Source organism: Streptomyces sp. NPDC028331 (genome assembly GCF_055565775.1).
This window is the reverse complement of sequence record NZ_JBVHTR010000005.1, coordinates 51435-109105: the sequence shown is the minus strand read 5'-3', so window position 1 is coordinate 109105 and position 57671 is coordinate 51435. Positions and strand designations below refer to the sequence as shown.

At 72.3% G+C, this 57671-nt stretch carries 50 protein-coding genes, 1 pseudogene and 1 riboswitch (1 of these 52 only partly in view); of the genes and pseudogenes, 37 read left to right on the top strand and 14 right to left on the bottom strand.

Annotated elements, in window-relative coordinates; translation table 11 throughout:
* The 13 genes from ACZ4SW_RS08465 to ACZ4SW_RS08405 form a co-directional block, all read left to right on the top strand.
* Positions 1 to 168, top strand: partial view of an aspartate carbamoyltransferase catalytic subunit gene (locus ACZ4SW_RS08465; RefSeq protein WP_468239639.1) — the final stretch only. 837 nt of this gene lie to the left of the window's left edge; 168 of the gene's 1005 nt are visible here — the last part of the coding sequence; the start codon falls outside the window, past its left edge; the stop codon is at positions 166 to 168.
* The gene (locus ACZ4SW_RS08460; RefSeq protein ID WP_468239637.1) at positions 165 to 1451 is read left to right on the top strand and encodes a dihydroorotase; all 1287 of its coding nucleotides are present in this window, start codon (positions 165 to 167) and stop codon (positions 1449 to 1451) included. Before ACZ4SW_RS08465 ends, ACZ4SW_RS08460 begins: the two co-directional genes overlap by 4 nt.
* Positions 1448 to 2008, top strand: coding sequence for a PH-like domain-containing protein (locus ACZ4SW_RS08455; protein ID WP_468239635.1), 561 nt, complete (start codon positions 1448 to 1450; stop codon positions 2006 to 2008). Before ACZ4SW_RS08460 ends, ACZ4SW_RS08455 begins: the two co-directional genes overlap by 4 nt.
* The gene (carA, locus tag ACZ4SW_RS08450) at positions 2005 to 3147 is read left to right on the top strand and encodes a glutamine-hydrolyzing carbamoyl-phosphate synthase small subunit (RefSeq protein WP_468239633.1); all 1143 of its coding nucleotides are present in this window, start codon (positions 2005 to 2007) and stop codon (positions 3145 to 3147) included. Before ACZ4SW_RS08455 ends, carA begins: the two co-directional genes overlap by 4 nt.
* The gene (carB, locus tag ACZ4SW_RS08445) at positions 3140 to 6448 is read left to right on the top strand and encodes a carbamoyl-phosphate synthase large subunit (protein WP_468239631.1); all 3309 of its coding nucleotides are present in this window, start codon (positions 3140 to 3142) and stop codon (positions 6446 to 6448) included. Before carA ends, carB begins: the two co-directional genes overlap by 8 nt.
* A gap of 76 nt (positions 6449 to 6524) precedes the next feature.
* On the top strand, positions 6525 to 7631 hold the full coding sequence (locus ACZ4SW_RS08440; RefSeq protein ID WP_468239629.1) for a quinone-dependent dihydroorotate dehydrogenase: 1107 nt from the start codon (positions 6525 to 6527) through the stop codon (positions 7629 to 7631).
* Positions 7628 to 8473, top strand: coding sequence for an orotidine-5'-phosphate decarboxylase (pyrF, locus tag ACZ4SW_RS08435; protein WP_468239626.1), 846 nt, complete (start codon positions 7628 to 7630; stop codon positions 8471 to 8473). Before ACZ4SW_RS08440 ends, pyrF begins: the two co-directional genes overlap by 4 nt.
* 310 nt (positions 8474 to 8783) lie before the next feature.
* Positions 8784 to 9107 carry an integration host factor gene (locus ACZ4SW_RS08430; protein WP_468239624.1) on the top strand — a complete coding sequence of 108 codons (324 nt, stop codon included), beginning with the start codon at positions 8784 to 8786 and terminating at the stop codon, positions 9105 to 9107.
* Positions 9108 to 9144: 37 nt separating this feature from the next.
* Positions 9145 to 9702 carry a guanylate kinase gene (gene gmk, locus ACZ4SW_RS08425; RefSeq protein ID WP_468239622.1) on the top strand — a complete coding sequence of 186 codons (558 nt, stop codon included), beginning with the start codon at positions 9145 to 9147 and terminating at the stop codon, positions 9700 to 9702.
* Between the two features lie 51 nt (positions 9703 to 9753).
* Complete coding sequence (gene rpoZ / locus ACZ4SW_RS08420) at positions 9754 to 10026, top strand: DNA-directed RNA polymerase subunit omega (RefSeq protein ID WP_200421180.1); 273 nt, start codon at positions 9754 to 9756, stop codon at positions 10024 to 10026.
* Positions 10027 to 10169: 143 nt separating this feature from the next.
* On the top strand, positions 10170 to 11372 hold the full coding sequence (gene coaBC, locus ACZ4SW_RS08415; protein WP_468239619.1) for a bifunctional phosphopantothenoylcysteine decarboxylase/phosphopantothenate--cysteine ligase CoaBC: 1203 nt from the start codon (positions 10170 to 10172) through the stop codon (positions 11370 to 11372).
* Positions 11373 to 11611: 239 nt separating this feature from the next.
* Positions 11612 to 12820, top strand: a complete 1209-nt coding sequence (gene metK / locus ACZ4SW_RS08410; RefSeq protein ID WP_468239616.1) for a methionine adenosyltransferase — start codon at positions 11612 to 11614, stop codon at positions 12818 to 12820.
* 154 nt (positions 12821 to 12974) lie between these two features.
* Positions 12975 to 15125 carry a primosomal protein N' gene (locus ACZ4SW_RS08405; RefSeq protein ID WP_468239614.1) on the top strand — a complete coding sequence of 717 codons (2151 nt, stop codon included), beginning with the start codon at positions 12975 to 12977 and terminating at the stop codon, positions 15123 to 15125.
* A gap of 106 nt (positions 15126 to 15231) precedes the next feature.
* Here the strand turns inward: ACZ4SW_RS08405 and ACZ4SW_RS08400 are convergent, their stop codons facing one another.
* The gene (locus ACZ4SW_RS08400) at positions 15232 to 15765 is read right to left on the bottom strand and encodes a hypothetical protein (protein ID WP_468239611.1); all 534 of its coding nucleotides are present in this window, start codon (positions 15763 to 15765) and stop codon (positions 15232 to 15234) included.
* Positions 15766 to 16044: 279 nt separating this feature from the next.
* Between ACZ4SW_RS08400 and fmt the strand changes: the two genes are divergently transcribed.
* Both fmt and ACZ4SW_RS08390 read left to right on the top strand, forming a co-directional pair.
* On the top strand, positions 16045 to 16977 hold the full coding sequence (fmt, locus tag ACZ4SW_RS08395; protein ID WP_468239608.1) for a methionyl-tRNA formyltransferase: 933 nt from the start codon (positions 16045 to 16047) through the stop codon (positions 16975 to 16977).
* A gap of 83 nt (positions 16978 to 17060) precedes the next feature.
* Positions 17061 to 18479 (top strand): RsmB/NOP family class I SAM-dependent RNA methyltransferase, encoded by a 1419-nt coding sequence (locus tag ACZ4SW_RS08390; protein WP_468239605.1) that lies wholly within the window; start codon positions 17061 to 17063, stop codon positions 18477 to 18479.
* A gap of 37 nt (positions 18480 to 18516) precedes the next feature.
* Here ACZ4SW_RS08390 and ACZ4SW_RS08385 read toward each other — a convergent pair whose 3' ends face one another.
* The 3 genes from ACZ4SW_RS08385 to ACZ4SW_RS08375 are packed head-to-tail and all read right to left on the bottom strand — an operon-like array spanning position 18517 to position 25605.
* Complete coding sequence (locus ACZ4SW_RS08385) at positions 18517 to 19485, bottom strand: ATP-binding cassette domain-containing protein (protein ID WP_468239602.1); 969 nt, start codon at positions 19483 to 19485, stop codon at positions 18517 to 18519.
* On the bottom strand, positions 19482 to 22286 hold the full coding sequence (locus ACZ4SW_RS08380) for an ABC transporter permease (RefSeq protein WP_468239599.1): 2805 nt from the start codon (positions 22284 to 22286) through the stop codon (positions 19482 to 19484). The genes ACZ4SW_RS08385 and ACZ4SW_RS08380 overlap by 4 nt, the downstream gene beginning before the upstream one ends.
* A gap of 1 nt (position 22287) precedes the next feature.
* Entirely contained in the window at positions 22288 to 25605 is a 3318-nt protein-coding gene (locus ACZ4SW_RS08375; protein WP_468239596.1) for an FtsX-like permease family protein, read from the bottom strand.
* Positions 25606 to 25843: 238 nt separating this feature from the next.
* On the opposite strand from ACZ4SW_RS08375, the gene ACZ4SW_RS08370 reads away from it, so the two are divergent.
* The 10 genes from ACZ4SW_RS08370 (at position 25844) to ACZ4SW_RS08325 (ending at position 36503) form a co-directional block, all read left to right on the top strand.
* On the top strand, positions 25844 to 26515 hold the full coding sequence (locus ACZ4SW_RS08370) for an ABC transporter ATP-binding protein (protein ID WP_468240322.1): 672 nt from the start codon (positions 25844 to 25846) through the stop codon (positions 26513 to 26515).
* A gap of 307 nt (positions 26516 to 26822) precedes the next feature.
* The gene (gene rpe / locus ACZ4SW_RS08365) at positions 26823 to 27509 is read left to right on the top strand and encodes a ribulose-phosphate 3-epimerase (protein ID WP_468239594.1); all 687 of its coding nucleotides are present in this window, start codon (positions 26823 to 26825) and stop codon (positions 27507 to 27509) included.
* Positions 27510 to 27587: 78 nt separating this feature from the next.
* The gene (locus ACZ4SW_RS08360; RefSeq protein WP_468240319.1) at positions 27588 to 28631 is read left to right on the top strand and encodes a sugar-binding transcriptional regulator; all 1044 of its coding nucleotides are present in this window, start codon (positions 27588 to 27590) and stop codon (positions 28629 to 28631) included.
* Between the two features lie 40 nt (positions 28632 to 28671).
* A complete protein-coding gene (locus ACZ4SW_RS08355; RefSeq protein ID WP_468239591.1) occupies positions 28672 to 29073 on the top strand; it encodes a guanyl-specific ribonuclease in 402 nt (133 codons plus the stop codon).
* Positions 29070 to 29390 (top strand): barstar family protein, encoded by a 321-nt coding sequence (locus ACZ4SW_RS08350; protein ID WP_468239588.1) that lies wholly within the window; start codon positions 29070 to 29072, stop codon positions 29388 to 29390. The genes ACZ4SW_RS08355 and ACZ4SW_RS08350 overlap by 4 nt, the downstream gene beginning before the upstream one ends.
* Before the next feature lie 140 nt (positions 29391 to 29530).
* A complete protein-coding gene (locus ACZ4SW_RS08345) occupies positions 29531 to 30973 on the top strand; it encodes a GuaB1 family IMP dehydrogenase-related protein (protein ID WP_468239586.1) in 1443 nt (480 codons plus the stop codon).
* A gap of 348 nt (positions 30974 to 31321) precedes the next feature.
* Entirely contained in the window at positions 31322 to 32824 is a 1503-nt protein-coding gene (locus ACZ4SW_RS08340; RefSeq protein ID WP_468239583.1) for an amino acid permease, read from the top strand.
* 10 nt (positions 32825 to 32834) lie between these two features.
* A complete protein-coding gene (locus ACZ4SW_RS08335) occupies positions 32835 to 33287 on the top strand; it encodes an Lrp/AsnC family transcriptional regulator (RefSeq protein WP_468239580.1) in 453 nt (150 codons plus the stop codon).
* A gap of 672 nt (positions 33288 to 33959) precedes the next feature.
* Positions 33960 to 34748, top strand: a complete 789-nt coding sequence (locus ACZ4SW_RS08330; protein ID WP_468239578.1) for a carbon-nitrogen hydrolase family protein — start codon at positions 33960 to 33962, stop codon at positions 34746 to 34748.
* 57 nt (positions 34749 to 34805) lie between these two features.
* Positions 34806 to 36503 (top strand): flavin monoamine oxidase family protein, encoded by a 1698-nt coding sequence (locus ACZ4SW_RS08325; protein ID WP_468239576.1) that lies wholly within the window; start codon positions 34806 to 34808, stop codon positions 36501 to 36503.
* Between the two features lie 16 nt (positions 36504 to 36519).
* Here the strand turns inward: ACZ4SW_RS08325 and ACZ4SW_RS08320 are convergent, their stop codons facing one another.
* The 3 genes from ACZ4SW_RS08320 to ACZ4SW_RS08310 form a co-directional block, all read right to left on the bottom strand.
* Positions 36520 to 37449 carry an LLM class F420-dependent oxidoreductase gene (locus tag ACZ4SW_RS08320; protein ID WP_468239573.1) on the bottom strand — a complete coding sequence of 310 codons (930 nt, stop codon included), beginning with the start codon at positions 37447 to 37449 and terminating at the stop codon, positions 36520 to 36522.
* A gap of 48 nt (positions 37450 to 37497) precedes the next feature.
* Entirely contained in the window at positions 37498 to 38211 is a 714-nt protein-coding gene (locus ACZ4SW_RS08315; protein ID WP_468240317.1) for a DUF5995 family protein, read from the bottom strand.
* Positions 38212 to 38424: 213 nt separating this feature from the next.
* Complete coding sequence (locus ACZ4SW_RS08310; RefSeq protein WP_468239570.1) at positions 38425 to 39828, bottom strand: uracil-xanthine permease family protein; 1404 nt, start codon at positions 39826 to 39828, stop codon at positions 38425 to 38427.
* A gap of 122 nt (positions 39829 to 39950) precedes the next feature.
* Here ACZ4SW_RS08310 and ACZ4SW_RS08305 point away from each other — a divergent pair, with 122 nt between their 5' ends.
* Together ACZ4SW_RS08305 and ACZ4SW_RS08300 are read left to right on the top strand one after the other, a co-directional pair.
* Entirely contained in the window at positions 39951 to 41216 is a 1266-nt protein-coding gene (locus ACZ4SW_RS08305) for an alginate lyase family protein (protein ID WP_468239568.1), read from the top strand.
* 151 nt (positions 41217 to 41367) lie between these two features.
* Positions 41368 to 41826: an acyl-CoA thioesterase gene (locus ACZ4SW_RS08300; RefSeq protein WP_468240315.1), complete on the top strand. Its 459-nt coding sequence runs from the start codon at positions 41368 to 41370 to the stop codon at positions 41824 to 41826.
* On the opposite strand, the gene ACZ4SW_RS08295 is transcribed toward ACZ4SW_RS08300, so the two are convergent.
* Positions 41786 to 42994 (bottom strand): MFS transporter, encoded by a 1209-nt coding sequence (locus ACZ4SW_RS08295; protein ID WP_468239565.1) that lies wholly within the window; start codon positions 42992 to 42994, stop codon positions 41786 to 41788. The two genes, ACZ4SW_RS08300 and ACZ4SW_RS08295, sit on opposite strands and share 41 nt — an antisense overlap.
* Positions 42995 to 43129: 135 nt before the next feature.
* Between ACZ4SW_RS08295 and ACZ4SW_RS08290 the strand changes: the two genes are divergently transcribed.
* Positions 43130 to 44353 (top strand): ROK family transcriptional regulator, encoded by a 1224-nt coding sequence (locus ACZ4SW_RS08290; RefSeq protein WP_468239563.1) that lies wholly within the window; start codon positions 43130 to 43132, stop codon positions 44351 to 44353.
* 155 nt (positions 44354 to 44508) lie between these two features.
* On the opposite strand, the gene ACZ4SW_RS08285 is transcribed toward ACZ4SW_RS08290, so the two are convergent.
* The 6 genes and pseudogenes from ACZ4SW_RS08285 to ACZ4SW_RS08260 form a co-directional block, all read right to left on the bottom strand.
* A complete protein-coding gene (locus ACZ4SW_RS08285) occupies positions 44509 to 45288 on the bottom strand; it encodes a polysaccharide deacetylase family protein (RefSeq protein ID WP_468239560.1) in 780 nt (259 codons plus the stop codon).
* Between the two features lie 31 nt (positions 45289 to 45319).
* On the bottom strand, positions 45320 to 46414 hold the full coding sequence (locus ACZ4SW_RS08280; protein WP_468239558.1) for an acyltransferase family protein: 1095 nt from the start codon (positions 46412 to 46414) through the stop codon (positions 45320 to 45322).
* Between the two features lie 152 nt (positions 46415 to 46566).
* Positions 46567 to 46857 (bottom strand): annotated as a pseudogene (locus ACZ4SW_RS08275) (methyltransferase); the annotation flags it as partial.
* Positions 46858 to 46948: 91 nt separating this feature from the next.
* Positions 46949 to 47905, bottom strand: coding sequence for a transporter (locus ACZ4SW_RS08270; protein ID WP_468239555.1), 957 nt, complete (start codon positions 47903 to 47905; stop codon positions 46949 to 46951).
* Positions 47902 to 48810, bottom strand: coding sequence for an ATP-binding cassette domain-containing protein (locus ACZ4SW_RS08265; RefSeq protein WP_468239553.1), 909 nt, complete (start codon positions 48808 to 48810; stop codon positions 47902 to 47904). The genes ACZ4SW_RS08270 and ACZ4SW_RS08265 overlap by 4 nt, the downstream gene beginning before the upstream one ends.
* Entirely contained in the window at positions 48807 to 49238 is a 432-nt protein-coding gene (locus tag ACZ4SW_RS08260) for a GntR family transcriptional regulator (protein ID WP_468239550.1), read from the bottom strand. Before ACZ4SW_RS08260 ends, ACZ4SW_RS08265 begins: the two co-directional genes overlap by 4 nt.
* A gap of 657 nt (positions 49239 to 49895) precedes the next feature.
* Positions 49896 to 50026: riboswitch (FMN riboswitch) on the top strand.
* 149 nt (positions 50027 to 50175) lie between these two features.
* On the opposite strand from ACZ4SW_RS08260, the gene ACZ4SW_RS08255 reads away from it, so the two are divergent.
* The 9 genes from ACZ4SW_RS08255 to ACZ4SW_RS08215 all read left to right on the top strand — a co-directional run bounded on the left by ACZ4SW_RS08255 (position 50176) and on the right by ACZ4SW_RS08215 (position 57562).
* Positions 50176 to 50778 (top strand): riboflavin synthase, encoded by a 603-nt coding sequence (locus ACZ4SW_RS08255; protein ID WP_468239547.1) that lies wholly within the window; start codon positions 50176 to 50178, stop codon positions 50776 to 50778.
* Complete coding sequence (locus ACZ4SW_RS08250) at positions 50775 to 51419, top strand: nicotinamide mononucleotide transporter family protein (protein ID WP_468239545.1); 645 nt, start codon at positions 50775 to 50777, stop codon at positions 51417 to 51419. The genes ACZ4SW_RS08255 and ACZ4SW_RS08250 overlap by 4 nt, the downstream gene beginning before the upstream one ends.
* Entirely contained in the window at positions 51416 to 52708 is a 1293-nt protein-coding gene (locus ACZ4SW_RS08245) for a bifunctional 3,4-dihydroxy-2-butanone-4-phosphate synthase/GTP cyclohydrolase II (RefSeq protein ID WP_468239542.1), read from the top strand. Before ACZ4SW_RS08250 ends, ACZ4SW_RS08245 begins: the two co-directional genes overlap by 4 nt.
* Positions 52709 to 52727: 19 nt before the next feature.
* A complete protein-coding gene (gene ribH, locus ACZ4SW_RS08240; RefSeq protein WP_103842313.1) occupies positions 52728 to 53213 on the top strand; it encodes a 6,7-dimethyl-8-ribityllumazine synthase in 486 nt (161 codons plus the stop codon).
* Positions 53214 to 53247: 34 nt separating this feature from the next.
* Complete coding sequence (locus ACZ4SW_RS08235) at positions 53248 to 53520, top strand: phosphoribosyl-ATP diphosphatase (RefSeq protein ID WP_007491392.1); 273 nt, start codon at positions 53248 to 53250, stop codon at positions 53518 to 53520.
* Positions 53521 to 53582: 62 nt separating this feature from the next.
* The gene (gene hisG / locus ACZ4SW_RS08230) at positions 53583 to 54431 is read left to right on the top strand and encodes an ATP phosphoribosyltransferase (protein WP_468239540.1); all 849 of its coding nucleotides are present in this window, start codon (positions 53583 to 53585) and stop codon (positions 54429 to 54431) included.
* A 15-nt stretch (positions 54432 to 54446) separates the two neighbouring features.
* Entirely contained in the window at positions 54447 to 54902 is a 456-nt protein-coding gene (locus ACZ4SW_RS08225) for a PH domain-containing protein (RefSeq protein WP_468239537.1), read from the top strand.
* A gap of 234 nt (positions 54903 to 55136) precedes the next feature.
* Entirely contained in the window at positions 55137 to 56474 is a 1338-nt protein-coding gene (locus ACZ4SW_RS08220) for a hemolysin family protein (protein WP_468239535.1), read from the top strand.
* Positions 56471 to 57562: a hemolysin family protein gene (locus tag ACZ4SW_RS08215; RefSeq protein ID WP_468239532.1), complete on the top strand. Its 1092-nt coding sequence runs from the start codon at positions 56471 to 56473 to the stop codon at positions 57560 to 57562. Before ACZ4SW_RS08220 ends, ACZ4SW_RS08215 begins: the two co-directional genes overlap by 4 nt.
* The last annotated feature ends 109 nt before the right edge of the window (positions 57563 to 57671 follow it).

Below are 57671 nucleotides of genomic sequence, written 5' to 3'. Positions count from 1 at the left end.
ACCGCCGAGGTCGCCGACTCCGAGCGCTGCACCGCCGTCGAGCAGGTGGCGAACGGCGTCTCCATCCGCATGGCGGTCCTGTACCTGCTGCTCGGCGGGGCCGTGTTCGACCCGAAGAACGTTCCCGCCGAGACCGACGCCCGTACCGAGGAGAACCAGAACCGATGAGCAAGACCCTGATCCGTGGTGCGAAGGTGCTCGGCGGCGAGCCGCAGGACGTGCTGATCGACGGAGAGGTCGTCGAGGCGGTCGGCACCGGCCTGTCCGCCGAGGGCGCGGACGTCGTCGAGGCCGACGGCAAGGTGCTGCTCCCCGGCCTCGTCGACCTGCACACCCACCTCCGCGAGCCCGGCCGCGAGGACTCCGAGACCGTCCTGACCGGTACGCGGGCCGCCGCCAAGGGCGGCTACACGGCCGTGTTCGCCATGGCCAACACCTTCCCGGTCGCCGACACCGCCGGTGTCGTCGAGCAGGTCTGGCGGCTGGGCCGCGAGCACGGCTACTGCGACGTGCAGCCCATCGGCGCCGTCACGGTCGGCCTGGAGGGCAAGAAGCTCGCCGAGCTGGGCGCCATGCACGAGTCGGCGGCGGGCGTCACGGTCTTCTCCGACGACGGCAAGTGCGTCGACGACGCGGTGATCATGCGCAGGGCGCTGGAGTACGTGAAGGCCTTCGGCGGCGTCGTCGCCCAGCACGCGCAGGAGCCGCGGCTGACCGAGGGCGCCCAGATGAACGAGGGCGTCGTCTCCGCCGAACTGGGCCTGGGCGGCTGGCCGGCGGTCGCCGAGGAGTCGATCATCGCGCGCGACGTCCTGCTCGCCGACCACGTCGGCTCCCGCGTCCACATCTGCCACCTGTCCACCGCCGGGTCCGTCGAGATAGTCCGCTGGGCCAAGTCCCGCGGCATCGACGTCACCGCCGAGGTCACCCCGCACCACCTCCTCCTCACCGACGAGCTGGTGCGCAGCTACAACCCGGTCTACAAGGTCAACCCGCCGCTGCGCACCGAGCGCGACGTGCTGGCCCTGCGCGAGGCCCTGGCGGACGGCACGATCGACATCGTCGCCACCGACCACGCCCCGCACCCGCACGAGGACAAGGACTGCGAGTGGGCCGCGGCCGCCATGGGCATGGTCGGCCTGGAGACCGCGCTGTCGGTGGTGCAGGAGACGATGGTCGACACCGGACTGCTCGACTGGGCGGGCGTCGCGGAGCGCATGTCCTTCAAGCCCGCGAGGATCGGCCGGGCCACCGGCCACGGCCGCCCCGTCTCGGCAGGTGAGCCCGCCAACCTCACGCTGGTCGACACGGCATACCGTGGACCGGTGGACCCCGCGGGCTTCGCCTCGCGCAGCCGCAACACCCCCTACGAGGGCCGTGAGCTGCCGGGCCGTGTCACGCACACCTGGCTGCGGGGCAAGGCCACGCTCGTCGACGGGAAGCTCACGTGACACCTCTCCTGCTGTTGGCGGCCGAGAAGAAATCGGCCCAGGTCACCGACTGGACCGACCGCATCGGCTGGATCGTCGGCCTCGCCCTGTTCGTCGCGCTCGTCTACTGGCTGATGCGTGAGGGCTGGAAGTGGCGCGGCACCCTGCAGAGCGACCTGCCGGAGCTGCCGACCGCTCCCGACGAGCCCGGCGAGGCGAAGCTGACGATGAGCGGCCGCTACCACGGCTCCACCACCGCCGGGCAGTGGCTGGACCGCATCGTGGCCCACGGCCTGGGCACCCGCAGCCGTGCCGAGCTGACGCTGACGGACGCGGGCCTGGACGTCGTACGCCCCGGAGCGACGGGCTTCTTCGTGCCGGCCGAGCGGCTGCGCGGGGTCCGGCTCGACAAGGGCATCGCCGGCAAGGTCCTCACCGAGGGCGGGCTGCTGGTGGTGACCTGGGCGCACGGCGACAAGCTGATCGACTCCGGATTCCGCTCGGACCGCGCGGCCGAGCACCACGACTGGGTCGACACCCTGAACCAGATGATCCACAAGACGGAAGGCGCACGATGACGACCTCCACCAGGGGAGCCGAAAAGGTTCCCGCCGTACTCGTCCTGGAGGACGGCCGGATCTTCCGCGGCCGCGCCTACGGGGCCGTGGGGGTGACCTTCGGCGAAGCCGTGTTCTCCACCGGGATGACCGGCTACCAGGAAACCCTCACCGACCCGTCGTACCACCGCCAGGTCGTCGTGATGACCGCCCCCCACGTCGGCAACACCGGCGTCAACGACGAGGACCCCGAGTCCCGGCGGATCTGGGTCGCCGGCTACGTCGTACGCGACCCCGCGCGCAAGCCCTCCAACTGGCGCGCCAAGCGCTCGCTCGACGAGGAACTGCGCGCGCAGGGCGTCGTCGGCATCAGCGGCGTCGACACCCGTGCGCTGACCCGCCACCTGCGCGAGCGCGGCGCCATGCGCGTCGGCATCTTCTCCGGCGAGGCGCTGCCCGACGAGGGCACCATGCTCGCCGAGGTGCGTCAGGCACCGGAGATGAAGGGCGCGGACCTCTCCGCCGAGGTCGCCACCACCGAGCCGTACGTCGTCCCCGCGATCGGCGAGAAGAAGTTCACCGTCGCCGCCGTCGACCTCGGCATCAAGGGCATGACCCCGCACCGCATGGCCGAGCGCGGCATCGAGGTGCACGTGCTGCCCGCGACGGCGACCGCCGACGACGTCTACGCGGTCGGCCCGGACGGCGTGTTCTTCTCCAACGGCCCCGGCGACCCGGCCACCGCCGACCACGCCGTCTCGGTCATGCAGGCGGTGCTCGAGCGCGGCACCCCGCTGTTCGGCATCTGCTTCGGCAACCAGATCCTCGGCCGCGCCCTCGGCTTCGGCACCTACAAGCTGAAGTACGGCCACCGTGGCATCAACCAGCCGGTGCAGGACCGTACGACCGGAAAGGTCGAGGTCACCGCGCACAACCACGGCTTCGCCGTCGACGCCCCGCTCGACAGGGTCTCCGACACCCCCTACGGCCGCGCCGAGGTCTCCCACGTGTGCCTCAACGACAACGTCGTGGAAGGCCTCCAGCTCCTCGACAAGCCGGCCTTCAGCGTCCAGTACCACCCCGAAGCGGCCGCCGGTCCCCACGACGCCGCCTACCTGTTCGACCGCTTCGTATCCCTGATGGAGGGCCAGCGTGCCTAAGCGCACCGATATCCAGTCCGTCCTGGTCATCGGCTCCGGCCCGATCGTCATCGGCCAGGCCGCCGAGTTCGACTACTCCGGCACCCAGGCGTGCCGTGTCCTGAAGGCCGAGGGCCTGAGGGTCGTCCTGGTCAACTCCAACCCCGCGACGATCATGACCGACCCGGAGATCGCCGACGCCACCTACGTGGAGCCGATCACGCCGGAGTTCGTCGAGAAGATCATCGCCAAGGAGCGTCCCGACGCGCTGCTGCCCACCCTCGGCGGTCAGACGGCCCTCAACACGGCCATCAAGCTGCACGAGAACGGCGTCCTGGAGAAGTACGGCGTCGAGCTGATCGGCGCCAAGGTGGAAGCCATCCACAAGGGCGAGGACCGCGACCAGTTCAAGGAGGTCGTGGAGGAGGTCCGCAGGAAGATCGGGCACGGCGAGTCGGCCCGCTCGGTGATCTGCCACTCCATGGACGACGTCCTCGCCGGCGTCGAGGAGCTGGGCGGCTACCCGGTCGTCGTCCGCCCCTCCTTCACCATGGGCGGCGCCGGTTCCGGCTTCGCGCACGACGAGGAGGAGCTGCGCCGTATCGCCGGCACCGGCCTCACGCTCTCGCCGACCACCGAGGTGCTCCTGGAGGAGTCCATCCTCGGCTGGAAGGAGTACGAGCTGGAGCTGATGCGCGACAAGCACGACAACGTGGTGGTCGTCTGCTCCATCGAGAACTTCGACCCGATGGGCGTGCACACCGGCGACTCCATCACCGTCGCCCCGGCGATGACGCTGACCGACCGCGAGTACCAGATCCTGCGCGACATCGGCATCGCCGTGATCCGCGAGGTCGGCGTCGACACCGGCGGCTGCAACATCCAGTTCGCGGTGAACCCCGAGGACGGTCGCGTGATCGTCATCGAGATGAACCCGCGTGTGTCGCGGTCCTCGGCCCTGGCGTCCAAGGCGACGGGATTCCCGATCGCGAAGATCGCGGCCAAGCTCGCCGTCGGCTACACCCTGGACGAGATCCCGAACGACATCACCCAGGAGACCCCGGCCTCCTTCGAGCCGACGCTCGACTACGTGGTGGTCAAGGCGCCGCGGTTCGCCTTCGAGAAGTTCCCCCAGGCGGACTCCACGCTGACCACGACCATGAAGTCGGTCGGCGAGGCCATGGCCATCGGCCGCAACTTCACCGAGGCCTTCCAGAAGGCGCTGCGCTCGCTGGAGAAGAAGGGCAGCCAGTTCACGTTCGTGGGGCAGCCGGGGGACAAGGACGAGCTGCTGCGTGAGGCCGTCCGTCCCACCGACGGCCGGATCAACACGGTCATGCAGGCCATCCGCGCGGGCGCCACGCCCGAGGAGGTCTTCGAGTTCACGAAGATCGACCCGTGGTTCGTCGACCAGCTCTTCCTCATCAAGGAGATCGCGGACGAGCTGGCCGCCGCCGACCGCCTGGACGCCGACCTGCTCGCCGAGGCCAAGCGGCACGGCTTCTCCGACCAGCAGATCGCCGAGATCCGCGGCCTGCGCGAGGACGTCGTCCGCGAGGTGCGGCACGCCCTCGGCGTCCGCCCGGTGTACAAGACGGTCGACACCTGCGCCGCCGAGTTCGCCGCGAAGACGCCGTACTTCTACTCCTCCTACGACGAGGAGTCGGAGATCGCCCCGCGCGAGAAGCCGGCCGTCATCATCCTGGGCTCCGGCCCGAACCGCATCGGCCAGGGCATCGAGTTCGACTACTCCTGCGTCCACGCCTCCTTCGCGCTGTCCGACGCTGGGTACGAGACGGTGATGGTCAACTGCAACCCGGAGACCGTCTCCACCGACTACGACACCTCCGACCGGCTGTACTTCGAGCCGCTGACGCTGGAGGACGTGCTGGAGATCGTCCACGCCGAGCAGCAGGCCGGCCCGGTCGCCGGTGTCGTGGTCCAGCTCGGCGGCCAGACCCCGCTGGGCCTGGCGCAGGCCCTGAAGGACAACGGCGTGCCGATCGTCGGCACCTCCCCGGAGGCGATCCACGCGGCCGAGGACCGCGGCGCCTTCGGGCGCGTCCTCGCCGAGGCGGGCCTGCCGGCGCCGAAGCACGGCACGGCCACCACGTTCCAGGAAGCCAAGGCCATCGCGGACGAGATCGGCTATCCGGTCCTGGTCCGGCCCTCCTACGTGCTGGGCGGGCGCGGCATGGAGATCGTGTACGACGAGTCCCGTCTGGAGGCGTACATCGCCGAGTCGACCGAGATCAGCCCCTCCCGGCCGGTCCTGGTCGACCGCTTCCTCGACGACGCCATCGAGATCGACGTCGACGCCCTGTACGACGGCGAGGAGCTGTACCTCGGCGGCGTGATGGAGCACATCGAGGAGGCCGGCATCCACTCCGGCGACTCGGCGTGCGCCCTGCCCCCGATCACGCTCGGCGGCTTCGACATCAAGCGCCTGCGCGCCTCCACCGAGGCCATCGCGCGCGGTGTCGGCGTGCGCGGACTGATCAACATCCAGTTCGCGATGGCGGGCGACATCCTGTACGTCCTGGAGGCCAACCCGCGCGCCTCGCGTACGGTCCCCTTCACCTCGAAGGCGACCGCGGTGCCGCTCGCGAAGGCCGCCGCCCGGATCTCGCTGGGCGCGACCATCGCCGAGCTGCGCGAGGAGGGGCTGCTGCCGAGGAACGGCGACGGCGGCGAGCTGCCGCTGGACGCGCCGATCTCCGTGAAGGAGGCCGTCATGCCGTGGTCCCGCTTCCGCGACATCCACGGCCGTGGCGTCGACACCGTCCTCGGCCCGGAGATGCGCTCCACCGGCGAGGTCATGGGCATCGACTCCGTCTTCGGCACCGCCTACGCCAAGTCGCAGGCGGGCGCCTACGGGCCGCTGCCGACCAAGGGCCGCGCGTTCATCTCGGTCGCCAACCGCGACAAGCGTTCGATGATCTTCCCCGCGCGGGAGCTGGTGGCGCACGGTTTCGAGCTCCTCGCCACCTCCGGCACCGCCGAGGTCCTCAAGCGCAACGGGATCAACGCCACGATCGTGCGCAAGCAGTCCGAGGGCACCGGCCCGAACGGTGAGCGGACCATCGTCCAGCTCATCCACGACGGCGAGGTCGACCTCATCGTCAACACCCCGTACGGCACCGGCGGCCGCCTCGACGGCTACGACATCCGTACGGCCGCGGTGGCCCGCTCCGTGCCGTGCCTGACCACGGTCCAGGCACTGGCCGCGGCGGTCCAGGGCATCGACGCGCTGAACCACGGCGACGTGGGCGTCCGCTCACTCCAGGAACACGCCGAATTCCTGACCGCGGCCCGCGACTAGCAGCCCTGAGGGGGACATCGGAAACGGTGTCCCCCTCTTCATGAGGACCACGAGGACTCCCGAGGACTCCCGAGACATGTACAAGCTCTTCTTCCGCCTGGTCTTCCGGCGGATGGACCCCGAGCAGGCCCACCACCTGGCCTTCCGCTGGATCCGCCTGGCCGTCCGCATCCCCGTGCTGCGCACCTTCCTCGCGGCCGCACTCGCGCCCCGCTACCGGGAGCTGCGCACCGAGGCCTTCGGGCTGCGCATGCACGGCCCCTTCGGGCTGGCCGCTGGCTTCGACAAGAACGCGGTCGCCATCGACGGGATGTCGATGCTCGGTTTCGACCACGTCGAGATCGGCACGGTGACCGGGGAGGCACAGCCGGGCAACCCCCGCAAGCGCCTCTTCCGGCTCGTGCCGGACCGTGCCCTGATCAACCGCATGGGCTTCAACAACGACGGCTCGCTGGCCGTCGCCGCGCGCCTGGCGTCCCGCACGCCCGTCTTCAGGACGGTGGTGGGCGTCAACATCGGCAAGACCAAGGTCGTCCCGGAGGCCGAGGCCGCCCAGGACTACGTGAAGTCGGCCGAGCGGCTCGCGCCCTACGCCGACTACCTGGTCGTCAACGTCTCCTCCCCGAACACGCCCGGCCTGCGCAACCTGCAGGCCACCGAGGCGCTGCGCCCGCTGCTGACCGCCGTCCGCGAGGCCGCCGACCGTACGGTCCGCGCGCGACGCGTACCGCTCCTGGTCAAGATCGCCCCGGACCTCGCCGACGAGGACATCGACGCCGTCGCCGACCTGGCGGTGGAGCTGGGCCTGGACGGGATCATCGCCACGAACACCACCATCGCCCGCGAGGGGCTCGGCCTGCGGTCGGAACCCGCCCTGGTGAAGGAGACCGGCGGACTGTCCGGCGCGCCGCTGAAGACGCGCTCCCTGGAGGTGCTGCGCCGCCTCTACGCGCGCGTGGGCGACCGCATCACCCTGGTGGGCGTCGGCGGGATCGAGACCGCCGAGGACGCCTGGCAGCGCATCCTGGCCGGTGCCACGCTGGTGCAGGGCTACAGCGCCTTCATCTACGAGGGGCCGTTGTGGAGCCGCGCCATCCACAAGGGGCTCCTCGCCCGCCTCCGTACCAGCCCCTACGCCACCCTCGCCGACGCGGTCGGCGCCGATGTGAGGAAGGCCGCATGAGTCCTCTGGAGCCCTTCGGGGCCCGCCTGCGCCGCGCCATGGACGAGCGCGGCCCGCTGTGCGTCGGGATCGACCCGCACGCCTCGTTGCTCACCGAGTGGGGCCTGAACGACGACGTCGCGGGCCTGGAGCGGTTCAGCCGCACGGTGGTGGAGGCCATGGCCGACCGGGTCGCCGTGCTCAAGCCGCAGAGCGCGTTCTTCGAGCGGTTCGGCTCGCGCGGTGTGGCCGTTCTGGAGAAGGCGGTCGCCGAGGCGCGGGCGGCCGGGGCGCTGGTCGTCATGGACGCCAAGCGCGGCGACATCGGCTCGACCATGGCCGCATACGCCGAGTCGTTCCTGCGCAAGGACGCCCCGCTGTTCTCCGACGCCCTCACGGTCTCGCCGTACCTCGGCTACGGCTCGCTGAAGCCGGCCGTCGAGCTGGCGCGGGAGAGCGGCGCGGGGCTGTTCGTGCTCGCCCTGACGTCCAACCCGGAGGGCGGCGAGGTGCAGCACGCCCGGCGGGCCGACGGGCGGAACGTCGGGGCGACGATGCTGGCCCACCTCGCGGCCGAGAACGCGGGGGAGAAGCCCCTCGGCTCCTTCGGCGCGGTCGTCGGCGCCACGCTGGGCGACCTCTCGTCGTACGACCTGGCCATCAACGGGCCGCTCCTCGCGCCCGGTATCGGCGCCCAGGGGGCCACTCCGGCCGACCTGCCGCGGGTCTTCGGCGCGGCGGCGCGCAACGTCGTCCCGAACGTCAGCCGGGGTGTTCTTCGTCACGGCCCCGACGTGGTCACGCTGCGTGACGCCGCGCAACGCTTCGCAGACGAGATCCGGGACGCCCTGGACGCTGCCTAGTACCGCGCGGGGGCGCACACGCGCGCGGAAGAGTCCTTTCTGGGTGGCTCGAGGTCTGGATACATCCTCAAATCCGGGGCAATATGTCCGAAAGGTCCGTCTCGGCGGAGGCTGACCAGGACTTTTCCGCTGTTCTCGCTGACTCTGGCGGACTTGCCCGCTAGTCTCCGACGAGTGGGGGCACCTCCCACGCCCTCAAAGGCAGTGGGGGAGAACGGGCAAGCGTGTTGCTCGTGGCTCCCCAGGTGTGGGGCGACTAGGTTCCTCACCGGTCCGTATCCGACAGTTCGACATCCGAGGTGACGTAGGCGTGGCTCTTCCGCCCCTTACCCCCGAACAGCGCGCAGCCGCGCTCGAAAAGGCCGCCGCGGCTCGCCGGGAGCGGGCCGAGGTCAAGAATCGACTCAAGCACTCCGGCGCCTCCCTTCACGAGGTCATCAAGCAGGGCCAGGAGAACGACGTCATCGGCAAGATGAAGGTCTCCGCCCTCCTCGAGTCCCTGCCGGGCGTGGGCAAGGTCCGCGCCAAGCAGATCATGGAGCGACTCGGGATCTCCGAGAGCCGCCGCGTGCGGGGCCTCGGTTCCAACCAGATCGCCTCTCTCGAGCGCGAGTTCGGCGGCACCCCCAGCTGAGTCCGGGGCACTCCGGGATTGCTGGAATAATCGCTGCATGAGTGAACGTCCGCGGCTGACCGTGCTCTCCGGCCCCTCGGGGGTCGGCAAGAGCACGGTCGTCGCCCATATGCGCAAGGAACACCCCGAGGTCTGGCTCTCGGTGTCGGCGACGACCCGCGCGCCCCGACCCGGTGAGCGGCACGGAGTCCACTACTTCTTCGTCACCGACGACGAGATGGACAAGCTGATCGCCAACGGCGAGCTGCTGGAGTGGGCCGAGTTCGCCGGCAACCGCTACGGCACGCCGCGGGCCGCGGTCATCGAGCACCTGGAGGCCGGGGTGCCGGTCCTGCTGGAGATCGACCTCCAGGGCGCCCGGCAGGTCCGCGAGTCCATGCCGGAGGCACAGCTCGTGTTCCTGGCTCCTCCCTCCTGGGAGGAGCTCGTGCGCAGACTCACCGGGCGGGGCACCGAGCCGCCCGCGGTCATCGAGCGCCGTCTGGAGGCGGCCAAGACCGAGCTGGCGGCCGAGCCCGAGTTCGACGAGACCCTGGTCAACACCTCGGTCGAGGACGTGGCGCGCGAGCTGCTAGCCTTGATGAACGTTGTGTGATCAGGGTTGTGTGATCAGGTCTGATCTTTCCCATCTTTCGGAAGGTAGAGCGTGTCCTCTTCCATCACCGCGCCCGAGGGCATCATCAACCCGCCGATCGACGAGCTCCTCGAGGCCACCGACTCGAAGTACAGCCTCGTGATCTACGCGGCCAAGCGGGCCCGCCAGATCAACGCGTACTACTCGCAGCTCGGTGAGGGCCTCCTCGAGTACGTCGGTCCGCTCGTCGACACCCACGTCCACGAGAAGCCGCTCTCGATCGCGCTGCGCGAGATCAACGCGGGTCTGCTGACCTCCGAGTCCGTGGAGGGCCCGGCCCAGTGACCATGCGGTCACGATAAGTAGTATCTACTGATCGCAGTAGGCTTTTCCACAGGCCCGGCAGCGCGACTGTCGGGCCTGTGGTGTCTCATGGACGCGTACGCCGATGAGCCGCGGCGTCGAGGTGTCGAGTGCGGGGAGGCCCGGTGGGCAAGCCGAAGGTCGTTCTGGGGGTCAGTGGCGGCATCGCCGCGTACAAGGCGTGCGAGCTGCTGCGCAGACTGACCGAGTCCGGGCACGACGTACGCGTGGTGCCGACCGCCTCCGCGCTGCACTTCGTCGGCGCCGCCACCTGGTCCGCCCTCTCCGGCAACCCGGTCTCCACGGAGGTCTGGGACGACGTCCACGAGGTCCCGCACGTCCGCATCGGCCAGAGCGCCGACCTGGTGGTCGTCGCCCCGGCCACCGCCGACACGCTCGCCAAGGCGGCCCACGGGCTCGCCGACGACCTCCTCACCAACACCCTCCTCACGGCCCGCTGTCCGGTCGTCTTCGCCCCGGCCATGCACACGGAGATGTGGGAGCACCCGGCCACGCAGGAGAACGTGGCGACGCTGCGCCGCCGCGGCGCCCTCGTCATCGAACCGGCGGTCGGCCGCCTCACCGGCGTCGACACCGGTAAGGGGCGGCTGCCCGAGCCCGCCGAGATCTTCGAGGTCTGCCGCCGGGTGCTCGCCCGCGGCACCACCGAACCCGACCTCGCCGGGCGGCACGTCGTCGTCAGCGCCGGCGGCACCCGCGAGCCCCTCGACCCCGTGCGCTTCCTCGGCAACCGCTCTTCCGGCAAGCAGGGCTACGCCCTCGCGCGCACGGCCGCGGCGCGGGGCGCCCGCGTCACCCTGATCGCCGCGAACACGGGGCTGCCCGACCCGGCGGGAGTGGACGTCATACCGGTGGAGACCGCGGTCCAACTGCGCGAGGCCGTCCTCAAGGCGGCCGCGGACGCGGACGCCGTGGTGATGGCGGCCGCGGTGGCCGACTTCCGCCCGGCCACCTACGCACCCGGGAAGATCAAGAAGAGGGACGGACAGGACCCGGAGCCCATCGCCCTGGTCAGAAACCCGGACATCCTGGCGGAGATCTCGGCCGACCGCGCCCGCCCGGACCAGATCGTCGTCGGCTTCGCCGCGGAGACCGACGACGTGCTGGTGAACGGCCGGACGAAGCTCGCGCGCAAGGGCTGCGACCTGCTCGTGGTGAACGAGGTGGGCGAGCGCAAGACCTTCGGCTCCGAGGAGAACGAGGCGGTCGTGCTGGGCGCCGACGGCAGCGAGACTCCGGTGCCGCACGGTCCGAAGGAGGCGCTGGCCGAGACGGTGTGGGACCTCGTTGCACATCGCCTCACCTGAACGTCTCCTGCTCTTGACGGCTCGTTCATTCCTCGGACATTGCCGCGTGGCGCCCCTGGAAACAGGCCCGGCCATTCGGCAGAATGCCGCGTGACGCAGGTCACAGGGCTCCCAAGAGGCGAGACACCTGGGCCGGTGGTCGAGCGCGACCGATAAACTGTTCCCGGACGACGCCGGGCGCAGCCCCCGTCCCGTCCGCCCATGATCAGCCAGCAGCCGCTGCAACCACAGGGAGCGTTGTGTCCCGTCGCCTGTTCACCTCGGAGTCCGTGACCGAGGGTCACCCCGACAAGATCGCTGACCAGATCAGCGACACCATTCTCGACGCGCTTCTGCGTGAGGACCCGACGTCCCGGGTCGCCGTGGAGACGCTGATCACGACCGGCCTGGTGCACGTGGCCGGTGAGGTCACGACCAAGGCGTACGCGGACATCGCGACGCTGGTCCGCAACAAGATCCTCGAGATCGGCTACGACTCGTCGAAGAAGGGCTTCGACGGCGCGTCCTGTGGTGTGTCGGTGTCGATCGGCGCGCAGTCCCCGGACATCGCGCAGGGTGTGGATGCGGCGTACGAGTCCCGGGTCGAGGGCGATGACGACGAGCTGGACCGGCAGGGTGCCGGTGACCAGGGCCTGATGTTCGGCTACGCGTCGGACGAGACGCCGACGCTGATGCCGCTGCCCGTCTTCCTAGCGCACCGTCTGTCCAAGCGTCTGTCCGACGTCCGTAAGAACGGCACGATCCCCTATCTGCGTCCGGACGGAAAGACCCAGGTCACCATCGAGTACGACGGTGACAAGGCGGTGCGTCTGGACACGGTGGTGGTCTCCTCGCAGCATGCCAGTGACATCGATCTGGACTCGCTGCTGACGCCGGACATCCGTGAGTTCGTGGTCGAGCCGGAGCTGAAGGCGCTGCTGGACGACGGGATCAAGCTGGAGACCGACGGTTACCGGCTGCTGGTCAACCCCACCGGCCGGTTCGAGATCGGTGGTCCGATGGGTGATGCGGGCCTGACCGGCCGGAAGATCATCATCGACACCTACGGCGGTATGGCCCGGCACGGTGGTGGTGCGTTCTCCGGCAAGGACCCTTCCAAGGTGGACCGTTCGGCGGCGTACGCGATGCGGTGGGTCGCCAAGAACGTGGTCGCCGCGGGTCTGGCCTCCCGCTGCGAGGTGCAGGTGGCGTACGCGATCGGCAAGGCGGAGCCGGTGGGTCTGTTCGTGGAGACCTTCGGCACGGCCAAGGTCGACGCCGAGAAGATCGAGAACGCGATCACCGAGGTCTTCGACCTCCGCCCGGCCGCGATCATCCGCGACCTGGACCTGCTGCGCCCCATCTACGCCCAGACGGCGGCCTACGGCCACTTCGGCCGCGAACTGCCCGACTTCACCTGGGAGCGCACCGACCGGGTCGAGGCCCTGCGCAAGGCAGTGGGCCTGTAGATCCCTCCAGCCCATCCGTCGCGAGGCCCGTCACCCTTCGGGGTGCCGGGCCTCGGCGCGTGCAGAAGGGCCGGCGCAGCGGCGTGCCGGGTCCGGGTGGACGGTGTGCTCTCGGCGCGCGCCGGTGTCAGTGGCGTTTGGTAGGAATGCAAGCGTGAGCAGCGAGAACGGGCAGCAGCGGGCGGGCGGGCCGGACGCCGCGCCGCCCGAGCAGCTTGCCCTGCTGCGGGACGCGGTGCGCAAGGCCAAGGGGCCCCGGGCCAAGCCGCGGACCTGGCGCGGGGCCTCGCCGGCCAAGGACCTGCCCGTCGCGCGGGTGGTGGTCGACAAGGGCGTGCTGCATCTGGACCGGTACTTCGACTACGCCGTACCGGAGGAGCTCGACGCCGTCGCCCGGCCCGGGGTCAGGGTCCGGGTGCGGTTCGGGGCCGGCGGGCGCACGGTGCGGGAGGGACGGCGCGAGGGCGGCGGGCTCATCGACGGGTTCCTGGTCGAGCGGGTGGCCGAGTCCGACTACCCGGGCCCCCTCGCGGCCCTCGCGCACGTCGTGTCGCCCGAGCCCGTCCTGTCGCCCGAGCTGCTGGGACTCGCCCGCGCCGTCGCCGACCGCTACGCCGGCAGCCTGGCGGACGTGCTGCAGCTCGCGGTCCCGCCGCGGCACGCGCGCGCCGAGGCCGCGGACTCGGGCACGCCCCCCGCGCCTCCCCCGCCGCCGGAGCCCGGATCGTGGCGGCGGTACGGGCGGGGCGCGGAGTTCCTGCGGTCGCTGGCCTCCGGCGGTGTGCCCCGGGCCGTGTGGACCGCCCTGCCCGGGCCCCAGTGGGCGCAGGAGATCGCCCGCGCCGTCCAGGCCACCCTCGCCTCCGGGCGAGGCGCCCTGGTCGTGGTGCCCGCCGGGCGGGCCGCCGCCCGGATCGACACCGCGCTGCGGGAGCTGATGGGGGAGGGGCAGCATGCGGTGCTGACCGCCGACGCCGGGCAGGAGCGGCGGTACCGGGAGTGGCTCGCCGTGCGGCGCGGGGCCGTGCGGGCCGTCGTGGGGACACGGGCCGCCATGTTCGCGCCCGTACGGAACCTGGGGCTCGTCGTCGTGTGGGACGACGGGGACGCCGCCCACAGTGACGACCACGCGCCGTTTCCGCACGTCCGCGAGGTGCTGGAGCTGCGCGCCACCCGCGAGAAGTGCGGCTTCCTGTTGGGGAGCTGGGGCTGCACCGTCGAGGCCGCCCAGCTCGTGGAGAGCGGATGGGCCGCCCCGCTGGTCGCCGACCGCGAGCAGGTGCGCGCCACCGCGCCGCTCGTACGGACGGTGGGTGACGGAGACCTCGCACGCGACGAGGCGGCGCGGGCGGCACGGCTGCCCTCGCTCGCCTGGGAGATCGCCCGGGAGGGACTGCAGCACGGGCCGGTTCTGGTGCAGGTGCCCCGGCGCGGCTACGTGCCCCGGATGGCCTGCGCGCAGTGCCGGGCACCCGCGCGCTGCCGGCACTGTGCCGGGCCGCTGGCGGGGCAGGAGGCCGGGAGGCTGACCTGCGGATGGTGCGGGCGGGAGGAGACCGCCTGGCACTGTCCGGAGTGCGGCGGGTTCCGGCTGCGGGCCCAGATCGTGGGGGCCAGGCGGACCGCCGAGGAACTGGGGCGGGCGTTCCCGGCCGTTCCGGTGCGGACCTCGGGGCGCGAGCAGGTGCTGGACACGGTGCCGGGAACACCGGCCCTGGTGGTCAGCACACCGGGGGCCGAGCCCGTCGCCGAGGGCGGATACGCGGCGGCGCTGCTCCTCGACGGATGGGCCATGCTGGGGCGGCCCGACCTGCGGGCGGGTGAGGACGCGCTGCGGCGGTGGATCGGCGCGAGCGCGCTGGTCAGGCCGCAGTCCGTGGGCGGCACGGTCGTGATCGTCGCCGAGCCGACGCTGCGGCCCGTGCAGGCGCTCGTCCGATGGGATCCGGTCGGGCACGCGGTGCGGGAGCTGGCCGAGCGGGCGGAGCTGGGGTTCCCGCCGGTGTCGCGGATGGCGGCGGTGTCGGGACCGGCCGCGGCCGTCGCGGACTTCCTCTCCGGTGCCCGACTCCCGTCCGACGCCACGGTGTTGGGGCCGGTCCCGCTGCCGGTCACCGAGGCCGGGCGGCCCCGCAGGGTCGGGGGGCCGCCGCCGGGGGAGCGGTGGGAGCGGGCGCTGGTCCGCGTACCGCCCGGGAGCGGGGCCGCGCTGGCCACCGCCCTGAAGACCGCGCTGGCCGCCCGGACGGCACGGGCCGGCGGCGACACGGTACGGATCCGGATCGATCCGCCGGACATCGGATGACGGCCGCGATCGAGGCGGGACACCGGGGCGGAGGCCGAAGGGTCGTGCGGGCCGGGACGGGACTGCCTCCCGGTGCGGCCGGGAGGCAGGGGGGGGAGGGGCGGCCTCAGCCGTTGCGCGGCCCGGGGAAGGCGGTCGGCCGCGCCTCGTCGCGGAGGGTGGGGCTGCCGGCCGTCGGCTGGGTGGGCATCGAGCGGGCCGCGGGCACCGTGGGAATACCCGCGCCCACGTTGATCGTGCGACTGCCCGACGGCTCCGGCGCGCGCTCCGTCTCGGCGGCCGCTTGCGCGGCGGCACGGCGGGCGCCGTAACGGCGGTGGACCGCCTGCTTGGTGACGCCGAGCGCCGAGCCCACGGCGTCCCACGAGAAGCCGAGCGAGCGGTCGAAGTCCACGGCCGCGGTGACCAGGGTCTCGACACTGTCCCGCAGCTCCTGTGCGAGACGGACGGTCGGTGCGGGGGCGCGTCCGTAGACGACGAAGCCCGTGGACGGGCCGGAGCGCCGCGGGCGGTAGACATTGCCCAACTGGGCGGTGAGGGTGCGCAGTGCGTCCACCTGCCGGCGGACCCGCTCGATGTCCCGCACCAGCAAGTGCAGGCTGGCCCGGGCCTGGGCGTCGTGGGTTGCGTGGTCGGCCATGAACAAGCCTCTCGAACCGGCGTTGAAAAGGGTCGGACCGCGACAACGGCCCGCTTGTGGTCAACTCTTTCTTGACCAACGCGCTTTCGGGCCTGTGGTCACGCTGCGGGGGCGTAAGAGCATATGCGTACGCCCCCGGCGGACAGCGTGCGCTGCGAGCCCCCACCTACGACCGGGCGCGCCCCGCCACCCCCTAGACTGGTGCGCCGCCCGCAGGCCCGGCCCAGCCGGGAGGCGCGGGCCCGTCAGAACTCCCGCCCGAGAGGCCGTCACCCACCCATGAGGCTTGTCTTCGCTGGTACCCCCGAGGTCGCCGTTCCCGCGCTGGACGCTCTGATCGCGTCGGACCGGCACGAGGTGGCCGCCGTCGTCACCCGGCCCGACGCACCGGCCGGGCGGGGGCGCAGGCTCGTCGCCAGTCCCGTCGCCGAGCGGGCGGAGGAGGCCGGCATCGAGGTCCTCAAGCCGAACCGGCCCCGGGACGAGGACTTCCTGGCCCGCCTGCGGGAGATCGCGCCGGACTGCTGCCCGGTCGTCGCCTACGGCGCGCTCCTGCCGCGCGTGGCCCTCGACATCCCGGCCCACGGCTGGGTCAACCTGCACTTCTCCCTGCTCCCCGCATGGCGCGGCGCCGCCCCCGTGCAGCACTCCCTCATGGCGGGCGACGAGATCACCGGCGCCTCCACCTTCCTCATCGAGGAGGGCCTGGACTCCGGTCCCGTCTACGGCACCGTCACCGAGCGGATCCGGCCCACCGACACCAGCGGCGACCTGCTCACCCGTCTCGCCTTCGCCGGCGCAGGACTGCTCGAGGCCACCATGGACGGCATCGAGGACGGCACCCTCAAGGCCGTGCCGCAGCCCGCCGAGGGCGTCACGCTCGCCCCGAAGATCACCGTCGAGGACGCGCAGATCGACTGGTCCGCGCCCGCGTTGCGCGTCGACCGCGTGGTGCGCGCCTGCACACCCGCGCCCGGCGCCTGGACCACCTTCCGCGGCGAACGGCTCAAGCTCATCCAGGTCGCGCCCCGGCCCGAGATGACGGACCTCGCCCCCGGGCGGCTGTCCACCGGCAAGAACAACGTGTACGTCGGCACCGGTTCACACGCGGTCGAACTGGTGTGGGTGCAGGCCCAGGGCAAGAAGCCGATGAAGGCCGCGGACTGGGCGCGCGGAGTGCGGATCGGCGCCGCGGAAACCCTCGGCGGCTGACCCCGCCGACCTCTTCGCAGGCCCGATATCCCACGGACGTACGCTGTAAGCGCACGCCGTCCCACAACCGGAGCACCTTTTTCGTGACCGAGCAGTCCCGCCGTCCCCGCAAGCCCGGCAAGCCCTACCGCCGGCCCAAGAAGGACCCCGTCCGCATCCTCGCCTTCGACGCCTTGCGGGCCGTGGACGAGCGGGACGCGTACGCCAACCTCGTCCTGCCGCCGCTGCTGCGCAAGGCGCGTGAGAAGGGCGAGATCGACGGGCGCGACGCGGCGCTCGCCACCGAGCTGGTGTACGGGACACTGCGCCGGCAGGGCACGTACGACGCCATACTCTCCGCCTGCGTCGACCGGCCGCTGCGGGACGTCGACCCGCCGGTGCTCGACGTGCTGAGCCTCGGCGTCCACCAGCTGCTCGGCACGCGGATCCCCACGCACGCCGCCGTGTCCGCGACCGTCGAGCTCGCGCGTGTGGTGCTCGGCGACGGTCGCGCCAAGTTCGTCAACGCGGTTCTGCGCAAGGTCGCCCAGGACGATCTCGACGCCTGGCTGGAGCGGGTGGCACCCCCCTACGACGAGGACCCCGAGGACCACCTCGCCGTCGTGCACTCGCACCCGCGCTGGGTCGTCTCCGCCCTGTGGGACTCCCTCGGCGGCGGACGTGCCGGCATCGAGGAACTCCTCGCCGCGGACAACGAGCGCCCCGAGGTCACCCTCGTCGCCCGGCCCGGCCGCTCCACCACCGAGGAACTCCTCGACGAGCCCGCCGCGCTGCCGGGCCGCTGGTCGCCGTACGCCGTCCGGCTCACCGAGGGCGGCGAGCCCGGCTCGGTCAAGGCCGTGCACGAGGGCCGTGCGGGCGTACAGGACGAGGGCAGCCAGCTCGTCGCGCTCGCCCTCGCGAACGCCCCCCTCGACGGGCCCGACCGGGCCTGGCTGGACGGGTGCGCCGGGCCCGGCGGCAAGGCCGCCCTGCTCGCCGCCCTCGCCGCCGAGCGCGGAGCCGTGCTGCTGGCCTCCGAGAAGCAGCCGCACCGAGCCGGCCTGGTGGCGAAGGCGCTGGCCGGGAATCCCGGCCCGTACCAGGTCGTCGCCGCCGACGGCACCCGGCCGCCATGGCGGCCCGGCACCTTCGACCGGGTCCTGATGGACGTGCCCTGCACCGGCCTCGGCGCCCTGCGCCGCCGCCCCGAGGCGCGCTGGCGCCGCCGGCCCGAGGACCTCGACGGGTTCGCCCCGCTGCAGCGCGCCCTGCTGCGATGCGCCCTCGAGTCCGTACGCGTCGGAGGCGTCGTCGGCTACGCCACCTGCTCGCCGCACCTCGCGGAGACCCGCGCGGTGGTCGACGACGTGCTCAAGCAGTACCGCGACGCCGAACTCGTCGACGCCCGGCCGCTGCTGCCCGGCCTGCCGGACCTGGGCGACGGTCCCGACATCCAGCTCTGGCCGCATCTGCACGGCACGGACGCGATGTACCTGGCCCTCATCCGCCGCACCGGCTGACCCCCGGCCGCACCGCCTCGCGACCGCCGGCAGACGTTTATTGGGCCTTGTCGGGCCGTACCGCGATGTGATCGGGCTCCAGCTCCAGCAGGACGCGGTCACGGATGTCGAGGGCCTGAGCGAAGTCGTGCGGCAGTTGAAGGCGGCCGGCGCGGTCCACGGTGGCGTACTCACGGGCCGTGGTCGTGGTACGTCCCTCGTCGTCGGTGGTGGTGCGGCGCAGCACCTCCGAGGCGGTGCGCCCGTCGCGGATGGCGACCGTGCGGTGAACGGCGGAGGCGACCGCGGAGTCGTGGGTGACCAGGACGACGGTCGTGCCGAGTTCCTCGTTGACGGTGCGGAAGGTGGCGAAGACCTGTTCGGCGGTCGTGGAGTCGAGCTGGCCCGTGGGTTCGTCGGCCAGGACCAGCGCCGGGTGGTTGGCCAGAGCTACGGCGATGGCGGTGCGCTGCTGCTCGCCGCCCGACATCTGGTGCGGGCGCCGGTCGCGGCAGTGGGCCACGCCGGTCATCTCCAGCAGCTCCGCGGTGCGGGCGGCGCGTTGCCGCCTGCCCTTGACGAGTCCGGCGAGGCGCATCGGCAGGGCCACGTTCTGGGCGGCCGTGAGGTAGGGCAGCAGGTTGCGTGCCGTCTGCTGCCAGACGAAGCCCACCACTTCGCGCCGGTAGCGCAGCCGGGACCTGCCGTCCATGGCCAGCAGGTCCAAGCCCGCGACCGTGGCGCCGCCCGCGGTGGGGACGTCCAGGCCCGCCAGGATGTTCAGGAGGGTGGACTTCCCGCTGCCCGAGGCGCCGACCAGGGCCATGAGCTCACCCTTGGAGACCAGCAGGTCCAGCCCTTGCAGGGCCTGCACCTCCCCTCCCTGGCCGGTGAAGACGCGCACGAGACGGTCGCACACGATCAGGGCGTCGTGACCGTGGACGGGCTGCTCCCGCTGCCTCGCGACCCGCTGTTCCAGGTCGGCGAGTGTGACGGTGTCCGGGGCCGCCGAGGGCTGTTCCGTCATGTCTGGTCCCCCATCCTCAGGTTCGCGCCTTCGCCGCGCCGTCCGGTCCACCACGCCTGGGCCGCGAGAACGGCGCATGCCATGGCCAGGAGTCCCGCCGAGGGCAGGACGAGTGCGAGCGGGTCGGTGGCCGGCACCACCGCGGGAGTGCCGCCGGCCGGCGTCCGGCTCGTGAAGGCCAGAGCCGTCAGGTTCACGCCGGGCCGCAGCAGCGGGACCACGGCCAGACCGGTGAGGACGCCCCCGACCGCACCCAGCAGGACGTGCGGCAGTACGTCGAGCACGGCGAGCCACTGGCGCTGGCCCACCCGCATGCCCATGGTGCGCAGCCGGGCCAGCGTGGTCCGGCGCTGCGGTGCGCTCTGCCACAGGGAGAGCACCAGGGCCAGGACGCAGTAGCCGCCGCCGGCGGCCACCGCCGCCAGATACACGCGTTGGGCGCCGGCCTGCAGAGCGGTCCCCTTCAGCGCCGCCCGTTCCTCGGACCGGAGCTGGACGGTGAGCTGGTCCGACGCCTGGTGGGCGGTGGCGCGCAGGAACCGGCCGTCGACATGGCCGCCGGTCACGTACAGGTCCGTCGGCTCCAGTGCGGACGTGCGCGGCCAGTCGGGGTGCGCGCGTGCCACGGTCTTCACCGACACGATGGCGAACTCCGGGCCCGGCACCCCGGCAGCGGCCGGTCGCGTGGCGACAGCCCGCACGTCCAGGGGGCCGGCAGCCGTTCGCACGGCGTGCGGGGTGCCGCCGAACTCCGCGGCCAGCCGCGGCGACACCACCGCGGCCAGCGTGCCGGCCCCGTCATCGTCCAGCGCCGCCGTCGGGAAGCGGTCGTCCACGCCCGTCACCGCGGCGAGCCGCGCATAGGGCCCGGGGTCCACCATGAGCAGGGCGTAGGCGGTGCCGCGGTCCGTGCGCAGGCCGGTTTCCACGCGGACGGCCGCCACGTCCCGCACGCCGTGGATGCGACGGATCGCCTCCGCGAGACCTGGCGGCAGGGCGGTCCGGGACTGGACACGCGCGTCGGCGCCGACGGCCGCGAGGGCCGCCCGGTCCCGCCCGGCGGCCACCCCGGACAGGACCGCACCGCCGAACGACGTCACGGTGAGCGCCACCAGCACGGCGAGCAGCGGCAGGGCGGCCGTGGAGGGAGCGCGGCCGGCGCGCGCCACGCCCAGGGGGAGCACCGCGCCCCTGAGGCGGGCCGCCGGGCGGGCGAGCAGCCGCAGCGGCAGCGGGTACAGCCGCAGCAGCACCAAGGCGGCGACCACCGCGATCAGGACGGGAGCAGCCGCGGTGAGCAGGTCCGGGCCGCCGTCCGCCGTGCCGCGGCGGCGCAGCGCCACCACGGAGCCGGTCACGACGAGGACGACGGTCAGTTCGGCCACGGTGCGCCGCCGTGACGGGCGGGCGCGCACCAGGTCCTCCGGCTCGCCGGGCCGCAGGACGCGGACGGAGGACAGGGCCCGTACGGGAGCGGCCAGCGACGCCACGGCCCCCACCGCGCTCGCCGCGCACACGGCTGCCGCGGAGCGCTGCGTGGGGACCAGCAGGAGGGCGCAGAGCAGTCCGGCCGCCGCGGACGGCACGGCCGTGACGGCGCTCTCGCCGAGCAGGCGCACCGCCAGACCGCGCAGGCTCGCACCGCGGGCGCGCAGCAGGACCAGTTCCGTGCGGCGCCGGGCGGCGGTCAGTTCGGCGGCCATGAGCAGCACGATGACGGCGACCGTGCCGCCGCCGACCGCCGCGACCATGATCAGAGGCGAGATGGCCGCCCGTTCCCGGCCGAACGATGCCACGAGGGTGGCCAGGCCGTCCTCCTCGACGGTGAGGCCGCGCAGCCCGGTCCGCTCCCTCAGACGCGTGGCCTCGGGGCCGCTGTTGAGCGCGGCGACACGGTCCACCAGGGCGCTCGCGGTGCGTGCGGTGAGCGCCGCGGTGTCGGCGGGATGGTGCCAGTACGCGGTGACGCCCGCGTGCAGGTCGAGCAGGGCGCCCGCGGCGTCCGGTGCGACGAGGGCGGTGAAGTGCCAGTACGTCCTGGGGCTTTCGATGGATGCGGCGGGCGCGGTGGACAGCGTCGGTGCCCGCAGGTCCGGCTCCGCGTTCCAGTAGGCGGCCTCGGCGTGCCGGGGCCGGACGACGCCGGTGATCCGCAGGGTCAGCTCGGTTCCGCCCTGTTGTTCGGCCAGGTGAACCACGGACCCGGTGCGCAGACGCATGACGTGCGCGGTGCGCTCGGTGACGGCCGCCTCGACGGCGCCGGTGCCGGCGGCGGGCCGGGGCAGACGTCCGTCCAGGACGTCCGAGAAGCGGTCCAGATCCGGCTGCGCGACGACGGTGGCCTGCGGGTCGGTGTTCCGGGTCGGCCGGGGCAGTCCCGGATCCACGGCGAGGACGGCCTCGGCCGTCCGCACGCCGTAGACGGTCTGGCGGCGGTCCAGAGCGAGCGGCGGGCGCACGACGCTCTGGAACACCGCTTCGCCCGAAGCCAGGGCGCGAGGGGTGACATGGGCGTCGGCGTCCGAGGGCACGGACACCCAGGACACGTCCGCCGTGGCGGTCACGCTGCGCCGGTCCACGCTCGCCCGCGCCACCGTGTCGCGCAGGGCGGTGTCCTCATAGCGGTCGATCATGCGCGGCAGGGCCGCCGCGAGGAACGCGGTCACCAGGACCAGCAGCGACAAGGCGAGCGCGGCGCCGGGTGCGGCGCGCAGCCGGGTCGGTGTCCAGGGCGCGTCGGCCGAGGGCGGGTCGGCGGGCATGCCGCCGGTTCGGACGTGCGTACGCCGGAAAGCCGCCATGTCACTCGCCTCCCTGGCGGCGCAGGGCCTGGGCCGGTTCGCCGGACCGCAGGGCGGTCAGGGCGACCACGAGCAACGGCACCGCGGTCACCGCGATGAGGAGCCGCGCCACCGGGCCCGCGGGCAGCTCGACACGGAGGGCCGGGAGCGGAGGGGAGGCCTGGGCGGTGAGCACGACCATCGGCAGGATGAGGCGGGTGAGCAGGACGCCCAGGGCCGTGCCGACGGCCACCGAGACGGCCAGCAGCACCCCCTGTTCGGCGGCCACCCCACGGGCCAGCGAGCGCCGGGAGGCCCCCAGGGCCCGCAGGACCGCCTGTTCCTCCGCCCGCTCGCGGTGCGCGCCGGCCGCCGCGACGGCACAGCCCACGGCGGCCAGCACCGCAGCGGCCAGCACCGCCGCGGGGAGGCCGGCCTGCGGGCCCGCGCCGAGCGGGTCGGCCTCGAGCCGGGCGCGCTCCTCGTCCCGGACGAGGACGGAGCCGGCATCGGCCCGGTCGCGCAGTGCCGCCGCCACGCGCGGGGCGGCGCCGCGGTCGGCGGCGAGCCACCACTCGCCGGGCTGCAGTCCGCTCCCGCCGCGCTGAGCCAGGGCCCGGTTCACGGCGCGCAGGTCCAGCAGAAGGGCCCCGCCGTCGTTGGATACGGGCTGCGCGACGGTGGGCAGGGCCCGGACGGCGGCGACGACGCGGACCGTCAGCGTCGTGCCGGCCAGGTTGATCTCCGCCGTCCGGCCGACCTGCGTGCCGGTGGCGCGGAGGAAGGCGTCGGTGGCGAGCGCGGCCGGTACCGGCACGGCGGCGGTGTCGGCCCGCACGGTCAGCTCTCCGTCCGGGGACGCGCCGTACGACCTCGGCGGCGACGGGTCGTACCCGGTGCCGTACGTCACGGAGAGCGGTACGGCGGCCGTGGGGCGCGACGCCGTCGCCCGGGGCGGTGCGGAGGCGCCACCGGGGTCACCCGCGGCGGAGGTCTGCACGCGAACGTCCCAGGGGTCACCGGCGGGCACCGGGACGGCCTGGGTGCGTCCGTCGGCCAGGACGGCGCCGAGCCCGGTCACCGTCAAGCGGTGCCGCTCGCCGCGCCGAGGCAGGCGGTAGTCGGCCTGGATGCCGGTCAGCCGCAGCGGACCCGCGGGTGCCGCGCCCTGGGCTCTGCCGGACTCGGCGGCGAAGTCCGCCGTCAGTACGTGGGTGCGGCCGTCGGCGGGCAGAGTGCCCAGGACGACGGCGTACGGGACGCCGTACCGGTCGGTGACGGTGACGACGAGGCCGGGGGTGACGCTGCTCCGTTGCGGTTCGCCCTTCGGGCCCAGGGCCTCCAGGCGCGCGGTGATCCTCAACCGGTCCGTGCCCGTCGGCAGGGGGAAGCCCGCGGACCTGCCGTTGGTCTGTGCGCCGGAGTGGAGGGGCCCGAGCAGCCGGCGGGGTGAGCGGTCCGCGAGGTCGTCACGCCAGTCGAGTACCTCGGACGCCGCCCGGGTGTCCATGGCCAGCACCGTGGCGTCGCGCTCCTGCGGCAGGAGCACGTCGGTCCGGACGACGGGAGTGACGGCTGCGATCCCGGGAACGGCGTCGTAGACCCCGCCCTGGGCGAAGGACGGGGTGGACGAGTCCGCCGCGCGGACGTCCGCGCCGACCAGGAAGTCGGCCTGATCGCGCTGGGAAAGCGCCCAGCTGGCACCCTCGCCGGTAGCGAAGACTCCCATCGCCACGGCGAGCACGACCAGCAGCACCGGGCCCGTGCCCCGCCCGGGCCGGCGGGAGAGCTGCCAGCCGGTGAGCGCCGCCGGCAGTCCACGGGTGCCCGCGGCCCACCGCTCGCCGAACCGGGCCGCCAGGGGCAGCAGCCGCAGGGCCAGCACCGCGCCCGCGCACAGGCAGAGCGCGGGTGCGACCGCCAGCACCGGGTCCACGCCCAGGGTGCCGGCCCTGTCCACCGTCAGGACCCCGGAGCCCGCACCGCGACGGGACAGTTGCCAGTACGCCAGCACCGCGACGACGGCGAGCGCCGTGTCGGCCCCCGCCTGCACGATGCGGGGCAGTCCGGTGCGGCGCCGGCCGGGGTCGCGTTCGTCGAGGTACGTGCCGGAGCGGCGCAGCGCCGGGCCGACGACGGCGAACGCACAGATCAGCGCGGTGACCACCGCCACCGCCCAGGTCTCGGCCGGCGAGCCGCCGAGCCGCACGTGTGCGCGGGCAAGCGCACCGTGGCCGGCCGGTAGCCGCAGCAGCGGGCCTGCGAGCAGGGGTGCCGCGACGACGGCGGGCAGCGCGAGCAGCAGGGCCTCGGCCGCCGCGAGCCCCGCCACACGCCGACGGGAGGCGCCACGGGCCCGTAGCTGCGCCGTCTCGCCCGCCCGCTCCGCTGCGAGCAGCCCCGCCACCAGCAGCAGCGCGAAGGCCGCCAGGAGCACCAGTTGCAGGGCGGTGATCAGCATCGTGGACCGGGTCACCAGGAGCGTGCGGCGCAGGTCCGTCAGCAGCGCCGGCAACTCGCTGTGGGCCCTGGCGGATCCGTCCGTCGCCCGGCCGAGGTCGCGCAGCGCCCGCTGCACACCGTGCCGCAGGCGGTCCACGCGCGCCGCGGTCATGGCGGAGTAGTCCGCGCGGGCCTGCCAGGACATCCTGTCCGGTGCGACGGCCCCGGAGAGGAACGCGCGAGGGTCCGCGAGCATCGGGCCGTACGTGGTGAACGACAGCGTCCGCACACCCCGGCCGCCCAGGGGGTCGAGCCGCCAGTAGGGCGCGGTGGAATCCACAGGCCGGTAGACGCCGGTCAGCAGCACCTGGAGCGGTCGGCCGTCGGCCCGGCCGATGAGGGTGAGGCGCTCCCCGGTGCGCAGACCCAGCGCACGGGCGGCCCGCTCGGGCAGGGCGACCGGGACCGGGCCCCCGGCGCCGGGCGGGCCGGGGAGGCGCCCCTCGGCCATCGTCAGCCGCGAGGGGTCGAGGGTGGCGAGGAACGTCAGGTCGGGCTCGTCACCACGGGAGGTGCGGGCCGTGCGGGGCAAGCCGTAGGAGACGGACTGGATGCTCGCGGCCATGGTCACCGGCATGCCGTCGAAGGCCGCGGGAACGATCCTGCGCACGGCCGCGTCGAGCCTGGCGCGGTCGTCCGCCGTCACCTCCGCGTCGACCTCGACCAGGGTGCGCGTGGCGTTGCGGTCCTGCAGGGCATGCCGGAGCCCGGCGTCCCCGACGGCCTCGCTGAACGCGGCGAGCGCGGCGAGTACGCACGTGGTGAGCATGACGCAGAGCAGAGCGGCACCGAGCAGCAGCCAGTGCGCGCGTGCGCGCCGCAACACGAACCCCGTCAAGACTCTCCCCGCCGCCGTCCGGCGCGCCCCGCGGGGGTGCAGCCGACCCCGGCCCGGGGCGAAGACCTCTCCGGTCTCCCCTTGTCGCCCCAGTTCATGAGCGCGAGGCATCAACGTACCTGTCTGCCGACGGCCTGTCAGGTGATCGAAGCGGGTGGTTATGCTGGCCGCCATGAGCGAGGGGCTGCCGGACCGCGCCGATCACTCGCCGGGGGGCGAACCGGCGCCCCACGGCGACATGGTGACCGTCCGTCAGGTGATCCGGACCTACGGCCGCGGCGCCACCGCCGTGCACGCCCTGCGCGAGGTGTCGTTCGGCGTGCCGCGCGGACAGCTCGTGGCGCTCAGGGGACGCTCCGGCTCCGGCAAGACCACCCTGCTCAACGTGATCGGCGGACTCGACCGGCCCGACTCGGGCAGCGTACGCGTCGCCGGAACAGAACTGGTGGGCCTCGGCGAGAAGGAGCTCCTCGACCTGCGCCGCCACCACATCGGCTTCGTCTTCCAGTCCTTCGGCCTGCTGCCCGTCCTGACCGCGGCCGAGAACGTCGGCGTCCCCTTGCGCCTGCGCAGGGCCGAACGCCGCGACCGCGACGAGCGGGTCGCCCTGCTGCTCGGCCTGGTGGGCCTCGCGGACCACGCCGACCGGCGCCCCGGGGAGCTGTCCGGCGGTCAGCAGCAACGCGTCGCGATCGCACGCGCCCTCGCGAACCGCCCCTCCCTCCTTCTGGCCGACGAACCGACCGGGCAGTTGGACGCGGACACCGGGCGCTCCGTCATGGAACTGCTGCGCGCCGTGGTCCACAGCCAGTCCGTCACCGCCCTGGTGGCCACGCACGACCCCCAGCTGCTGGCCATCGCCGACCGGGTCCTGGAACTGCGCGACGGCCGGATCGTCGAGGAGGGGTGAAGGGCGGGCAGGGGCGCGCCCCGAGGACGCAGCCCTCGGCCGTGAGCAGCGCCTTCAGGTGTACGGGGCGCGTCTGCCGGGTGGAGCCGACGGCCACTTCGAGGGACCCGTGGCCGCGCCACCGACTCCCCGGCGCACGGGCTGTTTCTCGCCATGGACACGCCCATCGTGACACGTGTGACCGCCACGCCCGGACGGACGCGGCGCCGTCGGGCCCGGCCTCACCCGGGCCCGACGGTGACCGAGCGCCGGATTCCGGCCGGGTACCGGCGCGAGCGAGCGGCCTCCGGCATGGCAGGCTTGGGGCATGGCCGTGCAGATCAACCCCAGCATCCTGTCCGCCGACTTCGCCCGCCTCGCCGAGCAGGCGAAGGCCGTCGAAGGGGCCGACTGGCTCCACGTGGACGTCATGGACAACCACTTCGTCCCGAACCTCACGCTCGGCGTGCCGGTGGTGGAGTCCCTGGCCCGGGCGACGGACACCCCGCTGGACTGCCATCTGATGATCGAGGAAGCCGATCGGTGGGCACCGCAGTACGTCGAAGCCGGTGCCTCCTCCGTCACCTTCCACGTCGAGGCGGCCGCTGCCCCGGTGCGGCTCGCCCGCGAGATCCGCGCCAAGGGCGCCCGGGCCTCCATGGCCCTCAAGCCCGCGACGCCCATCGAGCCGTACGAGGACCTGCTGCCCGAGCTGGACATGCTGCTGATCATGACGGTCGAGCCGGGCTTCGGCGGCCAGGCGTTCCTGGACATCATGCTGCCCAAGATCCGCCGCACCCGTGAGCTGATCAGCAAGCACGGTCTGGAGCTGTGGCTCCAGGTGGACGGCGGTGTCTCGGCCTCCACCATCGAACAGTGCGCGGAGGCGGGGGCGGACGTCTTCGTGGCCGGCTCGGCGGTGTACGGGGCGGCCGACCCGGCCGCCGCGGTACGTGCATTGCGCACCCAGGCGGAGCGGGCGACGGCCCGGGCGTCATGGGCGTGCGACGAGTGAGACAACGGAACCTGAACGCCGACCGTCCGGGCTGATCGACTACGCCGGATCTGCAAGGATGAACGGCGAATGCACAGTGTGAACAGCAGTGAGGAGATGGCCGTGTCGGGTATGTCGGCGGGCCGGTCAGCCATGCGGATGGGACCCGCTGAGCTGGTGCAGGCGGCGGCCATGGCCCGCCGCTTCTACCTCGAGGGCAAGTCCAAGATCCAGATCGCCGAGGAGTTCGGCGTCAGCCGCTTCAAGGTGGCCCGGGTCCTGGAGACCGCCCTCGAACGCGATCTCGTGCGCATCGAGATCCGTGTGCCGGCCGAGTTGGACGCCGAGCGCTCCGACGCGCTGCGCGCCCGCTACGGCCTCAGGCACGCCGTCGTGGTGGAGGCCCCGGCCGAGGCCGAGGAGTCGCCCGACCCCGAGAACCTCGGCGAGGTGGCCGCCGACCTGCTCGGCGAGCTGGTCACCGAGGGCGATGTGCTGGGCCTGGCCTGGGGCCGCTCCACCATCCACATGGCGGCGGCCCTGGACCGGCTGCCACCGTGCACGGTGGTGCAGCTGACAGGCGTGTACGACGCCGGGACCTCCGAGCGCGGCTCGGTGGAGGCCGTGCGCCGTGCCGCGCAGGTCTCGGGCGGTGACGCCCACCCCATCTACGCGCCGATGCTGCTCCCGGACGCGGCGACCGCGGCGGCCCTGCGCAACCAGACGGGGATCGCCCGCGCCTTCGAGTACTTCGACAAGGTCACGGTCGCCTGCGTGTCCATCGGGTCCTGGGAGCCCGGCATCTCCACGGTGCACGACATGCTCACCGAGGAGGAGCGCGCCCACTACGCCTCCCTCGGCGTCGCCGCCGAGATGGCCGCGCACCTCTTCGACGCCGAGGGCCGCCGGGTCGGACGGGACCTGGGGGAGCGGTGCATCACCGTCAAGGCCGACCAGCTCCGCCGTATCCCCGAGGTCGTCGCGATCGCGGGCGGGCAGCGCAAGGCGGCCGCCATCGACGCGGTGCTGCGTTCCGGGCTCGTCACCAGCCTCGTGACGGACACGGCGGCGGCGGACTACCTGATGACGGCGGGCCCGGCACCGACGCCGGCGCTGAACCGGGCGGACCCGGACGGGCCCTGACAGGGCGTGGCGCCGGGGCAGGCTGTGGCAGCATCGGCACATGCTGCCGCGGTCCGTCCCCCGCCTGCTCGTGGGGCTCCTCGTCTGCCTGGCCGTTCTGCTCACCGGGTGCTCCGCCACGGACACCGGCGGCCCCCGCACGCCCGCCGCGTCGTGGGCCGGGGACATGGCCACGGTGCGGGAAGACCGGCTCCCCGCCGAGGCCCGGCACACCCTGGCCCTCATCGACAAGGGCGGCCCCTACCCGTACGCGCAGGACGGCGCCGTGTTCGGCAACCGCGAGCACCGGCTGCCCGCCCATCCCCGCGGCTACTACCACGAGTACACGGTGCCCACACCCGGTGCCCACGACCGGGGGGCCCGGCGCATCGTCACCGGGCAGGGCGGGGAGACCTACTACACCGGTGATCACTACAACACATTCCGGGCGGTGCTGAGATGAGCGACGACCTCGCGGGCCGGTTCCTGGTCACGCTGGATCTGGACGGGGTCGCCGACAAGGCCGCGTTCATGGAGCGGATCGTGCGGGCCCTGGACCTGCCGTACTGGTTCGGCCGCAACTGGGACGCGCTCGCCGACTCGCTCACCGACGAGACCGTCTGGCCCGAGGAGGCCGTCGAGCGGGGCCTGCTGCTCGTCGTACGGGGCTGGCAGGAGTACGCGGCGGCGCGCCCGGAGGAGTGGGAGACCGCCCGGGACGTGTTCTCCGAGGCGGCGGACCAGATGCCGGGCCTGTCCGTGGCGCTGACGCTTGGATGATCCCACAAAGGACCCTCTGACCTGCCTGGATGATCCGCCCGGGGTTCGTGGAGGGCCCGCCATGGGAGAATGAAGTACGTGCTCTTACCCCTGGCTGACCTGACCGGGGGCCGCCTCTGACCGACTGGGATGTGCAGCACGTGCGTTTCCTCAATGACATCCAGCCTGCCTACGACCTGACGTACGACGACGTCTTCATGGTGCCGAGCCGCTCCTCCGTCGGCTCCCGCCAGGACGTGGACCTCGCCTCCCCGGACGGCACGGGCACGACCATCCCGATCGTCGTGGCCAACATGACCGCCATCGCCGGCCGCCGCATGGCGGAGACGGTGGCGCGCCGCGGCGGCCTGGTCGTCATACCGCAGGACATCCCGATCGACGTGGTGACCGAGGTCATCTCCTGGGTGAAGAGCCGCCACCTGGTGCTGGACACCCCGATCGTGCTGGCCCCGCACCAGACCGTCGCCGACGCCCTCGCGCTGCTGCCCAAGCGCGCCCACAACGCCGGCGTGGTCGTCGACGACGCACACCGCCCGATCGGCGTGGTCACCGACGCCGACCTGTCCGGCGTGGACCGCTTCACCCAGCTCGAAGTGGTCATGTCCAAGGACCTGCTGCTGCTGGACGCCGCGATCGACCCCCGCGAGGCCTTCAACGTCCTCGACACCGCCAACCGCCGCTACGCGCCCGCCGTGGACAAGGACGGCAAGCTGGCCGGCATCCTCACCCGCAAGGGCGCCCTGCGGGCCACGCTCTACACGCCGGCCACCGACGCGCACGGCAGGCTGCGCATCGCCGCCGCCGTCGGCATCAACGGCGACGCCGTCGGCAAGGCCAAGCAGCTCCTCGACGCGGGCGTCGACACGCTCGTCATCGACACCGCGCACGGCCACCAGGAGTCGATGATCAACACCCTCAGGGCCGTGCGGGCACTGGACCCGCAGGTGCCGCTCGTGGCGGGCAACATCGTCGCCGCCGAGGGCGTGCGCGACCTGATCGAGGCCGGTGCGGACATCGTCAAGGTCGGTGTGGGCCCCGGCGCCATGTGCACCACGCGCATGATGACCGGCGTCGGCCGCCCGCAGTTCTCGGCCGTCCTGGAGTGCGCCGCCGAGGCGAAGAAGTACGGCAAGCACGTGTGGGCCGACGGCGGCGTCCGCCATCCGCGCGACGTCGCCATGGCGCTGGCGGCGGGCGCGTCCAACGTGATGATCGGCTCCTGGTTCGCGGGCACGTACGAGTCGCCCGGCGACCTCCAGCAGGACGCGAACGGCCGGCTGTACAAGGAGTCCTTCGGCATGGCCTCGGCGCGTGCGGTCCGCAACCGCACCTCCGAGGAGTCCGCGTACGACCGTGCCCGCAAGGGGCTGTTCGAGGAGGGCATCTCGACGTCCCGGATGTTCCTCGACCCGGCCCGCCCGGGCGTCGAGGACCTCATCGACTCGATCATCGCGGGTGTCCGCTCCTCCTGCACCTACGCCGGTGCCGGCTCCCTGGAGGAGTTCGCGGAGCGGGCCGTCGTCGGCATCCAGAGCGCGGCGGGCTATGCGGAGGGCGAGCCCCTGCACGCGAGCTGGAACTGAGCCGTACCCCCTCGGCCCCCGTCCCCCCGTCCGCGGGAGGGCGGGGGCCGAGGCGTGGTCGGTGCCTGTGCCGACCCGGTCGCCTCCCCGGCCGGGGAGGCGGCGGCACCGATGAGCACACATCGGCGCAACCATCGAAACGGCGTCTGCAACGAATACGCGTGAACGTTCGATGAACGCAACGATCTTGCGGAGATGCGCAAGGTTGCTGCATTACGCCCGTGAAGGCGCGGCTCATAGGGTCAGGCGCTGTACGCGGCGTGGCGAGGACCCCGCTCGGCGGTCCCCGCCCCGGGGTGCCGCCGGTCCCGCCCGTCCCCTTGACCGGCAGCGATAAGGAGCCGACGCGTGCTCGACCAAGGCGCACCCGCGCAGTCCCGCAGTCATCCAGCCACCGCCCTCCCGGGCCTCGGCGCGCGTCTGATGCGCCGCAAGCCGGTGGAACGCCTGGTCGCCGAGGGTGGCCAGGGCGAGGGAGGAACGCTGCGACGCTCCCTCGGGCTGTGGCAGCTCACCATGATCAGCATCGGTGCCACGCTCGGCACCGGTATCTTCGTGGTCCTCGGCGAGGCCGTGCCCAAAGCCGGGCCCGCCGTCACCCTCTCCTTCGTGATCGCCGGTCTCACCGCCCTGTTCTCCGCCCTGTCGTACGCCGAGCTGGCGGGCACCATCCCGGTCTCCGGGTCCTCGTACTCGTACGCATACGCAACGATGGGCGAGCTGATCGCCTGGATCTGCGGCTGGTGCCTGGTCCTGGAGTACGGCGTGTCGGTCGCCGCCGTGGCGGTCGGCTGGGGCCAGTACCTCAACGAGCTGCTGGACGGCACCATCGGCGTCACCATCCCCGCCGCGCTGTCGGCGCCGCCCGGGGACGGCGGCGTGTTCAACCTGCCGGCGCTGATCGTCGTGCTGCTCGCCATGGCGTTCCTGCTCGGCGGCGCCAAGGAGTCCGCACGCGCCAACACGATCATGGTGGCCGTGAAGATCGCCGCACTGCTGCTGTTCTGCGCGATCGGCGTCCAGGGCTTCCGCTCGGGCAACTACGCGCACTTCATGCCGCTCGGCATGGCCGGCGTCAGCGCCGCCGGCGCCACCCTCTTCTTCTCCTACATCGGCTTCGACGCCGCCTCCACGGCCGGCGAGGAGGCGAAGAACGCGCAGCGGGACCTGCCGCGCGCGATCATGCTGTCGCTGGTCATCGTCACGGCGCTGTACGTCGTCGTCGCGGCCGTCGCGGTGGGCGCGAAGCCGTGGCGCCGGTTCAACGACTCGGAGGCCGCGCTCGCCCAGATCATGAAGGACGTCACCGGGCAGACGTTCTGGGGCACGCTCCTCGCGGCCTGCGCGGTCATCGCCATCGCGAGCGTCGTGCTGACCGTGCTCTACGGCCAGACGCGCATCCTCTTCGCGATGTCGCGCGACGGCCTCGTCCCCAAGGTGTTCTCGCGGGTCCACCCCAGGACCGGCACGCCCCGCGCCAACACCGTCATCGTGTCCGTCTTCTGCGGTGTCCTCGCCGCCGCGATCCCGCTCGGCCAGCTCGCCGACGCCACCAGCATCGGCACGCTGTTCGCCTTCGCGCTGGTCAACGTCGCGGTCGTCGTACTGCGCCGGACCCGCCCGCACATGACCCGCACCTTCCGGGTGCCGCTGTCGCCGGTGCTGCCCGCGCTGGGCTTCGCCTTCTGCGTGTGGATGATGGGCAGCCTCTCGGCCGTCACCTGGGTGGTGTTCGGAGTCTGGATGGCCGTCGGGCTCGTGTTCTACTTCCTGTACGGCCACCGGCGGTCCCGGCTGGCCGCCGCGGACTCCGTGGATTCCGTGGCCCCCGCAGTCACCGCAGAGAAGTGAACCGCCCGCCTTGCTGAACGATCTCGACGAACGCATCGTGCACGCCCTCGCCGAGGACGCCCGCCGCTCCTACGCGGACATCGGGCAACTGGTCGGCCTGTCCGCGCCCGCCGTGAAGCGGCGGGTGGACCGGCTGCGCGCGACCGGCGCCATCACCGGGTTCACCGTCCGGGTGGACCCGGCGGCGCTCGGCTGGGAGACCGAGGGGTTCGTCGAGATCTACTGCCGGCGCAACACCTCGCCGGAGACCATCCAGCGGGGCCTGGAGCGCTACCAGGAGGTCGTGGCCGCCTCCACCGTCACCGGTGAGGCGGACGCGATCGCCCAGGTCTTCGCGTCCGACATGCGCCACTTCGAGCGTGTGCTGGAGCGCATCGCGGGCGAGCCGTTCGTCGAACGGACGAAGTCGGTCCTGGTCCTGTCCCCGCTGCTGCGCCGCTTCTCGTCGGGCGCACCCGGCTGACCGGCACCGCACCGCGCGTTCACCTCGGCCGGCACCGCCCCGTACGGCATGTCACCGGCGCCGAACCGTACGTCGTGCCGACCTGCCGCCACCGCCCGTAGGTCGTGCCGACCGGCCGGCGCCGCCCGTACGTCGTACCGACCGGCCGGCGCGGCCCGTACGTCGTGCCGACCGGCGGCGTACGGCCGCCGGACGGACCGGCCCCTGATCGCCGACAGCAGGCGCCGGAGGTCGGCCGCATGCCCGCCCGTGCCGATCAGGAGTCGCAGGTGGAGGCCACCGGGCAGCCCGGGAGGAGACCGCTCGGGGCTCGGCACGCAGGCGGGAGCGGCCCGGAAGGCCGGCTCAGGGCGGACGATCAGGGCGTACGACGAGCAGCGGTGACGTCCGCGGACAACCGGCTCCCGACCCGGGACGGGAAAGACCCCGGAACCCGGGCGGGTGGAGTCCTCTGCGACCACGTGGGGGAGTGAAGCCCGCGGCGCCCGAGCCGTGGCGACCTCGTCACGGGCCGGGTTCGGACCCAGGGGCACGCAACGAATCGCCGCCGAAGCCGCCGCGGACGCAACGGATCGCTCATCGGCGCGCAACGGCTCCTTCTTGTCCGGCCGACGGCGGCGACCGTACCGTCTAAGTGGCCCCCAACCCCTTCCGTACCGGTGGAGAACACCCATGCGCACCGCCCTGCTCCAGAGCTCCGGTCGTCCCGGATCGGTCGGCGAGAACCTCAAGGTCCTCGACCAGGCCGCGGGCCGTGCCGCCGCCGCGGGCGCCGGACTGCTGATCGCGCCGGAGATGTTCCTCACCGGGTACGCGATCGGCGACGACATCGCCCGGCTCGCCGAGCCCGCCGACGGCGACTCGGCGGACGCGGTCGCCGAGATCTCCTCCCGGCACGGTCTCGCGGTCGCCTACGGCTACCCGGAGCGCGAGGGCGAGACGGTCTACAACTCCGCCCAGCTGATCTCCGCCGACGGCACCCGCCTCGCGAACTACCGCAAGACCCACCTCTTCGGCCGCTTCGAACACGACCACTTCACCCCGGGCGACCAGCCGGTCGTCCAGGCGGAACTCGACGGTCTGCGCGTCGGCGTCATGATCTGCTACGACGTCGAGTTCCCGGAGAACGTCCGCGCCCACGCGCTGGCCGGGACCGACCTCCTCGTCGTGCCCACGGCCCAGATGCATCCCTTCCAGTTCGTCGCCGAGTCCCTCGTGCCGGTGCGGGCCTGGGAGAACCAGATGTACGTCGCCTACGTCAACCGGGTCGGGCAGGAAGGCGAGTTCGAGTTCGTCGGGCTCTCCGTCCTGGCCGGTCCCGACGGGACCGCCCGGGCCCGGGCCGGCCGCATCGAGGAACTGGTCCTCGGCGATGTCGACCGCGCCCACCTCGCCGCCTCGCGCGAGGCGAACCCGTACCTGAAGGACCGCCGCCCCGGCCTCTACGGGTCCCTGGCCTGACCCTCAGCCCTCCCCGAACCTCTCCCGAGTTCTTTCCGTGCAAGGAGTCCGTACCCCATGACGTCCACGGTGCCCAACGCCGTCGAGCACGCAGACGAGCAGCAGCCGCCGATCACCATGTTCGGCCCGGACTTCCCGTACGCCTACGACGACTTCCTCGCCCACCCGGCGGGCCTCGGCCAGATACCCGCGACCGAGCACGGGACCGAGGTCGCCATCATCGGTGGTGGCCTGTCCGGCATCGTCGCGGCGTACGAGCTGATGAAGATGGGCCTCAAGCCCGTCGTCTACGAGGCGGACCGGATCGGCGGCCGGCTGCGGACGGTGGGCTTCGACGGGTGCGACCCGTCGCTCACCGCCGAAATGGGCGCCATGCGCTTCCCGCCGTCCTCGACGGCCCTCCAGCACTACATCGACCTGGTGGGCCTTGAGACCAGGCCGTTCCCCAACCCGCTCGCCGAGGCCACGCCGTCGACCGTGGTCGACCTCAAGGGCGAGTCCCACTACGCCGAGACCATCGACGACCTGCCGCAGGTCTACCGCGACGTCGCCGACGCCTGGAACCGGTGCCTGGAGGAGGGAGCCGACTTCTCCGACATGAACCGCGCCATGCGCGAGCGCGACGTCCCGCGCATCCGGGAGATCTGGTCGAAGCTGGTCGAGAAGCTCGACAACCAGACCTTCTACGGCTTCCTCTGCGCATCGGAGGCCTTCAAGTCCTTCCGGCACCGCGAGATCTTCGGCCAGGTCGGCTTCGGCACCGGCGGCTGGGACACCGACTTCCCGAACTCCATCCTGGAGATCCTGCGAGTCGTCTACACCGAGGCCGACGACCACCACCGCGGCATCGTCGGCGGCTCCCAGCAGTTGCCGCTGCGCCTGTGGGAGCGCGAGCCGCAGAAGATCGTGCACTGGCCGCACGGGACCTCGCTGAAGTCCCTGCACGTCGACGGCGAGCCCCGCCCCGCCGTGACCCGGCTGCACCGCACCGCGGGCAACCGGATCACGGTGACGGACGCGAACGGCGACATCCGCACCTACCGGGCGGCGATCTTCACGGCCCAGTCCTGGATGCTGCTGTCCAAGATCCAGTGCGACGACGCGCTGTTCCCGATCGACCACTGGACGGCCATCGAGCGCACCCACTACATGGAGTCCAGCAAGCTCTTCGTGCCCGTCGACCGGCCGTTCTGGCTCGACAAGGACGAGGAGACCGGCCGTGACGTCATGTCGATGACGCTGACCGACCGGATGACCCGAGGGACGTACCTGCTCGACAACGGCCCGGACCGGCCCGCCGTCATCTGCCTGTCGTACACCTGGTGCGACGACAGCCTGAAGTGGCTGCCGCTGTCCGCCGAGGAGCGGATGGAGGTCATGCTGAAGTCGCTCGGCGAGATCTACCCGAAGGTGGACATCAGGAAGCACATCATCGGCAACCCGGTGACGGTGTCCTGGGAGAACGAGCCCTACTTCATGGGCGCGTTCAAGGCCAACCTGCCCGGCCACTACCGCTACCAGCGGCGTCTGTTCACGCACTTCATGCAGGACCGGCTGCCCGCGGACAAGCGGGGCATCTTCCTCGCCGGCGACGACATCTCCTGGACGGCCGGCTGGGCCGAGGGCGCCGTGCAGACCGCGCTCAACGCCGTGTGGGGCGTGATGCACCACCTCGGCGGCGCGACCGACCCGGCCAACCCCGGCCCCGGCGACGTCTACGACGAGATCGCGCCCGTCGAACTCCCCGAGGACTGAGCCCTCACCGGGGCCGTCACAGCCCGGCCGCCCGCGCCGCCTCGTACACCTCCGCGGCGACGTCCTTGAGCTCCTGGGCGTCCCGCGGGGTGGCCTGGAGGTCGAGAAGGATCTCCTCCAGACCGATCGACGTGTAGGGGACCAGGTCTTCGACGATCTGGTCGACGCTGCCCTGGAAGGGGCGGCGGTCGGCGCCGTCGTAGGCCTTGCCCTGGTACTCGGCGTTCACCCGCAGAACCGTCTGGAGGGGCTCCGGGCGGCCACGCTCGGCCGCCAGATCCTGCAGTTCCTGCCACTGGGTGGCGATCCGCTCCACCCCCATGCCCACCGGCAGCCAGCCGTCGGCGTGGTCGACGAGCCGGGTCAGGGCCTTCCTGCTGCTCGCGGCGAGCAGGATCGGGATCGGCCGGGCCGGCTTGGGACCGACCACCGCGGACGTGATCTTCGTGATACGGCCCTCGTAGCGCACCGGATCCGGGCCCCACACCGCTCGGCACACATCGATCACCTCGTCCAGCACCCGGCCGCGCTCCTCGAACGGGCGGATGCCCGCGGCCGCGTACTCGTCGAGGGACCAGCCGGTGCCGAAGCCGGCGATCACCCGGCCGCTGCTCGCCGCGTCCAGCGAGGCCAGGGCCTTGGCCAGCCGGAACGGCTGGTGCAGCGGGGCGACCAGCACGCTCGAGCCGAGACGGACCCGCTCGGTGGCCGCCGCGGCGAGGGTGAGGGTGACCAGGGGGTCGGCCACATCGCGGTACGAGTCCGGCCAGGGCAGGCCCTCGATGCCGTAGAGCCCCTGACCGGCGGGCTCCGGGTACAGGGCCCGCTCGTAGACCCACAGGCTCTCGTAGCCGATCTGCTCGGCGGTGCGGGCCACGTCGGCCACGTCCCTGCCGAGGTGGTACTGCCGGTTCTGCGGAAGGCCGAGTCCCAGCCGAGTCGCCATGCCTGCGCTCCTTCGCAAAGGGGTCTCGCGGATCAACGTTCAGAGATCTCAAGGGAGTTTCCGGCCTGACAGGCGGGGACGGCCGGGAATATGCGGCAGCGGTGTCAGCAGCATCCGGCCGGCGAACCCGACCGCCCCGTCCAGCCGCTGCGTGAACTCCTCGGCCAGGTCCGGAAGTTCCCGCAGCGCCCACAGCGTCCGGGCCGCCGACCAGGCCGCCTCGCGCGCCCGCTCCAGGCTCCAGGCGCCGAGCAGATGGGTGAGCGGATCCGCGATCTGGAGGAGGTCGGGACCGGGCATGAGGTCCTCGCGGATGCGCTCCTCCAGCGCGACGAGGAGATCGCCCACCCGGTCGAACTCGTCCTCCAGCCCGGCCGGTTCGCAGCCCAGCCGACGACAGGCGTCCACGACGGCGAGCGCCAGGTCGTGCCCGATGTGCGCGTTGATGCCCGCGAGCGCGAACTGCAGCGGCCGTACGCCGGGATGGCGCCGGAACTGGAACAGCGGCCGCCAGCAGGCCGGGACCGGTGCTCCCTCGGCCACGGACAGGTACCGCTCGGCGAACCGGACGTCCAGCGTCACCGCCTCCTGCCGGTCGGTGAAGTAGCCGGTGTCCAGGCGACGGCCGATCTCCTCGGTGACGGCGAGGTAGACCCGGTTGAAGACGGCCACGCCGTCGTCTTCCGGCCAGCTCTCGCCGAGCGCGCGCATCCGTGTGACGACCGTCTCCACTTCCGTCGTGAACTGCTCCCACCGCACCATGAGGGCAGGGTTCCAGCCCTGGGCCGGCCGGGGCGCCACCGGCCCACGGTCTTCCCCGGAACGGGGGATGGCGGCGATGGGCCATGAGGGGGACAGGGGGAGCCCGGCGCCGAGTACGGAACAGGCCGGGATCCACGACTTTTGGTGGGGGGCTGCCGGGCGAGTCGGGCGGCTGCGAGGGGGCCGCCCGGGACGTTCTCGCCGTTCGTACGCCTACGACTCGGCCCGGTGGGCCCTTTCGCCGGCTTCCTCGTCGTAGGCGGAGGTGCCCGAGTCCAGCAGCGGCTCCTGCGCCTTGAGGTGGGCGGGGGCGAGCGCGCGCAGCGCGTGGTAGCCGGTGATGACGACCAACGTGCCCAGTGCGATGCCGCTCAGCGAGAAGTGGTCGGTGAACTTCAGCGTGACGTTGCCGACACCGATGATGATGCCCGCCGCGGCCGGCACCAGGTTCAGCGGGTTGCGCAGGTCCACCTTGGCGTGGAGCCAGATCTGCGCGCCGAGCAGGCCGATCATGCCGTACAGGATGACCGTGATCCCGCCGAGCACGCCGCCGGGGACCGCGGCCACGACCGCGCCGAACTTGGGGCAGATCCCGAACAGGAGGGCGAAGCCGGCCGCAGCCCAGTAGGCGGCGGTCGAGTAGACGCGGGTGGCGGCCATCACGCCGATGTTCTCGGAGTACGTCGTGTTGGGCGGGCCGCCGACCGCGGTGGAGAGCATCGAGGCGACACCGTCGGCGGAGATCGCCGTGCCCAGCCTGTCGTCCAGCGGGTCGCCGGTCATCTCGCCGACCGCCTTGACGTGTCCCGCGTTCTCCGCGACCAGGGCGATCACCACGGGCAGCGCGACCAGGATCGCGGACCACTGGAAGGACGGTCCGTGGAAGTGGGGCAGGCCGATCCAGTCCGCCTTGCCGACGCCGGACAGGTCCAGGCGCCAGTGGTCGGTGAGCTTGCCGCTCGCGTCCACCGAGTGGATCTTCCCGAAGACCCGGTCGAACACCCACGAGATCCCGTACCCGAACACCAGGCCGAGGAAGATCGCGATCCGGGACCAGAAGCCGCGCAGGCAGACCACGGCCAGCCCGGTGAACAGCATCACCAGCAGCGCGGTCCACTGGTCCTGCGGCCAGTACGTCGACGCGGTCACCGGCGCCAGGTTGAAGCCGATCAGCATCACGACCGCGCCGGTCACGATCGGCGGCATCGCCGCATGGATGATCCGCGCGCCGAACCGCTGGACCGCGAGGCCGACGAGGAACAGCGCGATGCCCACGACGAAGACCGCGCCGGTCACGGTGGCGCTGGTGCCGCCCTGGGCCCGGATCACCGCGGCGACGCCCACGAAGGACAGTGAACAGCCGAGGTAGCTCGGTATCCGGCCGCGCGTCGCCAGCAGGAAGATCGCCGTGGCGACGCCGGACATCATGATCGCCAGGTTGGGGTCCAGGCCCATGAGGACGGGTGCCACGAAAGACGCACCGAACATGGCCACGACGTGCTGGGCGCCCAACCCCACCGTGCGGGGCCAGGAGAGGCGTTCGTCCGGGCGGACGACCGCTCCGGGCGCGGGCGTGCGCCCGTCACCGTGCAGCTTCCAGCGCACGCCGAGATCCATGGTGAAACTTCGCTTTCTCTGTCCATGAAGAAGTGTCCGGACCATTGTCACCGGCACCAGGCGGTCCTACGCTCACACGGTCCCACTCATGAACTGCGTTCACATATATGATCGGAGCTTTGATGAGTGCACGCCCCCGCCTGGCCACCCTGCTGGCGGCCGTCACCGCCTTCGCGGCCGTCCTCGTTCCCTCCGCCTCCGCCCAGACGGCACCGAAAGTCCCCAGAACCGCCGTCCTGGACGGAACCCGGCTCCAGCAGACCAGGATCCGGCTCGACCACGGAGACCCCCGACTGCGCGGAGCGCTCAAGGACCTGACCGCGCGAGCCGACGCCTGGCTCGACCAGGGCCCCTGGACGGTCGTCGACAAGCCGAAGCCCGCACCCGGCGGGGACGTCCACGACTACCTCAGTCAGGCCCCGTACTGGTGGCCCACCCGGCCGAAGACCGCCGACAACCCCTGGGGCTGCCCCTACGAGCAGCGCGACGGGCAGCGCAACCCCGAGGTCGACACCGGCACCGACCGCCAGGACGTGGAGAAGGTCTTCGACTCGACCTACGACCTCTCGCTCGCCTGGTACTACACCGGCAGAAAGAGTTACGCCGAGAAGGCCGCCCAGGTCCTGCGCACCTGGTTCCTCGACCCGGCGACGAAGATGAACCCCAACCTGGACCACGGGCAGTTCATCCCGTGCAAGTACGACGGCCGCGCCATCGGCATCATCGACTTCTCGCAGTCCTACACCAGCGTCCTCGACGCGATCGCCATCCTGAACACCGGGGCTCCCGGCTGGTCCAGGGCGGACCGCACCGGCATGCACGACTGGAACGTCGCCTTCCGGACCTGGCTGACGGACAGCGCCTTCGGCGAGGAGGAGAGCGCGGCCGAGAACAACCACGGCACCTTCTACGACATGCAGCTCGCCGCCCTCGCGTACGCGACCGGAGACGAGGGACTCGCTCGGCGGACCGTTCTGGACGCGCGCGCCAAGCGCATCGACCCGCAGATCGCCGCCGACGGCGCCCAGCCCCAGGAACTCGCGCGCACCCGGAGCTGGCACTACTCCACCTTCGACCTGGTGGCCTACACACGCCTGGCGGCCGTCGGACGCCATGTCGGCGTGAACCTGTGGTCGTACCAGGGACCCGACGGGCAGAGCCTGTTCAAGGCGGTCGACTACCTGCTGCCCGCCGCCACCGGCACCGCGTCCTGGGCGTACCCGGAGCTGGAGTTCCACCGGTACGCGGCGACCGACGTGGTGCACGCGGCGGCGGACGCCGGGGACCCGCGGGCCCAGAAGGCCGTACGCCTGCTCCAGGCACCGCCCGGCGGTGACCTGTGGGCGCTGAGGCCGGCCGCCGAGCAGTTGGACTCGATCGCCGGCTGACCCGCGGGCGGGGGCCCTGAGCGAGCGCTTACCATGGTCGGGTCCAGCGCCGCAGCGTCGCGAGCGCCTCACCAGGCCAGACGGAGGAGCCCCGCCCGTGACCGTCGAAGCAGAGCCCGTGTCCCCGACCGTCGATGCGGATCCCGCTTCCGTGACCGCCGAGCCCCGGCCCGCACCCGCCGTGCCGTACGGCCGGCTGATCCCCGTCACCGTCCACTTCGACGACCTCGACGCGCTCGGACTGCTCCACAACGCCCGCTACCCGGTCATGGTCGAGCGCGCCTGGGCCACCCTGTGGCAGGAGCGCGGCTTCCGCTTCGAGGGCGACTGGGAGGCGGCGGGCGACTTCTGCAACGCCGTCAGGGAACTGCGGATCAGCTATGAGGCACCGGTCACCAAGCCCGGCGGGTACGCCGTGCACCTGTGGCTGGAGCGCCTCGGGAACACCGGGCTGACGTACGGGTTCCGGTTCTGCTCGGCCGACGGGTCGGTGACCTACGCGCACGGCAGCCGCGTCCTGGTCCGGCTGGACGCGGCGACCCTGCGCCCGACCTCGTGGAGCGAGCCGTTCAGGGCCGCGGGTCGGGAACTGCTGCGCTCGGCCGACTGACCTTCGGGCGGTCGCGGTCGCCCGCGCGCAGCACGCCCGCGAACCCCGCGAGCCCGCACGCCAGCACGGTCACCAGGCCGAACGACACCATCAGGCTGGTGGCCTGGGCCAGCGTGCCGATCGCCCCCGGCGCGACCAGGCCCGAGGTGTACGTGATGGTGGCCACGCCCGCGATGGCCTGACTCGGGTTGGGGCCGCTGCGGCCCGCCGCCGCGAAGCACAGCGGGACGACGACCGCGATGCCCAGACCCATCAGCGCGAACCCGCCCATCGCCACGGCCGGGTGGTTCGCCACGACGATGAGCAGCCCGCCGAGCGTGGCGAGGACGCCGCTCACCCGGACGGTGCGCACCGCCCCGTAGCGGTCCACCACCTTGTCGCCGGCGAGCCGGGCGACCGCCATGGTGAGCGTGAAACCGGTGGTGCAGGCGGCGGCCAGAGCGGCGGAACTCTCCAGCCGGTCGCGCAGGTAGACCGCCGACCAGTCCAGACTGGCGCCCTCCGCGAACACCGCGCAGAAGCCGACCGCGCCGATGAGCAGCGCCGACTTGGGCGGCAGCGCGAACCGGGGCGGCGGTTCCTCGTCCTCGGCGGGCTGCAGGTCCAGGACCCAGGTGCAGGCGATCAGGCCCAGTACGGTGAGCACCGCGGCGGCCAGGGCGTGGTGCAGCCGGGCGTCCGAGCCCAGATGGGCGGCGAGCGTGCCGGCCGCCGAGCCGATCAGGGCGCCCGCGCTCCACAGGCCGTGCAGTCCGGACATGATCGACCTGCCGAGACGGTTCTCCACCTCCACGCCGAGCGCGTTCATCGCGACGTCCGCCATGCCGGCCGAGGCGCCGTAGACGAACAGGGCCGCGCACAGGGTGGGCAGATCGGGGGAGAGGGACGGCAGGACCAGGGAGAGCGTCCACAGGGAGATCAGTCCGCGCAGCGCCGTCCGGGCGCCGAAGCGGTGGCTGATCCGGCCCGCGAGCGGCATCGCCACGGAAGCCCCGAGCGCGGGGAACGCGAGGGCGATGCCGAGCTGGCCCGCGCTGACGTGCGCGTGGTCCTGGATCCAGGGCACGCGGGTGGCGAACGAGCCGGTGACGGCGCCGTGCACGGCGAACACCGTCGCCACGGCGTACCGGGCGCGCCTGACCTCACGTTGTCGGCCCGCTTCTGTCATCCCGCTCATTCTCCGGCCCCTCCCGGCTGTGTGCTCCCGGTGCGCCGCCGTAAACTATCAGGAACCCTGCCTGATAGATAGGGGACGGTGGCTGCCCGCCGAGCGACGGTGTGGCCGATCTGGAAGGATCCCGGCATGCCCGCATCCCCGAGCACCGCCCGGGCCATCAACGACCGGGTCGCACTGCGCCTGCTGCAGCAGGAAGGCCCCTTGACGGCAGGGCAGTTGAAGCAGCTGACCGGTCTGTCCCGGCCCACGGTCGCCGACCTCGTCGAACGGCTCATGGCCGCCGGACTGATCGCGGTGGTGGGGGAGTCGGGCGAACAGCGGCGCGGCCCGAACGCGCGGCTGTACGGGATCGTCGCCGATCGCGCCCACCTCGCGGCCCTCGACGTGCGCACCGAGGGCGTGTCCGTCCTGGTGTCGGACCTGCTGGGCGGGGTGCTCGCGGAGGCGTCCGTGCCGATCGGCGGGGAGACCGGTACCGGTTCCGCCGTCGAGCAGGCGGTGGTCGTGGTGGAGCGTGCCGCGAAGGAGGCGGGTGCGGACCGGTTGCACACCGTCGGGATCGGGGCGCCGGGTCTGATCGACCCCGGCACCGGCGAACTCCGTGACTCCGCGGGGCTGCCGGAGTGGCACCGCCGTCTGGTCGCCGCGCTCCAGGAGCGGCTGCCCGCACGGGTGATCGTCGAGAACGAGACCAACCTCGCGGCGCTGGCCGAGCAGCGCGAGGGAGCGGCCCGGGACCGCGACACCTTCGTCCTGCTGTGGCTCGGGCATGGCACGGGCGCGGCGGTGGTCCTGGACGGCGCACTGCGGCGCGGTGCCTCGGGCGGCACCGGTGAGATCGGCTTCCTGCCGGTCCCGGGCACCGCCACCCTGCCGTCGGCGACGGACTGCGAGGGCGGGTTCCACTCGCTGGCGGGTGCGGCGGCGATCGTGGAACTGGCGGAAGAGCACGGGTGGTCGGCGGGACCGGCCGCGCACGAGCTGCCGGCGGCGGCACTGGTGCGGAGTGCGGTCGCGGCCGCCTCACGGGGCGGCCGCAGCGGGCCGGCGGACGACCCCCGAGCCGGGCGGGCCGGCGGTTTCCTGGACGCCCTCGCCGACCGGCTCGCCATCGGTGCCGCCTCCGTCGCGGCCCTCCTCGATCCCGGCTGCGTGGTGCTCGGCGGTGAGGTCGGGCAGGCCGGCGGGGACGTCCTCGCCACGCGGGTCGCACAGCGCCTGGTACGCCTTTCACCGCTGGCCACCGAGGTGCGCGCGAGCACCCTGGGCGGCGGCGCGGTCCTGCGGGGAGCCCTGCTGACGGCACGGGACGGAGCCCAGGAGGAGCTGTTCGCCCGGCTGGAACGCTAGACGATCAGGGGCGCGGACGGTCGAACGGCCGGGCGAACAGCCGTGGGCCGACCGGGCCCGGGCCGAACCGTCGTGGGCTCGCACCTCCACCAGGTGTGCCCGCACCTCGGGATCGCCTCGCGCGCGGCAGGCGGGGAAGCGCTCGCGGCGCTCCCTCACGGCCGGTAGACCATGCCCGGCCGGGGCGTGGCAGGTGCGAGCAGCTGCGACACCGTGACGATGGTGTAGCCGCGCTGTTCGAGCGCCTTGATGATCCCCGGCACGGCGGGCACAGTCCCCTTGTGCAGGTCGTGCAGCAGGATGATGCCGTCGCGGTGCGTCTGGTCGAGCACCCGCTTGGTGATCAGGGCCGAGTCGGTCGTCTCGTAGTCCTTGGCGGTGACGCTCCACAGCACCTGCGCCAGCCCCAAGTCCCGGCAGACCTTCGCCACTTCGCGGTTGGTGCGGCCCTCCGGCGGACGCATCAGGACGGGCCTGGTGCCGGTGATCCTCTCGATGGCGTCCTGCGTACGGGTCAGTTCCCGACGGGCGTTGTCCTCGTCGAGGTCCGTCAGCCTGCTGTGGTTCCAGGTGTGATTGCCGATCTCGTGCCCCTCGTCCGAGATGCGGCGCAGGATGCCGGGGTACTTCGCGATGTGGCCCGCGCCCTGAACGAAGAACGTGGCGTGCAGACCGTCCCGCTTCAGGATGTCCAGCAGCCTGGGGGTCGTCGGGCTGGGGCCGCCGTCGAAGGTCAGGGCCACGCACTTCGCCCTGCGGCAGTCGACGTTTCCGGCCACCGATCCCGAAGCCTGTGCTCGGGCGGCGCGCGGCGAGGTGTGGTCGTAGGTCGTGACCGTCAGGGCCGCAGTCAGCGCGATGGCCGACAGGGCGGCCACCGCTGTCGCGACGGCGATGAGCAGGCGAGAGCGTCTTGTACGGGTGATGAAGGGCATGCGAGATCTTTCTTCGGACGGGGTTCACGGGTTACCGCGTGTGGGCGGGAGCCGGCCTCGCGGCGGGGTCCTGAAGCCGCATGTCGAGCGTCAGGCGATGCCTCAGCAGGCGTCCGAGCCGACGCTCCACCGTTGTGTGGATGAGCAGGGACAGCCCCAGCACGCAGACGACGGACACCGCCATCGAAGGAAGCGGCCCCAGCATCGGAACGGCCCGGATCAAGCCCTTGGCCAAGGGAATTCCGATGCTTTGGTGGACGAGGTAGAAGGGGTAGGTGAGTCCCCCTGCGGTGACCAGCCAACGCCATCGCAGCCTCGCCAGCGGTCCTCCGACACCGGCCAGCGCCAGCAGCCCGAGACAGAGCGTGAGAACGGCCGCGCACACGGCCCAGGAGGGCGGGCTCTCGCCGGGGGGTACGGCGGCGTGATCGGCCACCCGGAGTTCGAGCACGGTCAGTTCGTAGGCCCAGGCGAAACCGAGCAGCAGCCACAGCAGGAGGCTCGGTCCGAACCTGTGCATGAGGTGGAGGACGATTCCGGCGACGAAGAGGCCGGTGTACCGGGGCAGTACGAATTCGTCGAGCAGCGGCGAGTGGAGTTCGAGCGCGATCACGGCGGCCAGGAGCCAGGCTCCGCAGAAGGTCGTCACCCGCCGGTACGACAGCCCGAAGACGAGCAGCACGGCCATCAGCAGGTAGAAACGGGCCTCCACCCAGAGCGTCCAGGCGACTCCGTCGACCAGTTCCACTCCCAGTGGTCCCGGAGCCATCGTCAGGTTTCCCAGGACGGTACGGGGGTCGATGCGGGTGGCGGCGGGCCAGTGGCCAACCCGTGAGACGAGGACGAGCGCGACGACGAGGAGTACGGCGCACCAGTAGGCCGGGAACAGCCGTGCGATGCGGGAGACGGTGAACTGTGCGGGGGTCCGCCCCCAGCAGCTCATGCAGATGACGAAGCCGCTGATGGCGAAGAAGAACTCGACGCCGAGCCAGCCGTAGCGGCTGATCTCGTGCAGGAACGGCGCGAGATCCCGGAGTTCGGTCCTTCCCCAGAAGTGCGGGGTGGGTGTGCCGAGGAAGTGGTACGCGGCCACCATCACCGCTGCCACCAGGCGGAGTCCGTCCATCGCGGCCAGGCGCGGCTGCCCGCTGTGAGGTTCAGGGGACGGCATGTCGGGGAAGCGGGGCCGTCTCACGCGGTGGGCAGGGGCGAGCGGCTGACACGTATCGTCGACTGGCCGTGCGGGCGCTTCTCCCGGTCCTCCATGAACCGCGCGTGCAGACCGTGCCGCCGCGCCACGTGGTCGAACTGCGTCCGTCCCAGCGCCGGCCGGCGGTCGTGGGTCCGGCTGCCGACCGCGGCTTCCGGGGTGCGGCGGGTGTCCGAGGCCGTCACGGCGCGGTAGTAGCCGACGTGGCGGGGGTGCTTGAGGCTAAGCCAGGCGTCCCGGCCGGCCCGGCGCAGGTACGGGACGACGCGGCCGGGGTGGCGCAGGGCGTAAGCGGTCTTGTGGGTGCGGGCGGCGCGGTTGTTGCGCAGTTTCTTCGGCGACTCGGCGTCGGCGGGCATGGCGGAGCGACCTCCGTGCGAAAGGGAATCCCGGTGGGGGATGAGGGCGAAAGGAAGGGGGAGGCGGATGGGTCCCGGTGCGTCGCCGCGGTCAGACGCGGCGCCGCAGGAGCAGCACGGTGACGACTGTGAGCAGGACGGCCAGGCCCCCGAGGACGGCGGTGTCGGTCCACTGGAAGGTCCAGTAGTCACCGGCCGGGTTGGCCTCGTAGAAGCGGGCGACGTACCCGTGCGCCGCCATGCACTCCTTGAGCTGGGCGCCCGACGGGAACGGGCAGTTCAGCACGTCGTCGTGGCGGCCGGAGGCGGTGATCAGGCCGTAGTCGCCGGTCGACCACTTCTCGCCCATCGGCGGTTTGGGGGTGCTGCCGGCGCTGACGTAGGTGTGCGGCGGGACCAGCAGCCGGGCCCGGTGCGTCCAGTCCAGCAGGAGCGTCGTCACCCCCGTCACCAGCAGGGTCAGGACCATCGCCGCCAGCACCCGGCGGACCAGCAGGCCCAGCAGGATGCCGGCCGCCAGGCCGAACAGGGCGGCTGCGACGACGCGGGGGCCCGAGCCGCTCAGGGCCGCGTCGTCGTACCAGAACAGGCCGTAGCTCCGGTCCGCGGCCGGACGCCACCACCAGGCGAACACCCCCGCGAGCAGGCCGGAGAGGGCGATGGTGGTCGCAGCGGCCAGGGCGAACCGGGAGGCGAACCACTGGCCGCGGCTCACGCCCTGGACGAGGATCATGCGATGCGTGCCCAGTTCCCGGTCGCGGCCCAGCAGCGGGGCGCCCCAGAAGACGCCGATGACGACGGGCAGGGCGATGTTCAGCGCCCCGAGGTACTTCAGCGGCTCGACGTCCAGCAGCAGGGGCAGCCCGGTGTCGGGCCGTGTGCAGTACAGCGGCCCGGTGCCGCAGTGGTCGAACAGCCCGCTGTGCAGGGCGTCCAGCATCCCGGAGCGGTAGTACGCGGCGATCGCCGCAGCGACGACCAGGGCGGCCGCGCCGATGCCGGCCGACACGCGCTGCTGGCGCCATGCGAGCCAGAGGGAGCCCTTCACGCCGCCGCCTCCGTCCGCTCGGCGGGGACGGGGTGACCCGGCTCACCGGCCTGGAGGTAGCCGATCATGATGTCCCCCAGCCTGGGGCGTTCGACGTGCCAGTCGCCGCGCAGCGGTCCGCGCTGCCGTATCAGGGCGGTCAGCTGCCTGCCACCGGTACGGCTCCGCACGACGGTGTGTCCGGCCAGGGTGTCGGCCTGGCCGGCGGGTCCGGTCAGTACCGCATGGCTTGCGCGCAGCGCCTCGGCGTCCTCGCTCAGCTCGACGCGGCCGTCCCGCAGTACCAGCACCCAGTCGCAGGTCTCCTCGAGTTCGGGCAGGACGTGCGAGGACAGCACGATGCTCATACCGCGCTCCACGGTCTCGGCCATCAGCTGCGCCATGATCTCGCCTCGTGCCACGGGGTCCAGGTCGGCCAACGGCTCGTCGAGAAGCAGGAGTTCGGGTCGCTTCCCCAGTGCCAGGGCGAGCGCGACGCGAGTGCGCCGCCCGGGGGACAGCTCGCCGACGCGGGCGTGGAGCGGGACGTCGCCCTCGCGGATGATCCGCTCGGCGGTCGTCCGGTTCCACGAGGAGTTCAGTCTCTCGCCCATCAGCAGGGTGTCCGCAACGGTGAAGCGCGGGTAGAGCGGCTTGTCCTGGGTGAGCAGCGCGACGCGGGCGCGGGCCTCTGACGTGCCGGGTACGGCGCCCAGCACACGCAGCCGCCCGGACGCGGGCCGCAGCAGGCCGCCGGCCAGGTGCAGCAGGGTGCTCTTGCCGGCGCCGTTGCGTCCGACGAGTGCGGTGATACGACCGCCGGGCACGGTGAACTCGCAGTCCCGCAGGGCCCAGCCGCCCCGCCTCCGGTACCGGAATGCCAGTCCCGTGGCGCACAGCGCGGCCGACGCGTCAGCCCCGGTCATGCGTCCTCCTTCTTTCGTTCCCGGTCGCCCGGGGTCTCACTGTCGTGCTCGGTGTCGTAGGCGTCCAGCGCGGCTGTGACCAGGGCGAGGACGTCGGCCCGCTCCAGCCCCCCGGCCCGCGCGCGGGCCACCCAGTCGGCGACCTCCCGGCGCAGCGGAGAGTCGTTCCCCGCGCCGGGCCGGGCGAGCGACCGTGTCACGAAGGTCCCGAGGCCACGGCGCAGCTCCACCAGACCGGCCTGCTCCATGTCGCGGTAGGCCCGCAGCACCGTGTTGGGGTTGATGGCGGTCGCCGCCACCACCTCCTTGGCCGTGGGCAGCTTGTCCCCGACCCGCAAGGTCCCCATCCGGAGCGCCCGTTCGGTCTGCTCGACGATCTGCACGTAGGCCGGCACGCCGCTGCCACGGTCGATCCGGTAGTCGATCACGTCGCCTTCCTCGGTTCCACCAGGCTTGTATTAATGAATTAGTGGAAGCATGGTGGATGTCCGGCGGCGATGTCAAACGCCGAGCCGAGGGGAGAGTGGCGGGACCGGCAGTTGCGACGGCGGGATTCACGGACGCGGGGAGGCTGTCCCCGTGGCCCGGGCGATGCCGGGCTTGCGAACGGCGTCCGACCGTCGACCGTCCGGGCCTGCCCGTCCTGGCCTGCCCGTCTTGGCCGGCGGTGGTTGCGTCAACGCCGAAACCGACCCGCTTCCCGGCCCGGTCCCACCGCACCGGCGGCGCACCCGTCACCCGCTCGCCGGTCGCCTGCGGCCGCTGGGCCGTGCGGGCACGGCTCGTCCGGGCCTCGCGTGCGGAGGCCCGGCGGCGGGCAAGGGCCTTCGTCACCGCCGCCGGGCTGTTCGAGGGCGGCGCAGGGTGCCGCGACCGCCGACCCTAAGAGGACCGGATCCGGCCGGTCAATAGGTATGGACCAATCCTCAACTGCTGTTCGCGGGGCGCCGTTTGGCCGCGATGGCGACGCGGTGGGCCGGTGGCCGCCGCCGGACATGTCCAGCATGTGAACGTGTGAGCCACCCCACAGCAGTTCATCCGGTTGGCCACCGATCAGTCGTGGCACACTGAGGCTGTAACAGAAGCAGCGCACTCCGGGGTCGGTGAAAGTCCGAACCGGCGGTTATAGTCCGCGACCCGGTCGCTTCCAGCGGCCGGTTGACCAGGTGGAATTCCTGGACCGACGGTTAAAGTCCGGATGGGAGGCAGTGCGCGGCGGGCGGGCAACCATGCGCGCCGCCGTACCGGCTCGTCCACGTGGACGGGTCCCGTCCGGCGTCGCCCCCGGTGTCCTCGCTCGTCATCTGCTGTCGTCATCGACAGGCCCCGGAGTCCGTGCCCCATCGAGGCAGGAGGACCCGGGAAGTGTTCACCGGAATCGTCGAAGAGCTGGGTGAGATCACCGCCGTAGAGAACCTCGGCGACTCCTCCCGGTTCCGGGTCCGCGGACCCGTCGTCACCGAAGGCGCACGTCACGGCGACTCCATCGCGGTCAACGGCGTCTGTCTCACCGTCGTGGAGCACGAGGGCGACGAGTTCACCGCCGACGTCATGGCGGAGACCCTGAACCGCTCCAGCCTCGGCGCCCTCGCCGTCGGCTCCCGCGTCAACCTGGAACGCCCCACCGCCGTCGGCACCCGCCTCGGCGGCCACATCGTGCAGGGCCATGTCGACGGCACCGGCACGGTCCTGGAGCGCAAGCCCTCCGAGCACTGGGAGATCGTGAAGATCTCGCTCCCGGCGGACCTGGCCCGCTACGTCGTGGAGAAGGGCTCCATCACGGTGGACGGCATCAGCCTCACCGTCGTCGACGTCGGACCCGACCACTTCTCCGTGAGCCTCATCCCGACCACCCTCGCGCTGACCACCCTCGGCAGCAAGCAGCCCGGCGACCCGGTCAACCTCGAGGTCGACATCATCGCCAAGTACGTCGAGAGCCTGCTTGCCGGTCAGGGGGTCACCCGGTGAACTGGCTGAACTCCGAGGCGTTCACGCTCCTCGGCCAGCACATCAAGTGGTCCGACATGATCGGCAACCTGATCGGTCTGCTGGGCCTCGCCTTCGGCTGGCGGCGCTCCATATGGACCTGGCCGGTGCAGTTCCTGTCCGGCCTGATCCTCTTCGCCGCCTTCGCCACGGCCCACCTCTCCGGCAGCGCCGGCAAGCAGGTCGTCGTCATGGTCGTCGCCGTCTACGGCTGGTGGAAGTGGAACCGCGGCAAGGACCAGGCGGCGGACGGCCACATCGCACCCCGCTTCGCCACCTGGCGCGAACGCGGCATCCTGGTCGCCGCCGCGGCCGTGGGCACCCTGGCCGTCGCCGGTCTGTTCACCGCCTACCCGGCACTGTCGTGGGACCCGTGGCCGGACGCCTACATCTTCGTCGGCACGATCGTCGCCATGTACGCCCAGGCGCGCGGCATGGTCGAGTTCTGGTTCGCCTGGCTGCTGGTCGACGCCGTCGGCGTCCCGCTCAACTTCGCCAACGGCTTCGCCTTCTCCGGATTCGTCTACATCATCTACGGCGCACTCGTCCTGTGGGGCATGCGCGACTGGTGGCTGCGCTCCCGCAGGGCCGCGCGGCCCGTCCTGGAAGGAGCCGCCGCATGAGCACGGCGCCGATCCTGTACAGCACGGACCACATCGAGGACTTCGCGCTCGACCCGGTCGAGCAGGCCATCGCCGACATCGCGGCCGGCCGCCCGATCGTGGTCGTCGACGACGAGGACCGCGAGAACGAGGGCGACCTCGTCATCGCCGCCGAGAAGGTCACCCCCGAGATCATCGCCTTCATGATGAGCGAGTGCCGCGGCCTGATCTGCGCCCCCATGGAGGGCGAGGAGCTGGACCGGCTGGGGCTCCCGCAGATGGTCGACGAGAACACCGAGTCGATGAAGACCGCCTTCACCGTCTCCGTCGACGCCTCCGGGGCTCACGGCGTGACCACCGGCATCTCCGCCGCCGATCGCGCCACCACGCTCCAGTTGCTCGCGAGCGGCACCGCGGAACCCGCCGACTTCGTCCGCCCCGGCCATGTCTTCCCGCTGCGCGCCAAGCCCGGCGGAGTGCTGGTCCGCAACGGCCACACCGAGGCCGCCGTCGACCTGGCACGGCTCGCGGGACTGCGCCCGGCCGGTGCCATCGTGGAGATCGCCGGCGAGGACGGCCACATGCTGCGGCTGCCCGAGCTGATCCCGTTCGCCCGCAAGCACGGCCTGACGATCATCTCCATCGAGGACCTGATCGCCTACCGGCGCACCTGTGAGGAACCGACCGTCCGCCGCGAGGCCGAGGTCCGGCTCCCCACCGCCCACGGGACCTTCACGGCCTACGGCTACCGGTCCACCGTCGACGGCGTCGAGCACGTCGCCCTCGTCCACGGCGGGATCGGCGACGGTGAGGACGTTCTGGTCCGGGTCCACTCCGAGTGCCTCACCGGCGACGTCTTCGGCTCCGCACGCTGCGACTGCGGACCGCAGCTCGAGGCGTCCCTGCAGCGCATCCAGGCCGAGGGCCGGGGCGTGGTCGTCTACCTGCGCGGCCACGAAGGACGCGGCATCGGACTGATGTCCAAGCTGCGCGCGTACGAACTCCAGGAGCGCGGCCGCGACACGCTGGACGCCAACCTGGAGCTGGGCCTGCCCGCCGACGCCCGGGACTACGCCGCAGGCGCCCGGATCCTGCAGGACCTCGGCGTGCGGAGCGTCCGCCTGATGACCAACAACCCGGACAAGAGCGACGCCCTGCTCCGGCACGGGCTGAAGGTCACCGCCCGGGAGCCGATGCCGGTCCAGGCGGGCGAACACAACCTCCGCTACCTGCGCACCAAGCGGGACCGGATGGGGCACGACCTGCCCTGGCTGGACACCACCGCCGTGTCCACCTGCGGCAACCAGTAACAGAGCACTGAGGAGAGACGTGAGCGGCAAGGGTGCACCGGAGCTGTCCGTGCGGAACGTGAGCGACCTGCGGGTCGCCGTCATCGCGGCACAGTGGCACGACAAGGTGATGGACGGTCTGGTCGACGGCGCCCTGCGCGCCCTGCGGGAGCTGGGGATCGACGAGCCGACCCTGCTCAGGGTCCCCGGCAGTTTCGAGCTGCCGGTCGCGGCCAAGGTGCTCGCGGGCCGCGGATACGACGCCATCGTGGCACTCGGTGTCGTCATCCGCGGCGGCACCCCCCACTTCGACTACGTGTGCCAGGGCGTCACGCAGGGACTGACCCAGGTCTCCGTCGAGACCGGCGTCCCCGTCGGCTTCGGCGTACTGACGTGCGACACGGAGGAGCAGGCCCTGGACCGCGCGGGCCTCGAGGGCTCCAACGAGGACAAGGGGCACGAGGCGGTGACGGCGGCGGTGGCGACGGCCGCCACGCTCCGCTCGGTATCCGAACCCTGGCACTGAGGTACGGCCCTGAGCGCGTAGGGTAAGGACCACCATGTCCAAGAAGACGTTCGAGGAGCTCTTCACCGAGCTCCAGCACAAGGCCGCCCACGGCGATCCCGCCACCTCCCGCACCGCCGAGCTGGTCGGCAAGGGCGTCCATGCCATCGGCAAGAAGGTCGTCGAAGAGGCCGCCGAGGTCTGGATGGCCGCCGAGTACGAGGGCAAGGAGGCGGCCGCCGAGGAGATCTCCCAGCTGCTCTACCACGTACAGGTGATGATGGTGGCGCGCGGGATCTCCCTGGACGACGTCTACGCCCACCTCTGAGCCGTACACCGAACATTCGCACATCCGTACGTCCGTACGCACGAACGAAGGAAGCCGACCTCATGCTGCGCATCGCCGTCCCCAACAAGGGTTCACTGTCCGGCCCTGCGGCGGAGATGCTGCATGAGGCCGGCTACCAGCAGCGCCGGGAGTCCAAGGAGCTCAGGATCGTCGACCCGGAGAACGAGGTCGAGTTCTTCTACCTCCGCCCCCGCGACATCGCGATCTACGTCTCCTCCGGCCGCCTCGACATCGGCATCACCGGCCGTGACCTGCTCATCGACTCCGGTGCCAACGCCGAGGAGATCCTCCCGCTGGGCTTCGCCCGCTCCACGTTCCGCTACGCCACCAAGCCCGGCACGGCGGTCGGCGTCGCGGATCTGAACGGCATGACGATCGCCACCTCCTACGAGGGCATCGTCGCCAAGCACCTCGCGGACAACGGCATCGACGCCTCCGTCGTCCACCTGGACGGCGCGGTGGAGACCGCCATCCAGCTCGGCGTCGCCCAGGTCATCGCGGACGTCGTGGAGACCGGTACCAGCCTGCGCAACGCGGGCCTGGAGGTCATCGGCGAGCCGATCATGAAGTCCGAGGCGATCGTCATCCGCCGCACCGGCGCCGACACCGAAGAGCCCAAGGTCCAGCAGTTCCTGCGCCGCCTCCAGGGCGTCCTGGTGGCCCGGACGTACGTGATGATGGACTACGACTGCCGCGTCGAGCAGCTCGAGAAGGCCGTCGCCCTCACCCCGGGCCTGGAGTCGCCGACCGTCTCCCCGCTGCACAACGAGGGCTGGGTCGCCGTGCGGGCCATGGTCCCGGCCAAGGAAGCCCAGCGGATCATGGACGACCTGTACGACATCGGCGCCCGGGCCATCCTCACCACGGCCATCCACGCCTGCCGCCTCTGAGGTCGCCGTACGCCGATGTCCGACCTGCCCACCCTCCCCGTCACCTTCCGGCCGGGCCGCACCCGGGCCGTGCTGCTGACCGCCGGCATCGCGATACTCGTGGTGATCACCACGGTCGCGCTGCTGCTGGACCAGCTCACCACCGGGGAACGCCTCAGCTTCATCCTCACGGGGGCCCTCCTCTTCGCAGTGCTGCTCCTGCTCGCCCGGCCCAAGGTCGTCGCCGAGGAGAGCGGGGTCACCGTCGTCAACATCGCCAGCCGGCGCCACCTGGACTGGGCGGAAATCCTCCAGGTCAACCTGCGTCCCGGCGACCCCTGGGTGTTCCTGAACCTCAGCGACGGCACGTCCCTGCCCGCCCTCGGCATCCAGCCGGGCATCGCCAAGCAGCGCGCCATCGAGGACGCCCGCACCCTCCGGGCGCTCGCCGAAGCCCGCTCCACCCCCGATCCCGACCGACATCACGACTGACTCAGGGCCGTCCACCCTGCCGCACAGGGCGATGTCTTGATTAATCTGGTGGCAGAGGCGCTTACGTGGCGCCTCCGCCCCTGAGGTTCCACCCGGTGCTCAGGGGTTCCTGCTACCCGAGGAGTGACTCCCCCCGGCGATGGACGGATCGTCCTGTAGTACCTGCGCCGCCCCCTGCCGACATAGCGCGGACCGTCTCCACGAGGCCCGCGTGCACGCGGAGGCGGCGGCATCATGACCATCCCCCTGCTGCTCCTCGGAGCGGCGTTCCTGCTGATTCTCGCCAACGGTTTCTTCGTCGCGGCCGAGTTCGGGCTCGTCACGGTCGAGCGCCCGGACGCCGAGCGCGCCGCGGCCGAGGGCGACCGACGCGCCCGTACGGTCGTGGAGTCGCTCAGGGAGCTGTCCTTCCAGCTCTCCGGCACCCAGCTCGGCATCACCATCACCTCGCTCGTCGTCGGCATGCTCGCCGAACCGGCGCTCGCGGAGGTGCTGCACGCCCCGTTCGCGCTGATCGGGCTCCCCGACGGGGCGGCGAGCGGCGTCGCGGTGGTCGTCGGCATGCTGCTCGCCTCGGCCGCGCAGATGGTGATCGGCGAACTCGTCCCCAAGAACTGGGCGGTGTCCCGGCCCCTCCAGGTCGCGCGCTTCGTCGCCGGCCCCCAGCACCTGTTCTCCCGGCTGTTCCGCCCCGTCATCGCGGCCCTGAACGCGGTCGCCAACCGCCTGGTGCGCGCCCTGGGCGTCGAACCCGCCGAGGAACTGGCCTCCGCGCGCACCCCCGGCGAGCTCGTCTCGCTGGCCCGCCACTCCGCGCTGGCCGGCGCGCTGGAGCAGGACACGGCCGACCTGTTCGTCCGCACGCTCTCCCTCGGAGAACTGACCGCACAGCACGTGATGACCCCGCGGGTGAAGGTGAGCGCGCTGCAGTCCTCCGCCACCGCAGAGGACGTGGTCAACCTCACCCGGGCCACCGGCCTGTCCCGCTTCCCCGTCTACCGGGAGAAGATCGACGAAATCGTCGGCATGGTCCACCTCAAGGACGCCCTCGCGGTGCCCAGGCACGAACGGCTGCGCATGCCCGTCACCCGGATCGCCCAGGCGCCCCTGCTCGTCCCGGAGACACTGCCCGTCCAGCCCCTCCTGGAGCTGCTGCGCAGCCAGCAGCCCATCGCCGTCGTCGTCGACGAGTACGGCGGCACGGCGGGCGTCGTCACCCTGGAGGACATCGTCGAGGAGCTGGTCGGCGAGGTGCGCGACGAGCACGACGGCCTCGACCTGCCGGAACTCGCCGTCGCGCCGCCCGAGGACGGGCGCCCCGCATGGGACGCCGACGGAAGCTGCCGGGTCGACATCCTCAAGCGGATAGGCCTGGACGTACCCGAAGGACCGTACGAGACCGTGGCCGGACTGGTCGCCGACCTGCTGGGCCGCATCCCCGCCCTCGGTGACCGGGCCGAGCTGCCGGGCTGGCGGCTCACCGTCCGCCAGGTCGGTCACTACCGCGCCGAGCGCGTCCGGCTCGTGAAGCTCGCGGACACCGCCGCACCGGCTGCGGAGGCGGTGCGATGAGCCTGCTCCAACTCCTCTTCGCGGCGCTGCTGGTGCTCGTCAACGGGTTCTTCGTCGGCGCCGAGTTCGCGCTCGTGTCCGTCCGCCGCAGCCAGATCGAGCCGCTGGGGACCGCCCGCGCGCGGCAGGTGCTGTACGGCCTCGAGCGGCTGCCGCAGATGATGGCCGCGGCCCAGTTCGGCATCACCGTGTGCTCCCTGACCCTGGGCGCCGTGGCCGAGCCGACCGTCGCGCATCTGCTCGAACCGGTGTTCGCGGCGGCGCACATCCCGGACGAGATGGTCCACCCGCTCGGCTATGTGATCGCGCTCGCCGCGGTCGTCTTCTTCCACCTGGTGATCGGCGAGATGGTGCCGAAGAACCTGGCGATGGCGGCCCCGGAGAAGGCCGCGCTGTGGCTGAGCCCGGGCCTGGTGGCGTTCGCACGGCTGTGCCGTCCGGTGACGGTCACGCTGAGCGCCTGCGCCCGGGTGATCCTCAAACTGTTCCGGGTCGAACCCAAGGACGAGGTCGAGGCCGCCTTCACGAGCGAGCAGCTCAACCAGCTCGTCGAGGACTCCGGCCAGGCCGGCCTGCTCGACCCCGAGGAGGCCGAGCGGCTGGAGGACGCGCTGGAGCTGGGCTCGCGCCCGGTCACGGACGTGCTCCTGGACCCGGACCTGCTGGTGACGGTCGAGCCCACGGTGACCCCGGGCGAGGTAGTCGCCCTCACCGCACGCACGGGCTACTCACGCTTCCCCGTGGTCGCGGGGAACGGCGCCTTCATGGGCTACCTGCACGTCAAGGACGTCCTGGACCTCGAGGAATCGGAGCGGGCGGTTCCCCAGCAGCTCTGGCGGCCCATGACGACGCTCGCCGCGGAACTCCCGCTGGACGACGCGCTGACGGTGATGCGCCGGGCGGCCACCCACCTGGCCCAGGTGGCGGACACCTCCGGCCGGGTACTGGGCCTGGTCGCGCTGGAGGACGTACTCGAACTCCTGGTGGGCGAGGTCAGGGACCCGGCGCACCGGGATGCCGACGCCCCGCGGCCGAAGCTGGCGGACCCCCGCTCCAGCGAGGCCCCGGAAGGGGTGCTCACGAGCTGACCCTCGCGCGTGGCGGAACCAACGAGAGGGGGAGAAAACGACAGCGGACCGGTGTCCCCTTCACATGTGGTCCCCAAAAAAAACCGGACAAGGGAGGCGTCCGTTCCCG

Coding starts and splice junctions, on each gene's coding strand:
- ACZ4SW_RS08385 (WP_468239602.1), bottom strand. CDS start 19,485: ATGACGGAACAGCCCTCGGCGGCCCCGGACACCGTCACACTCGCCGAC.
- ACZ4SW_RS08380 (WP_468239599.1), bottom strand. CDS start 22,286: ATGGCGGCTTTCCGGCGTACGCACGTCCGAACCGGCGGCATGCCCGCC.
- ACZ4SW_RS08320 (WP_468239573.1), bottom strand. CDS start 37,449: ATGGCGACTCGGCTGGGACTCGGCCTTCCGCAGAACCGGCAGTACCAC.
- ACZ4SW_RS08220 (WP_468239535.1), top strand. CDS start 55,137: ATGACCATCCCCCTGCTGCTCCTCGGAGCGGCGTTCCTGCTGATTCTC.
- ACZ4SW_RS08460 (WP_468239637.1), top strand. CDS start 165: ATGAGCAAGACCCTGATCCGTGGTGCGAAGGTGCTCGGCGGCGAGCCG.
- hisG (WP_468239540.1), top strand. CDS start 53,583: ATGCTGCGCATCGCCGTCCCCAACAAGGGTTCACTGTCCGGCCCTGCG.
- ACZ4SW_RS08325 (WP_468239576.1), top strand. CDS start 34,806: ATGACGTCCACGGTGCCCAACGCCGTCGAGCACGCAGACGAGCAGCAG.
- fmt (WP_468239608.1), top strand. CDS start 16,045: ATGAGGCTTGTCTTCGCTGGTACCCCCGAGGTCGCCGTTCCCGCGCTG.
- ACZ4SW_RS08295 (WP_468239565.1), bottom strand. CDS start 42,994: ATGACAGAAGCGGGCCGACAACGTGAGGTCAGGCGCGCCCGGTACGCC.
- ACZ4SW_RS08280 (WP_468239558.1), bottom strand. CDS start 46,414: ATGGACGGACTCCGCCTGGTGGCAGCGGTGATGGTGGCCGCGTACCAC.
- carA (WP_468239633.1), top strand. CDS start 2,005: ATGACGACCTCCACCAGGGGAGCCGAAAAGGTTCCCGCCGTACTCGTC.
- ACZ4SW_RS08350 (WP_468239588.1), top strand. CDS start 29,070: ATGAGCGACGACCTCGCGGGCCGGTTCCTGGTCACGCTGGATCTGGAC.
- rpe (WP_468239594.1), top strand. CDS start 26,823: ATGGCCGTGCAGATCAACCCCAGCATCCTGTCCGCCGACTTCGCCCGC.
- ACZ4SW_RS08310 (WP_468239570.1), bottom strand. CDS start 39,828: ATGGATCTCGGCGTGCGCTGGAAGCTGCACGGTGACGGGCGCACGCCC.
- ACZ4SW_RS08355 (WP_468239591.1), top strand. CDS start 28,672: ATGCTGCCGCGGTCCGTCCCCCGCCTGCTCGTGGGGCTCCTCGTCTGC.
- gmk (WP_468239622.1), top strand. CDS start 9,145: ATGAGTGAACGTCCGCGGCTGACCGTGCTCTCCGGCCCCTCGGGGGTC.
- ACZ4SW_RS08245 (WP_468239542.1), top strand. CDS start 51,416: ATGAGCACGGCGCCGATCCTGTACAGCACGGACCACATCGAGGACTTC.
- ACZ4SW_RS08330 (WP_468239578.1), top strand. CDS start 33,960: ATGCGCACCGCCCTGCTCCAGAGCTCCGGTCGTCCCGGATCGGTCGGC.
- ACZ4SW_RS08290 (WP_468239563.1), top strand. CDS start 43,130: ATGCCCGCATCCCCGAGCACCGCCCGGGCCATCAACGACCGGGTCGCA.
- ACZ4SW_RS08305 (WP_468239568.1), top strand. CDS start 39,951: ATGAGTGCACGCCCCCGCCTGGCCACCCTGCTGGCGGCCGTCACCGCC.
- ACZ4SW_RS08370 (WP_468240322.1), top strand. CDS start 25,844: ATGGTGACCGTCCGTCAGGTGATCCGGACCTACGGCCGCGGCGCCACC.
- ACZ4SW_RS08225 (WP_468239537.1), top strand. CDS start 54,447: ATGTCCGACCTGCCCACCCTCCCCGTCACCTTCCGGCCGGGCCGCACC.
- ACZ4SW_RS08215 (WP_468239532.1), top strand. CDS start 56,471: ATGAGCCTGCTCCAACTCCTCTTCGCGGCGCTGCTGGTGCTCGTCAAC.
- ACZ4SW_RS08285 (WP_468239560.1), bottom strand. CDS start 45,288: ATGCCCTTCATCACCCGTACAAGACGCTCTCGCCTGCTCATCGCCGTC.
- ACZ4SW_RS08440 (WP_468239629.1), top strand. CDS start 6,525: ATGTACAAGCTCTTCTTCCGCCTGGTCTTCCGGCGGATGGACCCCGAG.
- ACZ4SW_RS08400 (WP_468239611.1), bottom strand. CDS start 15,765: ATGGCCGACCACGCAACCCACGACGCCCAGGCCCGGGCCAGCCTGCAC.
- ACZ4SW_RS08315 (WP_468240317.1), bottom strand. CDS start 38,211: ATGGTGCGGTGGGAGCAGTTCACGACGGAAGTGGAGACGGTCGTCACA.
- pyrF (WP_468239626.1), top strand. CDS start 7,628: ATGAGTCCTCTGGAGCCCTTCGGGGCCCGCCTGCGCCGCGCCATGGAC.
- ACZ4SW_RS08235 (WP_007491392.1), top strand. CDS start 53,248: ATGTCCAAGAAGACGTTCGAGGAGCTCTTCACCGAGCTCCAGCACAAG.
- ACZ4SW_RS08265 (WP_468239553.1), bottom strand. CDS start 48,810: ATGACCGGGGCTGACGCGTCGGCCGCGCTGTGCGCCACGGGACTGGCA.